The sequence below is a fragment of the Gammaproteobacteria bacterium genome, assembly GCA_029880545.1.
GTDB lineage: Bacteria > Pseudomonadota > Gammaproteobacteria > Acidiferrobacterales > SZUA-150 > JAOUOD01.
This window is the reverse complement of sequence record JAOUOD010000007.1, coordinates 5,001-62,334: the sequence shown is the minus strand read 5'-3', so window position 1 is coordinate 62,334 and position 57,334 is coordinate 5,001. Positions and strand designations below refer to the sequence as shown.

Genomic DNA, 57,334 nt, shown 5'->3' with positions numbered 1-57,334 from the left:
CCATTCACAAATGATTCCGCCATAAGATAGGCAACATATGAATCAAGTATGTCATCGCTTTCTATGCATACCTCCGGGAAGGAAAGTCCATCCACGATCACTTTGCGTGATTCTTTGGACTTTTTATAGATCGGGAAAGTTTCTTCAACATCATTATCCAACCATAAGCAGGCCATTGATACTGCGGGATGAACCTCGATCAGATGCCTTCCATTTTCGCCGTTAAATTTCTTTCTTGGGTATAAGACAAGGCCATTGAGTTTTTCGCCAAATGGACTTCCAAGAGCTTCGCAGGAAATCACCCAATGTGATAGCCCCGAAAATGGCAACGCATTAACAGCGCTTTTCTCTAACCTGCCTTGTGCCACTTTTTCTTTTACCCAGTCCCTAGTGACTTTATCTACCTGGCGATCAGAAAATGAATTTCGCCCGAATGATATCGGGGCATCCCAGGCAATAACGCAATTTGGATGTTCATCGACCAAGGCTGCAAGCGTAGAGCGAACACTCTGTGCTTTGACAAAAGTAAAATCGTTCCCATGCCAGATGCATGTTTCTTTTCCTGAAGCTGGATCAATTCCAATTGCGATGCTCATAGGTTCTTTATGGACCACGCTTCAATCAGCCGACGCGTCAGCGGTCGGCTGGATTGGCTTGTTAGCCTCTCGTGTTACCAGAATAGGAGAAGTTCCTATTTTCTTATATTCATAGATGGCCTTTGCTCTTTTAACTAAACGTTTATCCTCAGATATGATTGCTGAGCAATATGCCCCCATCGCTATATGACCGGCATCACTTCTTACGTTATGAATTTTGTTAAGTTTTCTGCATTTTTTCTCTGCTTGAAAACCTAATATATCAAGCATCGAATTGCATCCAATTATTCCTAGATAAATTGGCCAAATTTCGTAACCTTGATTTTCGATAGGATCAAAACCAAAAAAATGATCACAACTAATATCGGCCCCCTGCATCGTTGGAGATATTATTTCCCAAATTTTCTCAATCTGTTTCTCGCCTGAAACACTACCGATAGCACCTTTCTCATCTCCGAAAGCTGACCTAGTTTTATGAATATCATTCCCATTTGATATCATTTCATCGACCATGGAATCAAATTCGGGTTTTATATGCATAACCTTGTCGGTCATTTCGGTAGTATCAAAAGGCAAGTCAGAAGTGAGTTTTAAAATTTGCTGTGCGAATTTTTCAGAGAGATCCTTTAATGGGCCTTCGTCTCCACCGCCGTTAACCCATACCTGGAATGGGTCGAAAATGGTGTCATCGACATCTACATCCCCGGTTTCTTCAATGTAACTATCATAATGTTCATATGGGGTTCCGTTCTCAATTAACCTGGCTTCGCCAGTAATCTTCCAATTTTCGTCAAGAACAATGTCTAATAATTTTGCATCTATAGCATCGAGCACACTCAAATATTTCTCAGGTTCATTAGAGCGTCGAATCTCTGCAAAGTGCTCCTTTGAGTAAACCCAAATTACATCATCTCGCTTGCTCAGGTTGATAATACCCTGCAACTGCAATCCGATGATATTTTGATCGATGTAAATTAAAGGCTTACTCATAACCCCCCATGAAGGCTAACAGTACATTAGGAAGCGGCTTCCTATTTCAATATAGTATGCCGCATACTATTTAACGACACTTTTAGTACATTAATAATTAGTATAACACTGGTTTCATAAGTTGGAACACCGGTTTTAGGGGTATTCGCGATTGCGAGATAGGCAGCCATTTGTCTGAAGAACAGGCTCTTTCCTATTAAACCCGTTCTAAACCTGGGCTCGAGGGTTTCCTCCCATCTGTCCTTGTCTTGGCGGTGGCGCGGGCCGGAACGAAATCCGCTCGGCATGTTTGAGCCCGAGACCGGCGAAGCCGGGCCGGCGAGTTCTGAGCGGATTTGTCGTGAAGGCGCGCCACCAGGCCAAGACGGTTAAGGACAGCGGGGCGTCGTTTTCTTTCGTCCATTTCTTTTGGACGAGCAAAAGAAATGGACCCCTGCGCGGGTAGCGCGTAATAGCTTTTAGGGCTTGTCGGCGCAGCCGACCACATCAAGAAAGATTTCTCCCTTCGGTCGAAATGACAACCCGGTCGAAATAACAGTCGACATTGCCCGGAACGGACAAAAGAAAAACCCCGCATTGCGGGGCTCCTCCATCAAACCAAAACAAACCACTCAGAACGGGATATCGTCATCAAAATCACCGGCGGCCGCCGGTGCCGACGCGGGCTCTGAGTAACCACCGCCATTACCGGCAGGTGCTGAAAAATCACCGGCGCCGGAACGACCGCCGAGCATCTGCATTTCATTGGCAACGATTTCAGTGGTGTAGCGGTCCTGGCCCTGCTGGTCCTGCCACTTGCGGGTTTGCAGGCGACCTTCGACGTAAATCTGGGCGCCCTTTTTCAGGTATTCGCCGGCGATTTCGGCGAGGCGGCCGAAAAACACCACGCGGTGCCACTCGGTGCGTTCCTGCTTTTCACCGGTATTGCGGTCTTTCCAGGATTCGGCGGTTGCCAGCGAGACGTTGGCGATTGCAGCGCCACCAGCGGAATAACGAACTTCGGGATCTTTGCCGAGATTGCCAACCAGGATTACTTTATTGATTCCACGTGCCATCGTATTTCTCCTTTCATCGATTCATCGCGGAGTACTCAGTTTCGGACCATCCGGCACTTTCAACACCTCCGCGGCACGCGTGCAGTCTAGCCCGATTTTTCAGGGCAAGACAACAACGGCGAATTTTCCAAGTAATTTGAGGTAGTTAGCCGGAGGGATTGCCGGCCCGGCTACGGCCGGCCAGGCACGGCGGATTTTGAACGTGCTGCCAGGCAGGCCGGGGGGCTGCGGCCCCGGCTTCGCGCCGGGCCAACCTGCCGATCTAGGCCTGGTACCGGGCCAGGGCGGCTTCGTCCAGCCGACTCTCGTCTACTTTAATATAGGCGGTGGCCTGCTCAAGTATGACCACGGCTTCACGGACGCCGGCGATCCGGGCCAGTTCTTCGGCCAGGGCACTGGCGGCGGCTTCGTTGGCGACATTCACCTTGATGGTACGGGTGACCAGTTGTTCCAGCCTGGGCATGCCGAGGGCGATGACAAACCAGGCCAGTAACCCCAGGGTGCAGAATACGAACACCGATCCGATGCCGTAGCGGTTGAATACCCAGCCACCGATTACGCCACCGGTAAAGGCGCCGAGGAACTGGAAGCTGCTGTAGACACCGACGGCGGCGCCGCGCCCGGCAGTAGGTGCCATGCGCGACAACAACGATGGCAGTGACGCCTCGAGAAAGTTAAAGGCAACAAAAAATACGAACACGCCTGCGACCAGGCCGGCCAGCGACTGGTGGCGCGTGTACAGGATGGCCTGGGCAATGGTCAGCATTAACACGGCAATGACAAACATGCTGCGCATCATTTGCCTGCGCTCGGCAAGAATAATCATCGGCACCATGCCGAGTATGGACAGGAGCATGACCGGCGCATACAGCTGCCAGTGATCATCGGCGGCCAGCTCGCCGTACTTCACCAGCGCCAGTGGCACTACCACGAACATGGCGGTCATGACGCTGTGCAAAATGAATATACCGGCATCGAGCCGCAACAGCTTCTTGTCCTGCAATACTTCGACAAACTGCCGACGCACCACGCTGAGTTCACGCTTCTGTGGCGTGTGCACGGGTGTCGGGATGACAAATACCAGAACAACCATGCCCAGCACGGCCAGCGCGGCGATAAACCAGAAGATGCCGGACAGGCCGATAGCCGACCACAGCAGCGGTCCCATCGGCATGGCCACGATGAACGATGCGCCGATGGTAATGCCGATGGTCGCCATGGCCTTGGTGCGTTGCTCGTCGCGGGTCAGGTCTGCCGCCAACGCCAGCACGGCGGCGGCAATGGCGCCCATGCCCTGCAAGGCACGGCCGAGAATAATGCCCTCCATGGTATCGGCCATGGCGGCGACCACGCTGCCCAGGGCAAATATCACCAGGCCGGCAAAAATCACCGGCTTGCGGCCCAGGTAATCCGATGCTACGCCGAGAGGCACCTGGAACACGGCCTGGGTTAATCCGTAAATACCCAGCGCCAGCCCGACCATGAAACCGGAATAGCCCGGCAGGCTATGGGTACTGTTGGCCAGGATTGGCAATACCAGGAAAAGGCCCAGCATCCGCGTGGCGTAGATGCCGGCAAGACCGGCTACGGCCCGGCGCTCGAACGGGTTCATGGGTTGTCTGGGTAGTCGCATAATTGGCCCTGAATTATTGGTACTTCACCGGTTTTGCGCCGGTAGTCGCGGGCGGCTATAGTAGCAGGTTCACTGCAGTTCAGGAAACGACATGGATACCTTGCGAATACGCGGCGCGCGCACCCACAACCTTAAAAACATCGATGTTGACCTGCCGCGGGACAAGTTGATTGTCATCACCGGCCTTTCCGGCTCAGGCAAGTCTTCGCTCGCCTTTGACACCCTGTACGCAGAAGGCCAGCGCCGCTACGTGGAATCGTTGTCGGCCTATGCCCGGCAATTCCTGGACCAGATGGAAAAACCGGACGTGGACATGATCGAAGGCCTGAGCCCGGCGATTTCCATTGAACAAAAAGCCACGTCACATAATCCGCGCTCTACCGTGGGCACGGTTACGGAAATTCATGACTACCTGCGCCTGCTGTTTGCCCGCGTCGGCGAGCCGCGCTGCCCGGAACACGCCATTACCCTGGAAGCGCAAACCGTCAGCCAGATGGTGGATCATGTTATGGAGTTACCGGAAGGCAGCAAGCTGATGCTGCTGGCGCCACTGGTACAGGATCGCAAGGGTGAGCACTTGCATATACTGGAAGGCCTGCGCACCCAGGGATTTGTCCGCGCACGCATCGACGGCATTATTACCGGTCTTGATGACACGCCGGAGCTGAAAAAGAATTTCAAGCACACCATTGAAGCCGTGGTCGACCGCATTGTTGTACGCGACGGTCAGCAACAACGCCTGGCCGAATCCTTTGAGACCGCGCTTGAACTGGGTGATGGCATTGCCCGTGTTGCCGTGCTTGCTGACGATGGCAGCAGCACCAATGAACTGCTGTTTTCGGCGCGCTATGCCTGCCCGCACTGCGGCTATTCATTACCGGAACTGGAGCCACGACTGTTCTCGTTCAATAACCCGGCCGGTGCCTGCCCGGATTGTGACGGTCTCGGCGTGCGCCAGTTCTTTGATCCCGATCGCATAGTCTCCGATGCCAGCCTTGGCCTGCCCATGGGCGCCATCAAGGGCTGGGATCGTCGCAACGCGTTTTATTTCCAGATGCTGGAATCACTGGCAAAGCATTACAAGTTCAACATTGAAACGCCGTTCGAGGAGCTGCCAAAAAAGGTTCGCGACATTATTCTTCACGGCAGCGGCGATGAACTCATTAACTTCACCTACTTCGGTGAGCGCGGCAACAGCTACAAGCGCAAGCAGCCTTTTGAAGGCGTCATTCCCAATATGGAGCGACGTTATCGCGATACCGATTCCACCGGCGTGCGCGAAGAGCTGGCCAAGCACATGAGCACACAGCCGTGCAAGGCATGTCATGGCAGCCGGCTCCGTATCGAAGCGCGCAACGTGTTTGTCAATGAACGCACACTGCATGAAATCTCGGGCATGTCCATCAAGGAGGCGCTTGGCTTTGTTACCACTGCCCGCTTTGAAGGCAAACGCGCGGACATTGCCGAAAAGATACTCAAGGAAATCGGCGCCCGTCTCGGCTTCCTGGTAAACGTTGGTCTCGATTACCTCAGCCTGGTACGTTCCGCCGACACCCTCTCCGGTGGCGAAGCCCAGCGTATTCGCCTGGCATCACAGATTGGCGCCGGCCTGGTTGGCGTCATGTATGTCCTGGATGAACCTTCGATTGGCTTGCACCAACGTGACAACGAAAGACTGCTGGAGACGCTGAAACACCTGCGCGATCTCGGCAACACGGTGATTGTTGTTGAGCACGATGAAGATGCCATTCGTTGCGCTGATCACGTGCTGGATATTGGCCCTGGTGCCGGTGTTCATGGTGGCGAGATCGTCGCCCAGGGTGCGCCGGCAGACATACTGGCACACCCGCGTTCGCTGACCGGCGCCTATCTCAGCGGTCGCGAAGCCATTGCCGTTCCTGCCAACACCACCATGGACGATGCCAGCCGCAAACTGGTCATACGTGGTGCCCGCGGCAATAACCTGAAAAATGTCACCTGCGAAGTTCCGGTAGGCCTGTTCACCTGCATCACCGGTGTTTCCGGGTCAGGCAAATCCACGCTCATCAATGACACCCTGTATGCCTCGGTGGCCAAACACCTTTACGGCAGCAACCTGGAGCCGGCACCGTGTGATGGCATTGATGGCCTGGAACACTTTGACAAGGTCGTGGATATCGACCAGAGCCCTATCGGTCGTACACCGCGATCCAACCCGGCCACCTATACCGGGCTGTTCACACCTATTCGGGAACTGTTTGCCGGCACGCAGGAAGCGCGTGCCCGCGGCTACAATCCCGGCCGGTTCTCGTTCAATGTTCGCGGTGGCCGTTGTGAGGCCTGCCAGGGTGACGGCCTGATCAAAGTGGAAATGCATTTCCTGCCGGACATCTATGTTCCCTGTGATATCTGCAAGGGCAAGCGTTATAACCGTGAAACCCTCGAGGTACTGTACAAGGACAAGTCGATTCACCATGTGCTGAACATGACGGTCGAAGAAGCAGCTGAATTTTTCAGCGCCATCCCGGTGATCAAGCGCAAGCTCGATACACTGATGGCCGTAGGACTTTCCTATATCACGCTTGGGCAAAGCGCGACTACCCTGTCAGGCGGTGAGGCGCAACGGGTCAAGCTGTCACGCGAACTATCCAAGCGTGATACCGGCAAGACACTCTATATTCTTGATGAACCGACAACCGGCCTGCATTTCCATGATATCCGGCAACTGCTGGAAGTACTGCACACCTTGCGCGACCACGGCAATACCGTCGTCGTCATCGAACATAACCTTGATGTCATCAAGACTGCAGACTGGCTGGTTGATCTTGGTCCGGAAGGCGGTAATGGCGGTGGACAAATCATTGCTGCCGGCCCGCCACGGGACATTATCCATGTTCCCGAGTCACATACCGGACGCTTTCTCAAGCCGATACTGGAGCTGAAACACAAGCACACTGCCTGAGAGACATGTCACCGCCGGGCACTGTGATCAGCTAATCAATGCTGCTTCGGCAAGTTTCTTGAGTTCGGATATATCCTGGAACACAACCACGGCGCCGGAGACATTGCCATTACGGTCAAACAACGGTGACGCCGTATCACGAACCAGGCGCTTGTCGCCGTTCTGGTTAACAAGCAGGTGGCTGCCGTTACTTTCGACTTTCATGCCCCGCTGCAGGCAAGCTTCCAGCGGGTACACATCACCGCCCTGTCCATTCGGCGCTTTCAGATGAAACAGGTCGTACAGCGATACACCCTCGTAACCGTCAGGATCACAATCAAGCACCGCGCGCGCTGCCGGGTTCATGTACACGACACGACCATGACTGTCTGTAGTAATGACGCCATCACTGATGGCATCCAGCGCTGCCTGGGCGCGGATACGCTCAAGATGCAATGCATCGTCGGCACTCTCCCGTTCTTTCTCGCGGGACCTTTGCATGCTTTTTGCCATCTGGTTGATGGCCCGTTCGAGCACGCCCAGCTCGCCATCAAAGTCACCCTGGATACGGTGACCCAGTTCACCGGATTCAATGCGAGCCACTGACTCGGTCAGGCGCATGATCGGCACGGACAAGTCCCCTGCCATTCGTTGCGCCAGCAGGCCAATGGCAATCAGGCCTATTATGGATATCACCAGCGTTTGCAATAACACGTAGCGCTGTTCGCCATCGGTTCGACTGGTATCCATGCGCACAAGCACGGTACCGATCAGCTTGCGCTCGGACCTGGAATGCGTCGCCATGCCGTATATGTCATCGCTGTCCACGTCCAGCGCTGAACCATGAATGCTTGCCTTGTACACATGGGGCGCACTGATATCCGATAACCTGTCCGGCATGGACTGAGATATCGGCGCGTACGCCAGCACGTCACCGTTTCGGTCAAATACAAATACCCGGGCCACATCCTTTTCCCGTCCGGCCGCTTCAGCAAGCCCCTGGAGTATTTTCCGATTTCCGGAAAAAACACCGTATTCACACGCCGGCGCCAGCTGCCGGGCAATGGCATTGCCACGCTCACGAAGTGCGTCGCCCAGGGACGAGTATTGTTGCCAGCCAAAATGAACCAGCAGTACCAACAAGGTCAGTGATGCCGGTAATAACGAAAGCAGCTGCAGCTTTATCCGGATTCCGCCCTTCATGAGGATTTTCCTTCGCGGATCTTTTTCAGTAACACGGATTTGCTGTCAATATTGATGCCCAGGGATCTGGCCACCCAGTCGTTGTATTCGATACTGAAGCTTGTTGGCGACATGGGTGCCGGCAGGCCGTTCACCCCCGATGACAACCAGCCATTGATCCAGGCGCTGATATCGTCCGCAACATCTTCCGGTGTCGAATAGACCGCCGCCAATGCGCCTGCCTTGACATAGCCCGGTGAAAACGCGATCACCGGCTGGCGATAGCGATAAGTCGTCAACAGAATATGTTTCAGGGTGGTTGTATTGAATATTACCGGATCAGGTATGGCCAACAGGTAACGGCTGCGTTTCAGCAGCCTCTCAAGGCCGGGCACAAGATCATCAGCAGTTTCGATGATTTCTTTTTCCGCCAGTATCCGGTGCCGCCTGGCGCTATCCATGTATTTGCGCGCCAGCTGCTCGGAGCGCTGGGTCGTCAACAGACCCATGGCACCACTGTCGCCAAATAAAGCCTCGACCAGCCTTATTTGACGCTCAATAGGCTGATCCAGCACCATCGCGCTGCAACTCTTGCCGCTGCGACAATCCTTGTCGGAATTCTTGATCAATTCCTCAAATGTAATGCGCGGTACCAGGGCCGCCATAACCGGGACATTGCCACGATCCTGTACAACCGCCTCCAGCGCGCGAACACCGACAGGGATATACAACGATGGTCGAACAGCAGGCGATGCTGCCCCGGGATCGGTGGCCACGGTAACAACGATCGGGCTGCCAGACAATTCGATATTGGCAACGAGGCGGGTGGCAAAATCCTGGTAAACCGATCCGGACTTACTCAAAACAACCTGTATGGTTCTGTTTCCGGAATCAGCCAGCGCATGGACTGGCAGCAATAAAGCAAATAACAGGCAAACAAGGCCGCCTGCCCGGTATCGGGCAATAATTGCCTTGCCTGAATCAGCGGATATTCCCAACATCCTGATTTACACCATCCTTGCAACGTTACTTCAGGGCTAGTAAAACGAACCCGAAAGCCGAATATAGTACGTTGTACCTATTATATTTTCACTTCGGTATTCCACGTAGTCGTCAAACACGTTCTTCACGCCACCATCAAGCTTCAGATTCAAACCGCCTGCCTTGACAGACTTTCCAAGCTGCAGATCCAGTCTTCGCGTCGGTCCATAGAGTTCACCGGTCTGACGATCGCGATCACCATCACGATGGCGCAACTTGTCGGTATAAGACCAGGTCGCGGCAACACTGTAACCATCGGAAAACTGCTTGGCCCACATGGCGCTGCCGATCTGTTCCGGAAAACTCTCCTCGATACGATGATTGTTGTACCAGCCATCCGCGCTGACGTGGTTCCTGGCATAAGCCAGGATTAACCGGTCGCCGTTATCCTTGTAGGTCACCTGGACCTCGGTACCCTGGATGTCGATATTATGAATATTGTCGTACTCATACATGGAGTTATCGACTGCGTCGACGGTTGCAACCTTGTGATCTGTTATGATATCCCGAACCTTGTTGTAATACCGCCTGATATCAAAAATGGTGCGAGGCAGAAGCTTGCCGACATAGCCCGCCTCCAATGAATCTATTCTTTCCGGCTCCAGGTTTCCGCCTGAATAGTAGGCCCGGTCAAAAAAAGTACAGCTTGGCTCGAGACAGAAGAACGTGTCTGCCTTTTCCTCAAATGCCGTTGGCGTACGCGTGGCTCTTGATCGACTCAGGCGAAGAGTGTGCCCGTCAAACGGCGTATAGCTCAGCGCGATGCGAGGCTGGTAATCAACACCGGTATAGTCGTGATCCTCGCGCATCACACCGACATGCACCAGCAACGGATCAACGACACGCCATTCGGTGTTGAAGAAAACGCGGTTGATGGCAATTTGTTCCGGGTTATTCTTGCCCAGGTAGGTATCGGTATCGGTATAATCCTGGCGCAGACTTCCACCCCAGGCAACCGTCAACCAGTCAACCGGCACCATGGTATTCTGCAACTCCACATCGTAACGCCTGGATGCATAACCCTGGTCCAGGAATACACCGGCTGGCAAACCTGGCAAGGGGTTGGTGGTATAGGCGTCTTCCAGACCATGGTAAGTACGATACGCCTGGAAAGCCCAGGCTCCAAACCGGCCGGGCGCAGATTCCCAGCGCAGATGCTGGTAATCTGCCCGGGTTCTTGCGTCACGCGGATTGTCTACCGTCGCGACAAAGTCGCCCCTGCCCTGTGTTGCCACGGCTTGCCCGAGATAAACGCTCCAGCGATCACCATCCTGCTCCTGGTAGTCGCTGCGAAAATTAAGGTTGGTCATGTCTCGCGTATCATAGAAGACTTCAAAGCCTTCATCGTACTGACGCGACGCAGTCACCTTGATACCAAATTTTCCGGTATTGACGGCTTCGCTGATTTCGAAATCTCTTTCGTTACCGCTGCCGCGTCGGCTGCTTAACCTCAGGGCGTTGGCATCAGCGGCTTTCTCGGTAATGATGTTGATCACCGCGAAGAAAGAATTCGATCCGTAACTCACCGCGTTAGGTCCGCGCGTAACTTCAATGCGCTTGATATCACTCAAGACCAGAGGCAATTCCGCCCATGGAGCACCTCCCAGCGACGGCATGTACATCGCCCGACCATCGATCATCACCTGGATCTGCCGTGAATAATACGCTCCCAGGCCCTGGTACATGACCATCTGCTGGTTACCGGCCCAATAACCCACCAGAAACCCCGGTACCAGCCTGAATACATCAACCAGGTTGCGGGCACCGGAGGTCTCGATCATTCTTCTGTCGATGACCGTTGTTGCAGCAGGCGCCTCGTTGATCGGTTGGGCAAAACGTGCTGCTGAAATGACCTTGGGAATCTCACCATAAAAATCTTCCTCGGTAAGCATATAGCCGGCGCCCAGTGCCGCGCCTGGCGCCGCCTGCGCACTACCGGAAGTCATCGCCAGAATGAGCACTGCCACGGCACTCAAACCAAACCCCTTTACCTCGAATACTTTCATTTTTGCTCTCTTATAGGTACGCCTGAACCGCTCTCCGGCAGCCTTTGAACTTCCAAAATAATTATCCTGGTGCCTTATGTTTTACCGGTACCAGGTTTTCCAATGGGCCATCACGTGCACAATTCGTCGCAAAAATACTGTCCACGAAGACACAGTTTAGCCCAAATTTCCGGATATTTGGGCACTCATTCACTGATTCTCAGTTTGAACCCGGGTTCCGATTTTTGCACCCAGGTGTGCGGCTGCACTGCCCTGGTTCCTGGCGATTTCGACCAGCCCGAGGGAGTTTTCGTACCACATCAGTTCGCCAATAGAGACATCATCAAATATTCGGGATTGACTGATCGCTACGTCGTTCACGAACAGCCGGTGAACTGCCGTAACGGCTCCTGCTTTGAGGCCGGTTACCAGGTTGCCGTAATGATCCACATAAATAATTTCTGCCAGATCATCGTCCCAGTCATCACCAACCAGCTGATCGAGACTTCCGGCAAGAGCGGGTTGCTGGCCGACTGCCAGCTGCGCGACCACCGGCGCAAACAGGTCGCGTCCGTGAAACGTTGGCGACGCCGTAACCGGTACCGGCAAGGTTGCGACCAGCGTTCGGCTGGCGGGTCGCGCAGCCAGGGCCAGCAGACCGTTGTCCGGCCCGACAAACGTATGGCGACCAGTCTTGACCATAATGGCCCGGCGGTCACTGCCTACACCTGGATCGACAACTGCCATAATAATGCTGTCATCCGGCACTCGCTCAACCAGGGATGCCAACAGCCGGGCGCTGGCGCGCACGTTGAAAGCCGGTGCGTCATGAAACAGGTCAACCACCGGAACCTCCGGACAGCGCTGCGCAAGGACTGCCCTGACCTGTCCAGCGTAAATATCGTTCACACCAAAATCCGTAAACAACAAAATCATGATCGACGCATCCTGAAATTCGGAAGGAGAAACAAAAAAGCCGGGCATCGCCCGGCTTTTGATTTTTGCACCTGCATGGCCCAGTGGGCCGTTGCCGGATTTAGTCAGCTTTTTTGGCTGCTTTTTTCTTTGAAGCCTTCTTCTTGGCAGCCTTTTTCTTTGCTGCTTTCTTCGCAGTCTTTTTGGCAGCAGTCTTCTTCGGCGCCTCTTCAGCTGCATCTTCCTTGGATTCTACCGGTTCAGCCTTGGCAGACTTGGCTGTCTTTTCAACCGGAGCTTCGGCGGCTGCGGCCAGGTCACGACCGACCAGCTGAACAATCGCCATCGGCGCATTGTCACCCGCACGGAATCCGCTCTTCAGAACGCGCAGGTAGCCACCCGGGCGATCCTTGAAGTGTACGCCGAGCTCATCAAAAAGCTTGGTTACGACAGCACGGTCACGCAGCCTGGAAAAAGCCAGGCGACGGTTAGCCACCGTTGCGTTCTTGGCCAGGGTGATGAGCGGTTCTGCTACTCGACGCAACTCCTTGGCCTTTGGCAAGGTTGTGCGAATCTGCTCATGACGAAACAGCGATACCGCCATGTTACGAAACATCGCCTGGCGATGACTGCTGGTCCGATTGAATTTACGGCCACTCTTTAGATGACGCATGGTACTAACCTCTCAAGCTTTATAATGCTGCCTACACGCAACGGTAATTAGGCAGATTCCGCCTGGTCTCCCTTGTCTTTCAGGGAAGCCGGCGGCCAGTTTTCCAATTTCATACCCAGTGACAGGCTGTGCTGTGCAAGCACATCCTTGATTTCTGTCAGCGACTTTTTGCCCAGGTTCGGAGTTTTGAGCAATTCAAACTCGGTACGCTGGATGAGGTCGCCGATGTAGAAAATATTCTCTGCCTTCAGGCAGTTCGCCGAACGAACGGTCAGTTCCAGGTCATCAACCGGGCGCAGGAGAATCGGATCCATTTCCGGTTCCTTGGTGGTGACCACTTCAGTTTCCGGATTTTCCAGCTCGACAAAGATGGAAATCTGGTCCTGCAAAATATTGGCTGCGCGACGAACCGCTTCTTCCGGATCAATGGCACCGTTGGTTTCGATATCAAGGATCAACCTGTCCAGATCGGTACGCTGCTCCACACGCGCATTTTCAACCGCATAGGAAACACGATACACAGGGCTGTACGAGGCATCGACCTGCATGGCGCCGATGGAGCGATCACCTTCATTGTGGCGTGTAGCTGCCGGTTGGTAGCCGCGACCCATATTGATACGCAATTCCATGCTGATCTTGCCGCCCTTGGTGAGCGTACAAATATGCTGTTCCGGGTCCACGACTTCGACATCATGATCAAGCTGGATATCGCCGGCCTTAACTTCGCCGGCCCCGTCCTTGCTCAGCTTAAGAACTGCTTCACTGCGATTATGCATACGCAACGCGACGTTCTTTAGGTTGAGCAAAATTTCCAGGACGTCTTCCTGAACACCTTCGATGGCAGAGTACTCGTGAAGAACGCCGTCAATCTTGACCTCGGTAATGGCACTTCCTGGCATGGAAGACAGCAGAATACGACGCAGCGCATTGCCCAGGGTATGTCCGAAGCCACGCTCTAGCGGCTCCAGTGTGATCTTCGCGTGCGTTCCACTCAACGTCTGCACATCAACCAGACGTGGCTTGAGAAATTCCATCGCTGCATTCGGCATATTAATGCTTCCTCGCGTAATTACCGGTTATTACGTAATTCCTGGACTACTTGGAGTACAAGGCGACTACCAGGGCTTCGTTGATGTCTGCTGACAGGTCGGAACGATCCGGTACTGCCTTGTAAACACCCTTCATTGCCTTGCTGTCAACTTCCAGCCATTCTGGCAGGCCGCGCTGTTCAGCAGCTTCATACGCCGCCTTGACGCGCAGCTGTTCCTTGGCGCCACCGGTCAACTCAATGGTGTCTTCAGGACGCAGCTGGTAAGAAGGAATGTTCACCCGCTTGCCGTTGACCTTCACACCATTATGACGAACCAGCTGACGGGCTTCGGTGCGTGAGCAGCCGAAACCCATACGGAATACGACATTATCCAGGCGACCCTCAAGCAGTTTCAGCAGGTTTTCACCTGTAGAGCCCTTGCGGCGGTCAGCCTCCGCATAGTATGCGGCAAACTGTTTTTCAAGAATGCCGTAAATGCGACGCAACTTCTGTTTTTCACGCAACTGCAGGCCATAATCCGATACCCGGGTACGACGCTGACCGTGCTGTCCCGGCGGGTAAGCGCGGCGTTCAACCGGGCAACCGGCGGAATAACATTTCTCACCCTTCAGAAAAAGCTTTCCACCTTCTCTTCTGCAAAGGCGACACTTGGAATCTGTATATCGAGCCACTGTAACTCTCCGTAATCACATGCCGGGCTTATACGCGGCGCTTCTTGGACGGACGGCAACCGTTATGCGGAATCGGCGTCACGTCAGTAATATTGCTGATCTCAAATCCCAGTGCATTCAGCGCTCGAACAGCTGATTCGCGACCCGGGCCAGGACCCTTGATGCGTACTTCCAGGTTTTTCATACCGTGCTCCCGGGCCATCTCACCGGCTCGTTGAGCCGCAACCTGTGCGGCAAACGGGGTGCTCTTGCGGGAACCACGGAAACCGGAACCACCCGCAGTGGCCCAGCTCAGCACGTTGCCCTGACGATCACTGATAGAAATAATGGTATTGTTAAAAGACGCGTGAACGTGGGCAATGCCTTCGATGACGTTCTTTTTAACCTTCTTTTTGACCTTGCTAGCCTTGGGATTTGCCATAATTCCTTACCCGGTTATTTCTTGATGGCACGGCGTGGGCCCTTGCGGGTACGCGCATTGGTTTTGGTGCGCTGTCCGCGAACTGGCAGGCCCCGGCGATGACGAATTCCACGGTAACTGCCGAGATCCATCAAACGCTTGATATTCATGTTCACCGATCGACGCAGGTCACCTTCGGTTTCAAATTTCGCTATTTCGCCACGAATCTTTTCCAGATCCGTTTCGGTAAGCTGTTGCACCTTGATATCACGAGCCAGACCGGCTGCATCACAGATATCCTGTGAACGCTTGCGTCCGATACCGTAAATCGCCGTCAAAGCGATCTCCAGATGCTTGTGATTCGGTATATTTACGCCTGCAATACGGGCCATTTACCTTTTCTCCACCGTTTCAAAATCCCCCTTTCCGCAGCAAGGGAAGGGGTCGCGCGAAAACGCGCAAGAATATAGACAGTGCTGCCTAAAATCAAGCCAAATCAGGCCTGTAACTGCCTGATTTTCAGTCCTATTCAGATCGATTCTAGCCTTGACGCTGCTTGTGCGTCGGATCGGAGCAAATAATCCGAACCACGCCCTTGCGGCGCACTACCTTGCAATTCCGGCACAGCTTTTTGACCGATGCACGAACTTTCATACCTGTTTACTCCTTAAGCCCGACCTGGAAAAAAGCCCGGGGACCGATTACCGGCCTAGACCCATACCGCCAGTCAGACTGGCCTTCTTCATCAAACTCTCGTACTGGTGCGACATAATATGGTTCTGAACCTGAGCCATAAAGTCCATGCACACCACCACCACAATCAGAATAGAGGTACCGCCAAAATAGAACGGTACATTCCACTTCACAATCATGATTTCCGGAATCAAACATACTATTGTGATGTAAATCGCACCCCAGAACGTCAGGCGTGAAGTTACCTTGTCAATATAGTTGGCAGTCTGAATGCCCGGCCTGATACCCGGAACCAGGGCCCCGGATTTTTTCAGGTTTTCTGCCATTTCCTTGGAGTTGAAGACCAACGCCGTGTAGAAAAAGCAGAAGAAAACGATCGCTGCCGTATACAGCACAATGTAAAGCGGTTGGCCCGGGCCCAGGGTGGTGGCGATGTCACGCAACCAGCCCATACCTTCGGAATTGCCGAACCACTGCCCGATTGTTGCCGGGAATAAAATTATGCTCGACGCAAAAATCGGCGGAATTACGCCAGCCATGTTCAGCTTCAGCGGCAAATGGCTGCTCTGGCCCCCAATAATACGGCGACCCTGCTGCCGTTTCTGGTAATTCACCTGGATTCGGCGCTGACCACGCTCTACAAATATTACCCCGGCGGTTACCGCAATGGCTGCAATAAACAGGAACAGCACGAACAACGGCTGGTAAGTGCCTCGGTTAGCCAGTTCCAGCGTGTTACCGATAGCGGAAGGCAATCCCGCGACGATACCGGCAAATATAATGATCGAAATACCGTTGCCGATACCTCGTTCGGTAATCTGTTCGCCCAGCCACATCAGGAACAGCGTGCCTGTGACAAGCGTTACGACGGTGACCAGCTTGAATCCGACACCCGGCTCAATAACGACGTTGGCACCGCCCATAACCTGACCTTCCAGGGCGATTGCGATACCAAACGACTGAAACGCTGCCAGCAACACGGTTCCGTAACGGGTGTACTGGGTAATCTTGCGGCGACCGGATTCGCCTTCTTTCTTGAGCTGCTCAAGCGAAGGCACGGTTGCGGTCAGCAACTGCATAATAATGGATGCCGAAATATAGGGCATCACGTTCAACGCAAATACAGACATACGGGACAGTGCGCCACCGGAAAACATGTTAAACAGCCCAACTATGGAGTTCTGGGACTGTTTGAACAGCTCTGCCCATGCCGCAGCATTAATGCCCGGGACCGGGATATAGGTTCCAAGCCGATAAACGATGAGCGCACCCAGTACAAACAGGATGCGCGCTTTCAGATCGGCGAATTTACCCAAGGCACCCGTGTTGCCCGCCATGCCCGGTCCAGCTTTTGCCATCAGTCTTCTACCTTGCCCCCGGCCTGTGTAATCGCTTCACGCGCACCCGGAGTTACGGCGATACCCTTGAGGGTAACGGCCTTGTCCAGCTTGCCGGACAAAAATACTTTCGCTTTTTTGACCTGCTGCGCGACCAGATGCGCCTGCTTCAACGCGTCCAGGTCAATCACATCGGCTTTGACCGTAGCCAGTTCGTGCAAACGAACCCGTCCGGTATCAGCGGTTATGCGCGCGGTAAATCCACGCTTTGGCAGACGACGCTGGATAGGCATCTGGCCGCCCTCAAAACCTACCTTGTGGTAGCCGCCGGCACGTGCTTTCTGACCCTTATGGCCGCGACCGGCAGTTTTGCCGAGACCGGAACCGATGCCACGGCCTACGCGCTTTCGACTCGGCCTGCTACCCGCTGCCGGTTTAATTGTATTCAGGCGCATCTCAGGCCTCCTCGCACTTCAACATGTAGCTGACCTTGTTAATCATGCCGCGATTTTCCGGCGTATCAGCCACCTCGACCGTATGACGAATACGGCGCAATCCCAGCCCACGAACACAGGCCTGGTGTTTCTTGCCTGTACCGATCGGGCTGCGCACCAATGTTACTTTCAATGTCTTTGCCATTTGCGCAACCCCTTAACCAATAATGTCCTTGACCTTCTTGCCGCGCTTGGCAGCGACAGAAGAAGGATCCTGGATAGTGCGTAATGCCTTCAGCGTGGCGCGAACCACGTTAATAGGATTGCGTGAGCCAATTACCTTGGCCAACACATCCTGCACTCCGGCAACTTCGAATACGGCACGCATGGCGCCGCCGGCGATGATGCCTGTACCTTCAGACGCCGGGCGCATCACTACGCGAGCGGAGCCTTCACGGACAGATACTTCGTGATGCAGCGTGCTGCCGGCCAAATCAATCTTGACCATGTTTTTGCGGGCATTTTCCATCGCCTTTTGTACAGCGATCGGCACTTCACGCGCCTTGCCACGACCCATACCAACTCGGCCATTGCCGTCACCGACTACTGTCAGCGCGGAAAAACCAAACTGGCGCCCACCCTTGACTACCTTGGCTACACGGCGAACACCAATGAGCTTTTCGGTCATGTTATCGGCGCGGGCTTCGTTTTGAGATGCTGCCACGATTATCTCCTCTTAGAAATTCAGGCCCGCTTCACGAGCGGCGTCGGCCAAAGCCTTGATACGGCCATGATATTTAAAACCGGAACGGTCAAAGGCAACTTTTTCAATACCGGCGGCCTTGGCTTTTTCCGCGATACGCTTGCCAACGACAGATGCCGCGTTGATATTGCCACCGTTTGCCAGCTCCTTGCGCATTTCCGTTTCGAGTGTTGAAGCAGAAGCCAGCACCTTGCTGCCTGTCTCATCAATGATCTGGGCGTAAATGTGACGAGCCGAGCGGAATACGCACAGGCGCGTAGCGCCGAAACGGGCAATCTTGCTGCGTGACCTGCTGGCGCGACGAGTACGTCTGTTTGCCTTGGAAATAGCCATATGGTTACCTTATTTCTTCTTCGCTTCTTTGCGAATTACGTGTTCATCTGTGTAGCGCACACCCTTGCCCTTGTAAGGCTCTGGCGGACGATAGGCGCGAATCTCGGCAGCCACCTGACCAACCTGTTGCTTGTTCGCACCCTTGACAACAATTTCTGTCTGGCTCGGACACTCGATGGTAATACCTTCGGGAATCGGGTAGGCCACCGGGTGCGAAAATCCGAGCGTGAGGTTAAGTGCACTGCCCTGTACCGCGGCACGATAACCAACACCGATGATGGTCATTTTCTTTTCAAAGCCCTGGCTGACCCCGGTTACCATGTTGCTGACAACAGCGCGGGTGGTCCCGGACAATGCCCTGGCCTGCTGTGAATTATCTTTCGCAGCAAATGTCAGGACATTATCGTCCTGACTGATTTCCACCAACTCGTGCAGCTGATGTTCCAGCTGGCCCTTTGGACCCTTGACAGTAACAAGACCCGAATTGATGTTGAAATCAACACCACCCGGGATCTCTACTGGTGATTTGGCTACCCTTGACATCTTTTCGTCCTGCTTACGATACGTAACACAAAATTTCACCGCCCACACCGGCTTCCCGGGCTGAACGATCAGTCATAATACCTTTCGAAGTCGAAACAATTGCGATACCCAGACCACCGGAAACCTTCGGCATATCGTGGCGACCGCTGTACAGACGACGACCCGGCGTACTTACCCGCTTCAATTCGGCAATTACCGGGCGACCTTCGAAATACTTCAAGTCAATGGACAGTGCCGGCTTGCCCAGCAACTCGGCGTCCTTGAAGTCGATAATAAAGCCTTCGTCCTTCAATACCTGGAGCACCGCCTTCTTGGTCTTGGAAGCCGGTACCAAAACACTCGCCTTCTCTGCCTTGTGGGCATTACGAATGCGGGTGAACATATCTGCAATTGGATCTGTCATCATAGCTTTATACCTGCCTTATCCTTACCAGCTCGAGCGCACTGCGCCCGGCACTTCTCCGCGATCCAGTACTTCGCGCAGGCGGTTTCTGGAAAGACCAAACTTCCGGTAGTAGCCTCTCGGCCTTCCGGTAATCCGGCAACGATTGCGAATACGGCAACGACTTGCATCACGCGGCATCTTCTGCAATGACAGAATGGCGGCATCGCGCTCCTCTACCGAAGTATTGGGGCTTTTGATCTTTGCCTTCAGTTCTGTACGCCTGGAAGCGTACTTGGCAGATATTGCCTTTCGCTTCTCGTCACGCATGACCATGGATTTCTTTGCCATCTTCTTTCCTCAACCCTTAATCGGGAAATTGAACGCGTCCAGCAACGCGCGACCTTCTTCGTCGGTGCGTGCAGTGGTAGTAATGGTGATATCCATTCCACGAACCTGATCAATCTTGTCGTAATCTATTTCCGGGAAAATAATCTGCTCACGCACACCCATTGAATAGTTTCCGCGACCGTCAAAAGATTTGCCGTTCAGCCCACGGAAATCGCGAATACGCGGAATCGCGATGCTTACCAGGCGATCCAGGAATTCATACATGCGTGCACGACGCATGGTGACCTTGCAACCAATTGGCCAGCCTTCGCGCACCTTGAATGCCGCAACGGACTTGCGGGCATAGGTGACAATAGGCTTCTGGCCGGCGATCTTTTCCAGGTCACCGGTTGCATGTTCAATCAGCTTCTTGTCAGCCATTGCACCACCCACACCCATATTAACGGTGATCTTGGTAATGCGCGGGACTTCCATCACGTTTTTGTACCCGAACTTTTTCATCAGCTCCGGCACAACCACTTCTTTGTACTTCTGTTCCAGTCGAGTCATTGCTCTTGTTCCTGTCGAACTTAAACGTCTGCAACTTCGCCGTTACTCTTGAAGTAACGAACCTTTTTGCCATCTTCCAGGATCTTGTAACCGACACGATCGGCCTTGCCTGTGGCCGGATTTACCAATGCTACATTGGAAATCTGCAGCGGCGCTTCCTGTTCAACGCGCCCGCCGGTTACACCCTGATTCGGATTCGGTCTTACGTGCCGGGTGATCATGTTGATCTTCTCAACCAATACACGGTTGTCATCCAGAACACGAAGAACAGAGCCTTGCTTGCCCTTGTCCTTGCCTGTCAGCACTACGACTTTGTCGCCTTTTCTAATCTTGGCCATTGTCATCCACCGCTTTTAAAGGACCTCGGGGGCCAGCGAAATGATTTTCATGAAATTTTCAGAGCGCAGTTCACGGGTAACCGGGCCGAAAATACGTGTTCCAATCGGCTGCAGTGCCTGGTTCAGCAAAACAGCAGAATTGTTATCAAAGCGAATTACAGAGCCATCATTGCGGCGCACGCCCTTCTTGGTGCGAACGATAACGGCGTTGTACACATCGCCCTTTTTCACACGACCACGCGGGATCGCTTCCTTGATACTGACCTTGATGATATCGCCGATACCGGCATAGCGACGCTTGGAACCGCCCAGAACCTTAATACACTGAACTTTTTTAGCGCCACTGTTATCAGCCACAGTCAGCGTGCTTTGCATCTGAATCATGGTTTCTGGCTCCGCTCTATACCTTCACTGCCTTCTCAACCACCTTGACCAGTCTCCAGGACTTGGTTTTGGACAGCGGACGACACTCTTCAATCATTACAACATCACCCTCTCCGCACTCATTATTTTCATCATGAGCGTGAAGCTTGGTACGCTGGCTAATAAACTTCTTGTACAGCGGGTGGGCCACCTTCCGATCCACAGCAACGACAATGCTCTTGTCCATCTTGCTGCTGACCACGGTACCGGTCACTGAACGTGCAGTTTGTGTTTGCTCACTCATGCCGATTCACCTTTAGACTTTTCATTCATAACGGTACGAATGCGGGCAATATCGCGACGTACCCGTTTCAACTGTGATGTCTGCGCCAGCTGGCCAGTCGAATTTTGCATACGCAGCGCAAACTGTTCCTTGTACAGGGCTGTCAGCTCTTTCTGCATGCCTGTGGCATCCATCTCACGAATCTTGTTTGCCTTCATTTAGCCCACCTGACGAGAAACAAATGTTGTAAGTACCGGCAACTTGGCAGCAGCCAGACGGAACGCTTCGCGTGCAATTTCTTCTGTCACGCCTTCCATCTCGTACAGTACTGCTCCTGGCTTGACCTGGGATACCCAGTACTCCGGGTTACCCTTGCCCTTACCCATACGAACTTCAAGAGGCTTCTTGGAGATCGGCTTGTCCGGGAAAATACGAATCCAGATACGACCACCACGCTTGATGTGACGCGTCATGGCACGACGTGCAGCCTCGATCTGGCGCGCGGTTACGCGGCCACGCGTAGTAGCTTTCAGACCATACTCGCCAAAGCTGACCTTGGTACCGCGGGCATTGCCCCGGTTACGGCCTTTTTGCACCTTGCGAAATTTTGTTCTTTTCGGTTGTAACATCTCTCTTTACTCCGAAATCTCAGGCACTGGCCTTTTTGCCGGAATCAGCTTCCAATGAAGCAGCTTCATCCCGATCAAAGACCTCGCCCTTGAAAATCCAAACCTTGATGCCAATGATGCCGTACGTTGTTGCTGCTTCGGCGAATCCATAGTCGATATCCGCACGCAGCGTGTGCAGCGGAACACGACCTTCGCGATACCATTCTGTACGGGCAATTTCTGCACCGTTCAGGCGACCGCTGATCATAACCTTGACGCCACCGGCGCGCAGACGCATGGCGTTCTGCACGGCACGCTTCATGGCGCGACGGAACATGACACGCTTTTCCAGTTGCTGGGCAATGCTCTCGGCAACCAGTTGCGCATCCAGTTCCGGCTTGCGCACTTCTTCTACCGACAGATGAACCTGGCGGCCGGTAAACGCACTCAGCTCCTTGCGCATTTTCTCGATATCTTCACCCTTCTTGCCGATGACGATACCGGGACGCGCGGTATGAACCGTTACGTTGATATTTTCCTGGGCAGGGCGATCAATAAGAATCTTGCTGACTGCCGCGTTTTTCAGCTTGTCTTTAAGATAATCACGCAGCTTCAGATCTGTAATCAGGTTGTCCGCAAAGTCGGTGCCGCCTGCATACCATCTGGCAGTCCAGTCACGGACTACGCCAAGCCGCATTCCAATCGGGTGTACTTTCTGACCCATTATTTGCCCCCTTTGCTGTCACCAACGGTGACGCTGATATGGCTGGTACGTTTGAGAATTCGTACCCCACGACCCTTTGCACGAGCTTGCCAACGCTTCATGACGGAACCTTCGTCAACGCAAATTCGGCTGACTTTCAGCTCATCTATGTCCGCGCCTTCGTTATGTTCGGCATTGGCAATAGCAGACTCGAGACACTTGCGAATTGGCAACGCGGCCTTCTTGGTACTGAACTGCAGCAATTCAAGCGCCTTGTCTACAGGCAGTCCACGAATCTGATCCGCGACCAGTCGCGCCTTTTGCGCCGAGGTCCGGATATTTTTAGCAATGGCTTTCGCTTCCATCGTAGTAACTCTCTATTACTTCTTGTCTGCCGCGTGACCCTTGTAGGTACGCGTAGGAACAAATTCACCCAGCTTGTGGCCAACCATGTTATCGGAGACCAGGATAGGCACATGCTGACGTCCGTTATGCACGGCAATGGTCAGGCCGATAAATTCCGGCAGTACAGTCGAGCGCCGCGACCAGGTCTTGATCGGCTTGCGACTGTTCTCTTCCTGTGCTTTCAACACTTTCGCCATCAGGTGATGGTCGACGAAGGGGCCCTTATGTACTGAACGTGGCACTATTTAACCCTCTTTACTTACGTTTACGGCGGCGAACGATCATCTTGTCCGTTCTCTTGTTAGCGCGAGTCTTGTAACCCTTGGTCGGCATACCCCACGGTGAGACCGGGTGACGGCCACCGGAAGTGCGGCCTTCACCACCACCATGTGGATGGTCGACCGGGTTCATGGCAACGCCGCGAACAGTCGGACGAATACCGCGCCAACGCTTTGCACCGGCCTTACCGAGCTTGCGCAGGCTGTGTTCCGAGTTGCCCACTTCGCCAATAGTTGCGCGGCAATCAACGTGGATTCTGCGCACTTCGCCGGAGCGCAGGCGAACCTGGGCATAACTGCCTTCCCGTGCAACCAGCTGAACACCGGCACCGGCAGAACGCGCCAACTGCGCGCCCTTACCCGGTTTCATTTCAATGCAATGAACCGTGCTACCAACCGGTATGTTACGGATCGGCAGGTTGCAACCTGGCTTGATCGGTGCTTCCGGACCGGAAAGAATTTCCGCACCGGCATTTACACCCTTCGGTGCAATGATGTAGCGACGTTCGCCATCTGCGTACAGAACCAGTGCAATATGCGCACTTCGGTTCGGATCGTATTCCAGGCGTTCTACACGGGCCGGGATACCGTCCTTGTTACGCTTGAAATCAATAACACGATAGTGGCGCTTGTGGCCGCCCCCACGGTGGCGGACGGTTACCCGACCGGCATTGTTACGACCATCAATCGTAGCTTTCTTTTCAACCAATGGCGCGTAAGGTGCGCCCTTGTGCAGGCCATCACCCTTGATCTGTACCGTTCCACGGCGACCGGCCGAAGTCGGTTTTAACTTAACGACTGCCATTTTCTATCACCCTGTTCCCATGAAATCGATTTCCTGGCCGCTTTGCAGGCGAACGAACGCCTTCTTCCAGTTCGGGCGCTTGCCCGGATGGCGGCCGTACTTCATCTTTCCACGTACATTGCTGACCTGAACGGATTTAACCTTCACATCGAACAACTTTTCCACCGCTTGTTTGATCTGCGGCTTGGTTGCTGTCTCCTGTACACGGAAACAATACTGGTCATGCTTGTCCGCCGCCTGGGCGGATTTTTCAGAGATGACCGGTGCCAGAATTACCTGGTAGACCTGTTCTTCCTTCATGCCAGCATCTCCTCGCAACGCTTCACCGCTCCGGTGGTCATGATAATTTGTTCATGGCCTACCAGGTTAACCGGGTTAATCGCCGACGCTACGCAAACGCTGACATAAGGCAGGTTGCGCGCGGACAGGACCAGGTTGCGGTCTTCAGTCTCGGTAACAATCAATACGCTCTTTTCCGCCTTCATTGCTGCGAGCTTTCCGGCCAGTTCGCGGGTTTTCGGTGCAGCCATAGCCATGTCTTCAACAGCAACCAGGCGCTCCAGGCGAGCCAGCTCGGACAGAATCGAACGCATACCGGCACGGTGTACCTTTTTGTTCACTTTCTGCGAAAAGTTTTCATCCGGTGAAGACGGGAACACCTTGCCACCACCGCGCCATATTGGACTACGGATAGTACCGGCGCGTGCCCGGCCTGTGCCTTTCTGGCGCCATGGCTTGATGCCGCCGCCACTTACGGCAGAACGATTCTTCTGAGCGCGACTGCCCTGCCGGCCATTGGCCTGGTAAGCAATCACGATCTGGTGAACCAGGTCTTCATTAAATGCAGCGCCAAACACCACATCGGATACATCCATATCCGCCGTTTTTGCGCCGCCATCTTTCATTACACTGAGTTTCATTGCCCAGTCCTTATTCACTTGCACTCACGGCCTTCACCGAAGGCTTGACAATAACATCGGCGCCTTTTGAGCCCGGAATAGAGCCCTTCACCAACATCAAATTCTTTTCCGCATCAATCTGAACAATTTCCAGATTCTGCTGGGTACGTACGACGTTACCCATTTGCCCTGCCATCTTCTTGTTCTTGAACACGCGGCCGGGATCCTGGCATTGACCAATAGAACCCGGGGCGCGATGACTCAACGAGTTACCGTGTGATGCACGACCACCGCCGAAATGGTGGCGCTTGATAACACCGGCAAAACCCTTACCGATAGATGTACCCTGGACATCAACTTTCTGTCCGGCCTGGAACATGTCTACTTTCAATTCGCCACCGGCTGCCAGCTCTTCACCTTCGCCATCAGTCAGGCGAAATTCGCTGACCATTCGCCCGGCTTCGACGCCTGCCTTGGCAAAATGCCCAGCCATCGCCTTGGTCACACGACCGGGACGGCGGTTACCGACGGTCACCTGGACGGCACGGTATCCATCTTTTTCAAGTTTCTTGACCTGCGTTACGCGGTTAGGCGTGACTTCAAGAACAGTGACGGGAGTCGCAGTGCCGTCTTCGGCATAGACGCGAGTCATTCCCAGTTTGCGGCCAATTATTCCAAGTGCCATGTCACGTTACCTTTTTAAACTACCTGTTTGGCTTAACAACAAATTAGTTAAGCTTGATCTCTACATCGACGCCGGCAGCCAGATCCAGTTTCATCAGCGCGTCGACCGTTTTATCGGTCGGCTCAATGATGTCCATGATTCGCTTGTGCGTACGAATTTCATACTGGTCTCGAGCACTCTTGTTGACATGCGGAGAGCTCAGCAGCGTGAAACGCTCAATGCGAGTTGGCAAAGGGATCGGGCCCTTGACCATGGCGCCGGTACGTTTGGCCGTTTCCACGATTTCTGAAGCGGAACGGTCGATCAGGCGGTGATCGTAGGCTTTCAGCCGAATTCGAATCTTCTGGTTCGTCATCTCAATTACTCAATAATCTTCGATACCACACCGGCGCCAACGGTACGGCCGCCTTCGCGAATCGCGAAACGCAGGCCATCTTCCATGGCGATCGGGGCGATGAGCTGTACGGTCATCTTGACGTTGTCGCCAGGCATAACCATTTCCGTGCCTTCCGGCAGGGTGCAGGCACCGGTCACGTCAGTCGTACGGAAGTAGAACTGCGGACGGTAACCGTTGAAGAACGGGGTATGACGGCCGCCTTCTTCCTTGCTCAGCACGTACACTTCAGCTTCGAAGTGGGTATGCGGCTTGATGGAATTGGGCTTGCACAGTACCTGGCCACGCTCTACTTCTTCACGCTTGGTGCCACGCAGCAGGATACCGACGTTGTCGCCTGCCTGGCCCTGGTCCAGCAGCTTGCGGAACATTTCCACGCCGGTGCAGGTGGTGGTGGCAGTATCCTTGATACCGACGATCTGGATTTCATCGCCAACCTTGACGATGCCGCGCTCGATACGGCCGGTGACCACGGTACCACGACCGGAGATGGAGAAGACGTCTTCTACTGGCATCAGGAAGTCGCCGTCAACGGCGCGTTCCGGCTGCGGGATGTAGGAATCCAGGGCAGCGGCCAGTTTCTCGATAGACGGCTCACCGATATCAGAGGTGTCGCCTTGCAGCGCCTTCAGCGCAGAACCGGTGACGATCGGGGTGTCATCACCCGGGAAGTCGTAGCTGTCCAGCAGTTCGCGTACTTCCATTTCCACCAGTTCCAGCAGTTCGGCGTCATCCACCTGGTCGGCCTTGTTCAGGTAGACCACGATGTACGGCACGCCGACCTGGCGGGCCAGCAGGATGTGTTCACGGGTCTGGGGCATCGGGCCGTCAGCGGCAGATACCACCAGGATGGCGCCGTCCATCTGGGCGGCACCGGTAATCATGTTCTTGACGTAGTCGGCATGGCCCGGGCAATCCACGTGGGCATAGTGACGCGCGTCCGTTTCGTATTCCACGTGGGCGGTGGCGATGGTGATACCGCGCTCACGCTCTTCCGGGGCGTTATCGATGTCGGCGTAATCCTTGAACTCGCCGCCGGACTTCGCGCTCAATACCTTGGTCAGGGCCGCAGTCAGCGTGGTCTTGCCATGGTCGACGTGGCCGATGGTGCCCACGTTGACGTGGGGCTTGTTGCGTTCAAATTTTTCCTTGGACATCTTGGGAGCCTCGTTCTGTATCTTGTATAAAACGTTAAACCATTACCCGATCGCGTCAGCTTGCCTTCTTGATGACGGTTTCCGCCACACTGTTAGGCGCCGGCGCGTACTTCTTGAATTCCATACTATAGTTGGCGCGACCCTGGGTTGCGGAACGCAACGAGGTGGCATAACCAAACATTTCTGCCAGCGGAACTTCGGCCTTGACGATCTTGCCGGCAGGGGCATCATCCATACCAAGAATCACACCGCGACGAGAATTCAGATCACCGTTCACACTGCCCATGTAATCTTCCGGGGTAACAACTTCCACGGCCATGATGGGCTCAAGCAGAACAGGGTTTGCCAATTGTGCCGCTTCACGGAAACACATGGATCCGGCCATCTTGAACGCGTTTTCAGACGAGTCCACTTCATGGTAGGAACCAAAGAACAGCGCAACCTTTACGTCCACAACAGGAAAGCCTGCACGAATGCCGCGACCCAAGGCTTCTTCAACACCCTTCTGGACGGCGGGGATGTATTCACGCGGAACCACACCGCCCTTGATTTCATCTACAAACTGGAAGCCGGCACCCGGTTCCTGTGGCTCAAGACGCAAATGAACATCGCCGTACTGTCCACGCCCACCTGACTGCTTGGCGTACTTGTGCTGATGTTCGATGGTCTTGCGAATGGTTTCGCGATAGGCAACCTGCGGGGCGCCGACATTGGCTTCAACGCCAAATTCACGCCTCATACGGTCAATAATAATATCGAGATGGAGCTCGCCCATTCCGGAAATAATCGTCTGGCCGGATTCTTCATCAGTGCGAACACGGAATGACGGATCTTCCTGCGCCAGGCGACTAAGTGCCAGGCCCATTTTTTCCTGGTCTGCCTTGGTCTTCGGTTCAACGGCCTGAGAGATAACCGGATCCGGGAATTCCATGCGTTCCAGGGTAATAATGTTGTTCGGATCACACAGGGTATCACCGGTAGTGATGTCCTTCAGACCCACTGCCGCGGCAATATCACCGGCACGCACTTCCTTGATTTCTTCACGAGAGTTGGCGTGCATCTGCAGAATTCGGCCAATGCGCTCTTTCTTCTGACGCACTGCGTTATAAACGGTATCGCCGGAGTTCAAGACGCCTGAGTAGACGCGGAAGAACACCAGCTGACCCACAAACGGGTCAGTCGCAATCTTGAATGCCAGGGCCGAAAACGGCTCCTCATCGGACGAATGGCGCTCAGCTTCGGTTTCGTCCTTGTCATCAAGGACACCCTTGATGGCAGGCACGTCAACCGGTGACGGCATGAACTCAACCATTGCGTCGAGCATGGCCTGAACACCCTTGTTCTTGAAGGCGGAACCACACATAACCGGGATGATTTCATTGGCCAGGGTGCGTATGCGCAGACCCTTCTTGATCTCTGCCACTGACAACTCACCCTCTTCCAGGTATTTTTCCATCAGCTCTTCTGTGGCCTCGGCGGCAGATTCAATCATCTGTTCACGCAGCTCGGCACAGGTATCGGCGATGTCAGCCGGGATCTCTTCTTCACGGAAGGTCATACCCATGTCATCTTCACTCCAGAAGATGGCCTTCATCTTGATCAAGTCAACCACGCCCTTAAACTGGTCTTCAGCACCGATGCTCATCTGGAGCGGAACCGGGTTTGCACCCAAACGTTTCTTGATCTGCTCCACTACACGCAGGAAGTTGGCACCGGCACGATCCATCTTGTTAACAAACGCCATGCGCGGAACACCGTATTTATTGGCCTGGCGCCATACGGTTTCGGACTGCGGTTCAACACCACCGACCGCGCAGAACACGGCAACAGCGCCGTCCAGGACACGCAGCGAACGCTCTACTTCGATAGTGAAATCAACGTGGCCCGGCGTATCTATAATATTGATACGGTGTTCCTTGAACTGCTGCTCCATGCCCTTCCAGAAACAGGTTGTAGCAGCAGACGTAATAGTGATGCCGCGCTCCTGCTCCTGCTCCATCCAGTCCATGGTTGCGGCGCCGTCATGCACTTCACCAATCTTGTGTGAAACACCGGTGTAAAACAGGATACGTTCGGTAGTCGTAGTCTTGCCGGCGTCAATATGCGCCATAATGCCTACGTTACGGTACCGCTCGATTGGAGTTTTGCGTGCCACGACTGCTTGTCCTCTGCTCTAAATTCTTGCTTACCAGCGATAATGCGAGAAAGCCTTGTTGGCTTCTGCCATACGATGCACATCTTCGCGCTTCTTGAAGGCATTGCCGCGCTTTTCAGCTGCTTCTGACAGCTCTCCAGCCAGGCGTTGGCCCATGGATTTTTCAGAGCGGTTACGCGCAGCATCGACTAGCCAGCGCATGGCCAGGGCCATACGGCGGTTCGGACGCACTTCCACGGGAACCTGATAGGTCGCGCCACCGACGCGACGGCTCTTTACTTCCACAACTGGACTAATGTTTTCCAGGGCGACGTCGAAGATTTCCATCGGATCTTTCTTGGTACGTTCCGCAACCAGATCCAGCGCGCCATAGACGATCTTTTCGGCGACAGATTTCTTGCCGTCGAGCATGACCACATTCATGAACTTGGCCAGTTTCTCACTACCAAACTTCGGGTCTGGCAGAACCTGGCGTTTTGGTACTTCTCTTCTTCTAGGCATAGCCTTGCTTCGCTCTAAGTTTACGTTTTCAACAGTCCCTGGCAGCTACCGATCAGGCTTCTTAGGGACGCAAAACGCCGCGTTTGACTAAACGCGGCGCTTCCGGTTAATTTTTCTGTGTGATTAGGACTTGGGTCGTTTGGCGCCGTACTTGGATCGACCCTGGCGACGATCACTCACGCCAGAGGTATCCAATGCGCCACGCACGGTGTGATAACGCACACCCGGCAAGTCTTTCACACGGCCACCGCGGATGAGCACCACAGAGTGCTCCTGCAGGTTGTGACCCTCACCACCGATATAGGTTGAAACCTCGTAACCATTGGTCAGTCGCACACGTGCCACCTTACGCAAAGCCGAGTTCGGCTTTTTCGGAGTCGTGGTATACACACGAGTGCACACTCCACGCTTCTGGGGACAGGCCTCCAGTGCCGGGACGTTGGACTTTTTCGCATCCCGCTTGCGCGGTTTACGGACTAATTGGTTAATAGTCGGCATTGATCACTCCAGCCATAAACAAAAACAACAGGCCAGCGTATTAGGCTGACCCGTCAGGTGGGGCGCGATTCTATGACCGCACCCCCGTTGTGTCAAGTATTTCGGGGCGATTTAGGCGTTTGCCGCCTCATCGGAATCCCCGCCTTCTGTGGTCCCGATGGAACTGAGATTGATTGACAGTGCATTCTCCAGCGCCTGGGCCTCATCAATCGCATCCTGACGCTTGCGCTGACGATCCTGGTGATGGGCAAGACCTGTCCCCGCCGGAATCAGACGACCGACAATGACATTTTCCTTCAGTCCACGGAGGGAATCCCGTTTGCCGTTGATTGCTGCCTCGGTCAGAACCCGGGTGGTTTCCTGGAACGATGCCGCGGAGATGAATGACTCGGTCGACAAGGAGGCTTTGGTAATGCCCAGCAATTGACGCTCGTACTCGGCCGGGCGTTTGCCTTCGGTAGCAGTACTATCATTGGCTTCCAGCAGGCGGGCCCGCTCAACCTGCTCGCCCGGCAGGAACAGGGTATCGCCCGGATCCAGGATGATTACCTTGCGCAACATCTGACGGATAATGACTTCGATATGCTTGTCATTGATCTTTACACCCTGCAGGCGGTAAACGTCCTGGATTTCGTCAACTATATAATTGGTGAGCGCTTCGGTTCCCAGCAGACGCAGAATATCGCTGGCCACAGGTGAGCCTTCCACAATGGTGTCCCCCTGCTCGATGGATTCACCCTCGAACACGGAAATATGGCGACCCTTGGCGATAAGGTACTCATTGTCGACACCATCCTTGTCAGTAATTACCAGTCGAACCTTGCCCTTGGTCTCTTTGCCAAATGAAACCACACCCGATACTTCGGCCAGGATCGCCGCATCTTTCGGTTTGCGTGCCTCGAACAGCTCGGCTACACGCGGCAGACCGCCAGTGATATCACGGGTCTTGGAGCTTTCCTGCGGAATACGGGCCAGTACGTCACCTGTGCCAACTTTCTGATTGTTCTCAACGGTCACAATGGCACCGGCCGGCAAGTTGTACTTGGCCGGGATCTTGGTGCCAGGAATCATGACTTCGTCACCATTATCATCGACCAGGCCGATAATCGGTTTCACATCCTTGCCGCCGCGCTGCTGCTTGGCGTCCATAACGACGTAGGTGGACAGCCCGGTCAGCTCGTCGGTCTGCTTGTTCACCGTTACACCCTCAACCATGTCGGTAAACTGAACCTTGCCGGCGAGTTCGGTAATAATCGGGTGGGTATGCGGATCCCAGCTGGCAACAACGTTGCCCGGCTTGACCGAGGAGCCGTCGCTGACAGTAATGGTTGCGCCGTAAGGAATCTTGTAGCGCTCGCGATCACGGCCGTGTTCGTCCTGGACGATCAGCTCGCTTGAACGAGATACGGCAACCACGGCACCACTGGCGTGCTCAACCTGCTTGATGTTGTTGAACTTGAGCGTACCGTTGGTCTTGATTTCAACATTACTGATAGCGGCTGCTCGCGATGCCGCGCCACCGATGTGGAACGTACGCATGGTCAGCTGGGTACCGGGCTCACCAATTGACTGGGCAGCGATTACACCCACTGCCTCGCCCTGGTTGACCAGGTGTCCGCGACCCAGGTCGCGACCATAACACTTGGAGCAAATGCCGTAACGGGTGTCGCAGGTTACCGGCGAGCGGGCAATAATCTGGTCGATATTCTTTTCTTCCAGCAGCGAAACCAGCGCTTCGTCCAGCATGGTGCCGTCTTCTACCAGCACAGTCTTGCTGTCGGCCGGGTCCTTGATATCGCCGATTACAACACGACCCAGGATTCGGTCGCGCAGCGGAATGACCACTTCGCCGCCTTCTACCAGGGCCTGCTTGACGACACCGGTAGTCGTGCCACAGTCTTCTTCGGTTACAACCAGGTCCTGGCAGACGTCAACAAGTCGACGAGTCAGGTAACCGGAGTTGGCGGTCTTCAGCGCAGTATCGGCAAGACCCTTGCGCGCACCGTGCGTGGAGATGAAGTACTGCAAGACGTTCAGACCTTCACGGAAGTTGGCAGTAATAGGTGTTTCAATAATGGAGCCGTCCGGCTTGGCCATCAAACCACGCATACCGGCAAGCTGACGTATCTGGGCGACACTGCCTCGCGCGCCCGAATCCGCCATCATAAAGATTGAGTTGAAAGAATCCTGCTTGACCGCGTTACCTTCGGCATCGGTCGCATCCTCAGACCCCATTTGATCCATCATCGACTTGGCAACACGCTCGGACGTATGGGTCCAGATATCAACGACCTTGTTGTAGCGTTCACCATCGGTCAACAAGCCAGACTGGTACTGTTTCTGGATCGCTTTTACTTCGTCCTCGGCATGACCAAGAATGTCCACCTTTTCCGGCGGCGTCATCATGTCGTCAGAACCAATGGAAATACCGGCGCGGGTTGCATAAGCAAATCCGGTATACATCAATCGATCTGCGAAAATAACGGTGTCCTTCAGACCAACACGGCGGTAACAGTTGTTGATAAGCGCCGAGATGGCCTTTTTCTTCAGATCAAGGTTGACCTCGGAAAACGGCATGCCCACCGGCAACAGTTCTGACAGCATTGCCCGACCGGCAGTTGTATCGTAGAGCTTCGTGGTTTCAACTACATTGCCTTCGTCATCGTACAGGCGCTCACGAATACGAACCTTTACTGCAGCATGAAGTGACAGGTAGCCTGAATCATAGGCACGCTGTACTTCAGCCACATCGGAAAATGCCCCGCCTTCACCTTTTTCGTTAACGCGCTTGCGGGTTGCGTAGTACAAACCAAGCACGATGTCCTGTGACGGCACGATAATTGGCTCACCACTGGCCGGCGACAACACGTTGTTGGTCGACATCATCAGTGAACGGGCCTCGAGCTGGGCTTCCAGCGACAACGGAATATGTACCGCCATCTGGTCACCGTCAAAGTCAGCGTTATAGGCCGCGCAAACCAGCGGGTGCAACTGGATAGCCTTGCCTTCGATGAGTACCGGCTCAAACGCCTGGATACCGAGACGATGCAGGGTTGGTGCGCGGTTCAACAGCACCGGGTGCTCTCGAATCACTTCTTCAAGAACGTCCCAGACTTCAGCGGTTTCAGACTCAACCATCTTCTTGGCGGCCTTGATAGTGGTCGCCAGGCCGCGCGCTTCGAGCTTGCCGAAGATAAAAGGCTTGAACAGTTCAAGCGCCATCTTCTTGGGCAGGCCACACTGGTGCAGCTTGAGCGTCGGACCTACCACGATTACGGAACGACCGGAGTAGTCAACACGTTTGCCGAGCAGGTTCTGACGGAAACGTCCCTGCTTGCCCTTGATCATGTCAGCCAGCGACTTGAGCTGGCGCTTGTTGGCGCCGGTAATGGCCTTGCCGCGACGACCGTTATCCAGCAGTGCGTCAACCGCTTCCTGCAGCATGCGCTTTTCGTTGCGGACAATGATGTCCGGGGCATTAAGATCCAGCAGACGCTTCAGTCGATTGTTTCGATTAATAACGCGACGATACAAGTCATTGAGATCTGATGTGGCAAAACGGCCACCGTCGAGCGGAACCAGCGGGCGTAGCTCGGGTGGTAGCACCGGCAGGATTTCCATGATCATCCATTCCGGCTTGTTGCCGGACTGAATGAACGCCTCGAGAACCTTGAGGCGCTTGGTGAATTTCTTGATCTTGGTCTCGGAACCGGTTGCTGACAGCTCTTCACGCAGCTGCTTGGCCTCGTCTTCCAGCTCAATGTCCTTGAGCAGGTCACGAATCGCCTCGGCACCCATGCGCGCGTCGAATTCGTCACCGAATTCCTCGATCGCATTGAGATAGGCTTCTTCTGACAGCAGCGTGCGCGGCTCAAGCGTGGTCATGCCCGGGTTTACCACGACATAGGCTTCAAAATAGAGTACGCGCTCGATTTCACGCAAGGTCATGTCAAGCATGAGGCCCATGCGTGATGGCAGTGATTTGAGGAACCAGATATGGGCTACCGGGCTGGCCAGTTCAATATGGCCCATACGCTCACGACGCACCTTGGACTGGGTGACTTCAACGCCGCACTTTTCACAAATCACGCCACGATGCTTCAGGCGCTTGTACTTGCCACACAGGCATTCGTAGTCCTTTACCGGGCCGAAAATCTTGGCGCAGAACAGGCCGTCACGTTCCGGCTTGAACGTACGATAATTGATGGTCTCAGGCTTCTTGACCTCGCCAAATGACCAGGAACGGATCTTCTCTGGTGATGGCAAACCAATGCGAATGACATCAAAGTCTTCCGGTTTGCCGGGTTGCTTGAACAGATTGAAAAGATCTTTCATGCTATTTCCTCAGTTATTCGGGCTGCGCCCGACTATCCAAATTCGGTTCCGAAACGAGTCCTTGCTTATTTCTGCTCGAGATCAATATCCAGGCCCAATGACCGGATTTCCTTGAGCAGAACATTGAACGACTCCGGCATGCCGGCTTCCATGCGATGGTTACCCTTGACGATGTTTTCAAACATCTTGGTACGACCATGCACGTCGTCTGACTTGACCGTGAGCATTTCCTGCAAGGTGTAGGACGCGCCATAGGCTTCCAGCGCCCACACTTCCATTTCACCGAAACGCTGACCACCGAATTGTGCCTTGCCGCCGAGAGGCTGCTGTGTAACCAGGCTGTAAGGACCGGTTGAACGCGCGTGCATCTTGTCATCGACAAGGTGGTTCAGCTTGAGTACGTACTTGTAGCCAACGGTAACCGGGCGATCGAACGCCTGGCCGCTGCGGCCATCATACAGAGTGGTCTGCCCCGAAACCGGCAGGTCCGCCAGTTCCAGCATTACCTTGATTTCCTCTTCCGAGGCGCCGTCAAATACCGGTGTAGCCATAGGTACACCCTTGGTCAGGTTTGCGGCCAGTTCAAGGAACTCATCGTCAGTCAGCGAATCCAGGTCTTCCGAACGGCCCGACCGGTTGTATATCTGGGCAACAAATTCACGCATCTCGGCAATGGAACGCTGCTCATCAAGCATTCGGCCAATCTTTTTGCCCAGGCCCTTGGCGGCCCAACCGAGATGGGTTTCGAGTATCTGGCCCACGTTCATACGTGATGGCACGCCCAGCGGATTCAGCACGACGTCCACCGGCGTGCCATCTTCCATGTACGGCATGTCTTCAACAGGAACAATGCGTGAAATGACACCCTTGTTGCCGTGACGTCCCGCCATTTTGTCTCCAGGCTGCAGACGACGTTTGACTGCTACGTATACTTTCACCATCTTCAGAACGCCAGGCGCCAGGTCATCACCTGATGTCAGCTTGACTTTCTTCTCTGTGAAGCGCGCGGCAAACAACTCTTGCTGCTGCTTCAGGTGTTCGCGAATCTGCTCAAGTGCCTGGCTTGCATCTTCATTGCGCATGCGAATGTCGAACCACTGCTGGCGCGGCAATTCTGTCAGGTAAGCCTTGGTCAGCTTGTCGTCAGAGTTAAGCCCTGCAGGACCGCCATCGGCGACCTTGCCAATCAGCATTCTCTCAAGACGGGCAAAGGCGTCGTCTTCAACAATACGATACTGATCGTTCAGGTCTTTCTTGACCCGCTCAAGTTCGTATTCTTCATTAGCCTTGGCACGCGCATCTTTTTCCACGCCGTCGCGGGTGAAAACCTGTACATCGATAACGGTACCGGACATGCCGGAAGACAGGCGCAGCGAGGTATCCTTCACATCGGATGCCTTTTCTCCAAAGATAGCGCGCAGCAGTTTTTCTTCCGGGGTAAGCTGGGTTTCACCCTTCGGGGTGACCTTGCCCACCAGGATGTCGCCGGCCTTGACCTCGGCACCAATATAAACGATGCCGGATTCATCCAGCTTGCTCAGTGCTGCCTCACCGACATTGGGAATATCACGGGTGATTTCTTCAGGGCCCAGCTTGGTATCACGGGCAACCGTGTTCAACTCCTCGATGTGGATAGTGGTATACATATCCTGTTCGACCACGCGCTCGGAGATGAGAATCGAGTCTTCGAAGTTGTAGCCGTTCCAGGGCATAAACGCGACAAGGACATTCTGGCCCAGGGCCAGTTCGCCCATATCGGTTGAAGGACCATCAGCCAGCACATCACCAACGGCAACAATGTCACCCACCTTCACCAGTGGTCGCTGGTTGATATTGGTGTTCTGGTTGGAACGCTGATACTTGGTCAGGTTGTAGATATCCACACCAACTTCGCCCGGACCGGTTTCATCATCATTGACGCGAACAACGATGCGCGCGGCATCAACAGAATCCACCATGCCACCGCGCTTGGCGACCACGGTTACGCCGGAGTCGACAGCAACAATTCGCTCCATGCCGGTACCCACCAACGGCTTCTCACTCCGCAGCGTAGGCACTGCCTGGCGTTGCATGTTTGAACCCATCAATGCACGGTTGGCATCGTCATGCTCAAGGAAAGGAATCAGGCTGGCCGCAACAGATACGATCTGTGACGGCGCAACGTCGATATATTCAACCTGGTCTGGCGTCGACAACAGGAATTCATTGCGGTTACGGCAAGACACCAGTTCGTCTATAAGTTTGCCATTCTTGTCCAGGGTAGCGTTGGCCTGGGCAATAACAAACTTGCTTTCTTCAATGGCGGACAGGAAATCAATCTGTTCGGTTACCTTGCCGTTATTGACCTTGCGGTACGGTGTTTCCAGGAACCCGTATTCATTGGTGCGGGCAAAACACGACAGCGAGTTGATCAAACCGATGTTCGGACCTTCAGGTGTTTCGATCGGGCATACACGGCCATAATGCGTCGGGTGAACGTCACGCACTTCAAAACCTGCGCGCTCACGGGTCAAGCCACCAGGACCCAATGCAGAAACACGGCGCTTGTGAGTAACTTCCGACAGCGGGTTGGTCTGATCCATGAACTGCGACAACTGCGAAGAACCGAAGAATTCCTTGATGACCGCCGATACCGGTTTGGCATTAATCATCTCTTGCGGCATCAGGCCTTCACTTTCAGCCAGCGTCAGGCGCTCCTTGACGGCACGCTCCACGCGCACCAGGCCGATTCGGAACTGGTTTTCAACCAGTTCGCCGACGGAACGAACGCGGCGATTACCCAGGTGATCGATATCATCAATTTCGCCCTTGCCATTACGCAGGTCGATCAGGGTCTTCATGACATCAATGATGTCTTCCTTGCTCAGGATGCCCGGGCCTTCATCACTGTCGCGACCAAGGCGACGGTTGAATTTCATACGGCCGACAGCAGACAGGTCGTAGCGATCTGCCGAGAAGAACAGGTTGTTAAACAGGCCCTGGGCAGCATCCTTTGTCGGCGGCTCGCCCGGGCGCATCATGCGATAAATTTCAATTTGCGCTTCCAGTGCGTCGTTGGTCGGATCGAGGCGCAACGTATCGGAAACGAACGGTCCCTGGTCCAGGTCATTGGTGTAAATCGTCTGGATCGTATCGATACCCATGGTGAGCAGCTTTTCGAGCAGCTCGTCGCTGATTACCGTATTGGCTTCGGCAACCAGTTCACCGGTTTCAGTATCGATGATGTTGTGTGCCAGCGAACGGCCGACGACAAACGATGGCGGTACCGCCAGTGTTTTGAGTCGTGACTTGTCCAGTTCACGGATATGACGAGCGGTAACACGGCGACCGGCCTCAACAACTACCTCGCCCTTGCCGGTTGAAATATCAAATTCAAACTGCTGGCCACGCAGGCGTTCGGCCACCAGGTCCACCTTGATCTCTTTTTTGCCAAGGTGGAACGTATCCGTTTCAAAAAACAGTCCGAGAATATCCTCGCGGGTCAGGCCCAGCGCATGCAGCAAAATGGTTGATGGCAGCTTGCGACGACGGTCAATGCGGACGTACAGCACATCCTTGGGATCGAACTCCAGGTCCAGCCAGGAGCCGCGATACGGAATCACGCGGGCAGAAAACAGCAGCTTGCCCGAAGAATGGGTCTTGCCGTAGTCGTGTTCGAAAAACACGCCCGGCGAACGGTGCAGCTGGGAAACAATGACACGCTCGGTGCCATTTATGACAAACGTACCGTTGTCAGTCATGAGCGGGATTTCGCCGAGGTAGACTTCCTGCTCCTTGATGTCACGCACAGTCTTGCTGCCGGTGGTATCGTCCTTGTCGAACACTACAAGTCGAACCTTGACACGCAAGGGTGCCGAATAGATCAGGCCGCGCTGCTGACATTCCTTGACGTCAAAAGCCGGTTCGCCCAGGCGATAGCTGACAAACTCCAGGGCTGCGTTACCGTTGTAACTTTCGATCGGGAATACCGACTTAAAAGCCGCTTGCAGACCCTGGTCAATTCGCTGCTCAGGCTCGGTCTCCGCCTGCAGGAACTTCCTGAAAGAGTCTTTCTGGATTTGCAGAAGATAAGGCACGTCCAGAACATGCGGACGTTTGCCAAAATTCTTGCGAATACGTTTCTTTTCGGTGAATGCGTAACCCATTCTATTCCTCGGCCTGTATCAGTAAACCCTGTTCATTAACAACCGGTTAATGCCCGATCACTAATATGCAAACAGGAACAGGCCGGCACCCCTTGGCGCCAGCCTTTCCCGTCGGTTCCATCGCTGCCCGGTCATGGTTTGACCGGAACAGCTTTGTCAGCGAGCCTCGCTGATCCAAAGTCTTACTTGAGCTCGACCTTGGCGCCAGCTGCTTCCAGCTGCTTCTTCATGTCTTCGGCTTCAGCCTTGGCAGCTGCTTCCTTGACAGTCGCCGGTGCGGATTCAACCAGGTCCTTGGCTTCTTTCAGTCCCAGGCTGGTGACGGCACGTACGGCCTTGATAACGGAAACCTTGTTGGCGCCGGCTTCGGTCAGGACTACGTCGAACTCGTCCTTCTCTTCGGCAGCGGCAGCACCGGCATCACCACCCGCAGGAGCAGCAACGGCAACAGTAGCGGCAGCGGCAGATACGCCGAACTTTTCTTCCATGTCCTTGATCAGCTGAGACAGCTCAAGAACGGTCATGTTGGAAATTGATTCCAGAATATCTTCTTTAGATACAGCCATTTCTATTCTCCTGAATAAATTAACTTACGGCTCTTAATCGAAAAAGTGTTGTAGCGCTGGTATTCGCCTCAGGCGGCTTCCTTGGCATCACGCACAGCAGCCACGGTACGGACAAACTTGCCAGGAACCTCGTTGAGGGTCTGGACAAATTTCTGTACCGGCGCCTGCATGGTTCCAAGCAGCATAGCCAGCAACTGTTCGCGGCCCGGCAGTTTCGCCAATGCATCCAGCTCAGCTGCACTCATCAATTTGCCTGACATGGCGCCAGACTTGATGACCAGCTTGTCGTTGGTCTTGGCAAACTCAGCCAGCACCTTGGCAACAGCAGCAGGATCGTCTGAACACGCAAAAGCGAGCGGACCAGTCAGCTCATCTTTCAGGCATTCAAAATCGGTTCCTTCTACTGCGCGACGGGCGAGCGTATTCTTGACCACGCGCAAAAAGACGTTGGCTTCGTGCGCTTTGCGACGAAGTTCAGTCATCTGCCCGACGGTCAAGCCGCGATATTCAGCCACGATAGCTGCTTCAGCACCCTTGACTACTTCGGATACCTCAGCCACAACGGCCTTTTTCTGCTCCAGGTTCAGACTCATTCGAGTCACCTCCGTTACAGCGTTAGCCGGTGATCGTATTCAGGTTTACAGGGCTATACCCTTCCTGTATTCGAAACACCGTCTGCGTAGGTTTCATCATCAATACAACCGATGACATTAAGTGCTCACGCACACCTACGGTCTTAGACACCCGCACCACGGTACTGCTGTGGCGCGGCCCTTGAAGCGTCGGCAGTCAGACTGCGTCGACTTCAAATACTTTTAAATCGTGTCGATACTGGCGCGATCGACAGCAATACCCGGGCCCATGGTCGTGGACAGGGTAAATTTCTTGAAGTACTGACCCTTGGCTGCAGCCGGCTTGGCCTTCTGCAATGCGGCAATCAGTGCATTCAGGTTTTCTTTCAGTGCCTCGGCGTCAAATGAAGCCTTGCCGATCGAGCAATGAATAATACCGGCCTTGTCGATGCGGAACTGAACCTGTCCGGCCTTGGCATCCTTTACCGCCTTGGCAGCGTCCGGCGTCACCGTTCCCACCTTCGGGTTTGGCATCAGGCCGCGGGGACCCAGGATCTGGCCCAGCTGACCAACAACACGCATGGCATCAGGAGTGGCGATACAGATGTCAAAATTCATCGTGCCTTTCTTGATGTCTTCAGCCAGGTCTTCAAATCCGACAATGTCGGCACCAGCTGCCTTGGCAGCTTCGGCCTGTTCGCCCTGGGCAAATACGGCAACGCGAACGGTTTTGCCGGTACCGCGCGGCATAACAGTGGCGCCACGTACGTTCTGGTCGGATTTACGTGCATCCACGCCCAGGTTAACCGCGACGTCTACGGATTCATCAAACTTGGCTGATGCGGTTTCCCTGACCAGGGTCAGCGCTTCATCAAGACTGTAAAACCTGTTGCGCTCAACCTTCTCGGCCAGCGCCTTGATACGCTTGCTCTTCTTGGCCATTTACACACCCTCCGTTTCAATACCCATGCTGCGTGCACTGCCGGCAATAATTTTCACGGCGGCGTCCACGTCATACGCATTCAGGTCAGCCATCTTGGTCTGGGCGATTTCTTCCAACTGGGCGCGGGTGACCTTGCCTACCTTATTGGTATGTGGAACGCCAGAACCCTTCTGGATGCCTGCTGCTTTCTTCAGCAATACTGAAGCGGGCGGGGTCTTGGTAACAAAAGTAAAGCTCTTGTCACTGTATACGGTGATCACCACGGGGATGGGCATGCCCTTTTCCATTTTCTGCGTCTTGGCATTAAATGCCTTGCAGAATTCCATGATGTTTACGCCACGTTGACCCAGGGCCGGACCTACCGGTGGACTGGGATTGGCTTCCTGTGCAGCTACCTGCAACTTGATATAGGCATCGATTTTCTTTGCCATGATTGCACTCCGTCGGGTTCAAGCGATCGATGATTCAAACACCGATCTCCCCGTTAATTTAGGTTTGAACAAACAATCAGGACTTTTCGACCTGACTGAAATCCAGCTCTACTGGCGTCATACGACCAAAAATGGAAACTGCTACGCGCAGCTTGCTCTTGTCGTAGTTCACGTCTTCGACCGTGCCATTGAAATCAGCAAACGGACCGTCAATAACGCGGACTTCCTCGCCAGAGGTAAAGGAAAACTTCGGCTTCGGCTTTTCAACGCCTTCCTGCACCTGTTGCAGAATTGCCTGGGCTTCCTTCTCGGTGATTGGTGTCGGCTTGTTACCAACACCACCAATAAACCCGGTCACTTTCGGCGTATTCTTCACCAGATGCCAGGTATCATCATTCATTTCCATTTTCACCAGCACGTAGCCGGGGAAAAACTTGCGTTGAGTGGTGCGCTTCTGGCCACCTTTCATCTCAACCACTTCTTCGGTCGGCACGAGCACATCATCGAAATACTCACTCATACCGGCATTATGGATATGTTCTTTCAGCGAACGGGCAACCTGTTTTTCAAAACCGGAATAGGCGTGCACGACATACCAATGTTTAGCCATAAACCCTATACCTCGCTCAGGTCAGCATCAGGACCAGCTTTCCCAGCGCCCAATCGACGATCCACAGGAAAAGCGCGATCAAAATTACAAGGGCAATCACTACCAGCGTTACCTGGGTGGTTTCCTTGCCCGTTGGCCATACCACCTTGCGCAACTCGGTGCGAGAGCTGCGAGCAAACTCAACTGCTGCACGTCCTTGCGTTGACTGTACCGCTACCAGAAATGCGATGACACCGGCAACCAGCAGACTGGATACCCGCACCAGATCGGATTCAGCACTAAAATAGTAAAACGCTCCAATACCTGCACCAAGAATCAGTGCAGCCACCATGAGCTTTAATTTATCCATCATTGCTCGCTGTTCTCTCTCGCCACATTCGTGGCAGGCCAGGAGGGAATCGAACCCCCAACCTGCGGTTTTGGAGACCGCCGCTCTGCCAATTGAGCTACTGGCCTATCAACCTCGTTAGGCCGCGCCGCCGGCAAACCGGCGGCTGACACCAATTACTCAATAATCTTCGATACCACACCGGCGCCAACGGTACGGCCGCCTTCGCGAATCGCGAAACGCAGGCCATCTTCCATGGCGATCGGGGCGATGAGCTGTACGGTCATCTTGACGTTGTCGCCAGGCATAACCATTTCCGTGCCTTCCGGCAGGGTGCAGGCACCGGTCACGTCAGTCGTACGGAAGTAGAACTGCGGACGGTAACCGTTGAAGAACGGGGTATGACGGCCGCCTTCTTCCTTGCTCAGCACGTACACTTCAGCTTCGAAGTGGGTATGCGGCTTGATGGAATTGGGCTTGCACAGTACCTGGCCACGCTCTACTTCTTCACGCTTGGTGCCACGCAGCAGGATACCGACGTTGTCGCCTGCCTGGCCCTGGTCCAGCAGCTTGCGGAACATTTCCACGCCGGTGCAGGTGGTGGTGGCAGTATCCTTGATACCGACGATCTGGATTTCATCGCCAACCTTGACGATGCCGCGCTCGATACGGCCGGTGACCACGGTACCACGACCGGAGATGGAGAAGACGTCTTCTACTGGCATCAGGAAGTCGCCGTCAACGGCGCGTTCCGGCTGCGGGATGTAGGAATCCAGGGCAGCGGCCAGTTTCTCGATAGACGGCTCACCGATATCAGAGGTGTCGCCTTGCAGCGCCTTCAGCGCAGAACCGGTGACGATCGGGGTGTCATCACCCGGGAAGTCGTAGCTGTCCAGCAGTTCGCGTACTTCCATTTCCACCAGTTCCAGCAGTTCGGCGTCATCCACCTGGTCGGCCTTGTTCAGGTAGACCACGATGTACGGCACGCCGACCTGGCGGGCCAGCAGGATGTGTTCACGGGTCTGGGGCATCGGGCCGTCAGCGGCAGATACCACCAGGATGGCGCCGTCCATCTGGGCGGCACCGGTAATCATGTTCTTGACGTAGTCGGCATGGCCCGGGCAATCCACGTGGGCATAGTGACGCGCGTCCGTTTCGTATTCCACGTGGGCGGTGGCGATGGTGATACCGCGCTCACGCTCTTCCGGGGCGTTATCGATGTCGGCGTAATCCTTGAACTCGCCGCCGGACTTCGCGCTCAATACCTTGGTCAGGGCCGCAGTCAGCGTGGTCTTGCCATGGTCGACGTGGCCGATGGTGCCCACGTTGACGTGGGGCTTGTTGCGTTCAAATTTTTCCTTGGACATCTTGGGAGCCTCTTTCGTTTTCCGTTTTGGTTGCCCTAGTGAATGGATCCGGTCGATTTATACCGACCATGCCGACCCGGTTTACTATATATATTAAGTACATCTACAAACTAAATGCTGATCCCGAAATCCCTGGGCGACGCTGCGCCCTGGAAATCTGGAGCCCATGGGCGGAATTGAACCGCCGACCTCATCCTTACCAAGGATGTGCTCTACCCCTGAGCTACATGGGCGAAAACCATTTTTAGCAGCCGCTACCGGCGGCAGGTCAGTTCACCCTCGCTGCTCGCCACTTCCATTCTGGAGCGGGTGATGGGAATCGAACCCACGTAGTCAGCTTGGAAGGCTGAAGTTCTACCATTGAACTACACCCGCAAAACTCGGGGTTTTTCACCCTCGCCGGTTATCCCGGTCGCGCAACCTCAATTTCCTGAGATTTTGCGTACAATTTAGTGGTGGAGGGGGGAGGATTTGAACCTCCGAAGGCGGAGCCGTCAGATTTACAGTCTGATCCCTTTGACCACTCGGGAACCCCTCCCAAAATAAGCCGCGCATTGTGATGAAGCGCCTGACAAATGTCAATAAGAAAACGCCTCCAGGCCGGTCACCTGAAGTCAATCCACAACACCTGTCGTGGGCGCGGATTATGCTCCGGATTCGCACCAAGGGCAACGATTAAGGCCGAGACTGCGCCCATAACTCCGTTTTCGTGGTTACGCGGCAATACGGGATACGGGCATATCCGCTCTTCGGCAGATCTTTGGCTTGGATTGTCTGTAGTAATTGCGTTATGCTGGCCGCGGATTCAGCAATGTCGTGCACGGCTCCCGCCTTCACCTCGACATCTATAATAACCAGACGCTGACCGCTCTTTCGCATTTTGTGGAGAAACTCTATGTCTAACTGTCTGGAGATTTCTCATGGCTCACATTGTTATTCTCGGAGCAGGTATTGCCGGCGTTCCGGCTGCCTATGAATTACGCTCCGCGCTGGATAAACAGCACACCATCACCGTCATCAATAAATACGACTATTTTCAGTTTGTACCCTCCAACCCGTGGCTGGCCGTGGGCTGGCGGAAACGGGGCGCCATTACTGTGCCTATCGGAAAATACCTCGGAAAGAAAAAAATCAACTTCATTGCCGAAACCGTCAGCAACATCGAGGCTCAAAACAACAAACTGATCCTGGCATCTGGCGACGTCGTTGATTACGACTACCTGATTATTGCCACCGGGCCCCGGCTCGCCTTTGAAGAAGTGCCGGGTTCCGGCCCGGAAGGCTTTACCCAGTCTATTTGCACGGTCAATCATGCCGAGAAGTCCTTTGAAGACTTTCAGAAACTGGTAAAAGACCCGGGTCACGTCATCGTCGGCGCGGTACAGTTTGCCAGTTGTTTTGGCCCGGCCTACGAATATGCGGCCATTCTTGACACCGCACTGAGGCGCGCAGGGGTTCGTGACCGCGTACCCATGACCTTTGTTACCAGCGAACCCTATATTGGCCACCTGGGTCTGGGTGGAGTTGGTGATTCACACGGCCTGCTGGAAAGCGAATTCCGCAACCGTCACATCAAGTGGATTACCAATGCCAAGGTGACCAGGGTTGAACAGGGCAAGATGTTCATTGATGAGCATGATCGCAAAGGCGAACTGTTTCAGCAGCATGAACTGGAATTCAGGCACTCCATGATGCTGCCAGGATTCAAGGGCGTTGATGCGGTAGCCGCCGTTGAGGGTCTGTGTAATCCACGAGGCTTCGTTATCGTTGACGAGAATCAACGCAGCCCAAAATACAAAAATATTTTCTCCGCCGGCGTCTGCATCGCCATCCCGCCTGTCGAGGCAACGCCGGTACCTACAGGCGCACCGAAAACCGGCTATATGATCGAATCCATGGTGTCAGCCATTGTCCATAATATCCGTGCCGAGCTCACCGGCTATGCACCCATCCACAAGGCGACCTGGAACGCGTTTTGTCTTGCCGATCTCGGCGATACCGGCGCTGCCTTCATCGCCCTGCCACAAATTCCGCCACGCAATGTCACCTGGTTCAAAACCGGCAGGTGGGTACACTGGGCCAAGATCGCGTTTGAGAAGTATTTCATTCGCAAGATGAAAAAAGGCGTATCTGAACCGCTGTTTGAAAAGTGGGCGCTGAGAATGATGGGAATTGTGCGCCTGAAGAAATCCTGACGCCCGTCATACAAAAAGCCCGACTTGGCAGTCGGGCTTTTTGCTCATTCAGTCACACCCTACGCCTGCTGTTGTCGAATCAGGTTGAGTGCCGACCCGGCAACAAACCAGTCGATCTGCTCGCGAGTCATGGTATGACCGGCCTCAATGGTTTCAATAGCGCCATCAGCATGACGAATATTTACCGACACCGTTGAGCCGGGCGCGATTTTGTCCAGATCCTGGAATGACAAGCGATCATCCCGTCGAATCTTGTCATAATCGGCGGGATTGCTGAACGTGAGCGGCAAAACGCCCTGCTTTTTCAGGTTAGTCTGATGGATACGGGCAAAGCTTCGGCTCAACACAACCCGGCAGCCCAGGTGACGCGGACTCATGGCAGCATGTTCGCGAGACGAGCCTTCACCAATATTTTCATCACCGATCACCACCCAACCTTGACCTTGAGCCTTGTAGGCGCGGGCGATGGCGTTCAGTGGCTGATTTTCCTGTGCCGATATCACGTTAAAACCGGTACCGGTTTCGGTGCCGAATGCATTGTTGGCGCCGGAATACATATTGTCACTGATGCGATCCAGGTGGCCGCGGAACCTCAGCCACGGGCCGGCCGGGGAAATATGATCAGTTGTGCATTTGCCTGCTGCCTTTAGCAATACGGGCAAATCCTGGTAACCAGCGACCTTGTCGACCGGCTCGAAAGGCTCGAGCAGACTCAAGCGCTCACTATCCAAAGCCACATCAATCTTGACGCTGGCACCGTCTTCGCTAGGTGGCTGGTAGCCGCTGGCGCCACGATCAAAGCCCTTGGCCGGAAGCTCATCAGCGACCGGAGGCTCCAGCTTTAATTTCTCGCCATTTTCGAGTGTGATGCCATCCACCAGCGGGTTGGTGTCAAATGACCCGGTAAATGCATAAGCAGTCACCACTTCGGGGCTGCCGATAAAAGCACTGGTCGTCGGGCTGCCATCGTTGCGGCGCGGGAAATTGCGATTATAGGAGGTCAAAATAGAATTGGGCTCGTCCTTGACGGAATCCACGCGATCCCACTGACCAATACAGGGCCCACAAGCATTGGCCAGCACGGTGGCGCCAACCGCTTCCAGGTCTGCCAACAAGCCATCACGCTCAATCGTCGCACGCACCTGTTCTGAGCCTGGCGTGACCATAAACGGAATCTTCGCCTTGCCACCCGCCGCCTTGACCTGGCGTGCCAGGTGCGCGGCCCGGCCAATGTCTTCGTACGATGAATTGGTGCAGCTGCCTATCAGGGCGGCGGTAACATTCAGCGGATAGTCATTCTTTTTGGCATCGGCTTTCATCTGCGATACCGGTCGCGCCAGGTCAGGCGTGTGCGGACCGACAATATGTGGCTCCAGCCCGGACAAATCGATTTCAACAATTTCGTCGTAGTAGTCAGACGGATTCTCTATCACTTCCGGATCTGCGATCAGGTGGCGGGCAGCACCTTCGGCAAGGCGCGCCACTTCTTCACGCTCGGTGGCGCGCAAGTAGTCGGCCATTCTTGAGTCAAACGGGAAGACGGATGTGGTCGCACCCAGTTCCGCTCCCATGTTGGTTATTGTCGCCTTGGCTGTGCATGACAAGGACTCAGTGCCAGGACCAAAATATTCAACGATCTTGTTAGTGCCGCCTTTTACTGTCAGCAGCCCGGCCAGCTTCAGGATCACGTCCTTGCCACTGGTCCAGCCTGACATCGTGCCGGTCAACTTGACGCCAATCAGTTTTGGCCACATCAGCTCCCACGGCAGTCCCACCATGGCATCAACGGCATCGGCACCACCAACACCAATGGCGGCCATACCAAGACCGCCGGCGTTCGGCGTATGAGAGTCGGTACCAATCATCAGGCCGCCCGGGAATGCGTAATTTTCCAGCACCACCTGGTGGATGATGCCTGAACCCGGCTCCCAGAAACCCATGCCGTATTTCGCCGCGGCAGACTGAAGAAATGCATAGACCTCGTGATTGGTATCCGATGCGACCGCCAGATCGCTCTTGGCACCCACCTTGGCGCGAATCAGGTGATCGCAATGTACGGTAGACGGAATCGCCACTTCTTTACGGCCGGCGGTCATAAACTGGAGAATGGCCATTTGTGCCGTGGCATCCTGCATGGCCACGCGATCAGGCCTCAGGCCCACCGTAGTCTTGCCTCGCTCCGGCAATCCGGCGCCGCTGTCCAGCCAGTGAGAAAACAGGATTTTCTCCGCCAGAGTCATGGGGCGATCGAGGCGCTTGCGAATGGAATCCAGTCGCTCTCCGAGCGATTCGTAATGGCTGCGAATCATTTCTATGGCATCGGCCGGAAATTTTTCCATAAGTCTTCTCTTCTGCTTTTTCTGGACGGGACGTAAGTATAAAAAAATAAAATGGAGCCCGCAGTCGGAATTGAACCAACGACCTACTGATTACAAGTCAGTTGCTCTACCTACTGAGCTATGCGGGCACAGATGATGTGGGCGCGTATTGTAAGAAACTATGGCAAACAGAAGCAACTGCAAATCACCGGAAATTTCGCCCAATTTTCAGCCTTGCTTCGCCGCGGCGACAGGCCGGCACTGCACCTCCTGCGCTCGCGCCTGATCCCAGTTTCGCTTGGCGAGCACAGGTTTCAGGTCCTTTTCCGATTTGATATCAATAAAATAGTGCTTCTGGTACCGCACCAGAGTTTGCCGGCTAACCTTGAATCCCTTTCTTTCGAGCCGGCGCATATGGGCAGCGGCATTTTTCTTGACCGCAAAAACACCAAGAGAAATCGCATTTTTCATACCGGATTCATGGATCAGCGCATGATCCCGGAACCCCGCCCGGTTCAGTCGTGAACGCATGGCCGCGACCTCCTGAGCCGAGGCCAAGGGCTTGATGTAGACGCGGTAGGAGGTCACTTCCTGCTCTGACTCGGAGGGCGCGGCCGACACAACATAATCTGCCAGCCACTGGCGAACCGGCTTCAGTGATGCTTCTTTCTCAAATGGCCCGATTCGGTAACACATTCGGGGCGGTGAGACATCAGTGAGCACGGTGGTCTGCGGCGCTGTTTGAGCCCGTGCCTGCATAGCCGCAGCGTCTGCTTCTGACAACAGCCGCATCTTTTCAGGGGCAATTTCCGGTCTCGCCTCCAGGGCTGCAGGCACCGCAGCGTCGGTCACATACCAGTTACCCCACATCCACATGCCAACGTTGGCCAGCAACAGGCCTGAAAACAGCCACTTCATCGGGGTTCTCCCGCCGCCATTTCCAAGCCCTTCAAGACGAGATCTGGTTGGTAAGTCATGCGCTCAATTATATCTGCAATTGCACACGTCGGATCGGTTTTTGCCTGGCCCGAGAACTCTTCCATCAAGCTGATGCCGCCGCCGCCAGTCACCCATACGGGTGAGTTTTTTGGCAGTCGTTGCCAGTAGTACAACACCAGGGCAATTGCAGCGGCCGGGTATCCCACCGCGACCCCTGCTGACACAGCCAACGACGTCGAGGATTCGGGACCATTGTCTTTGGTGGTCAGGTTTAACACGACTTCGCCGATTCGACCCGTTCCGCGGCCTAGCGACGCGGCAATCAGTCCCGGGCCAGGAAAAATGGCACCGCCCAGCATTTTGCCGTCCTTATCCACCGCATCAACCGTTAACGCGGTTCCGGCATCTACCACTAAAACGGCCCCCGTAGAAAGATGATATGCCGCGATCACCGCCAACCAGCGGTCTACGCCCAGGCGGCCCGGTTCATCGTAACAATTATATACACCCAGCTGAGAGGGCTTCGCCTCAAGCCATTCGGGCACAATATTCCATGTTGATTTCAGCCAGGATTGCAGCTCGAGGCGCCGTTCATCGCCAGCAACACTGCTGATCAATACCCGGCCCGGTTTTGCAACAACGCTATCCACAAAACCCATGCCTTCACCGGTCGTCCAGCTGTCAGCGTCACGCACTGCCCAGCGGATATTGCTGTTTCCCTGGTCGATGAGCAGCATCATTTCATCAGCCTCAGGCTGACTTCGCCTGAATGATGCGCACTAATCCCGGCACTGGTACGCAACAACAAGGCGCCGTATTCATCAACACCCTGAATAATGCCTTCCTCGGTACTGTCACCCTGAATCAACACAACAGGCTTGTCAGCATAAGCGTTGCGCGACAACCAGCGGTTACGAAAACTCTCAAAACCTTTGTCCACAAATTCGTGGAACACGGAGATCATCGCGACCGCCAAATGACCGGCCAGCTCATTTCGTGAGACAGTCGGCGGTCCGGGAACATTGCGAAGATCGACCCAGGGCTGGTCTATGGACTCGGCATCCTGGTTAACCATATGCAGATTCAGCCCGAGCCCGACGACTAGCCGGGTCGGGCCTTCCGATTCACCCTGCATATCGACCAGCACTCCACCAAGTTTGTGTCCCTCCCACATGAGATCGTTTGGCCACTTGAGCTTTACGCCCCGGTAACCAAATACCTCCAGGGATTCAACAATACCAACGCCGATGGCCAGGCTAAGTCCGGCAACCTGGGGTGGGCGTAACGGCAACCTCTGTGAAACAGATATTAGAATATTTCGGTAAGGCGTAGCTTGCCATAGCCGGCCACGTCGGCCGCGACCAGCCGTCTGGTGCTCAGCCATGCAAACCAGCGAGTTTTCTGACAAGCTTTTTTTATCGACAAGATAACGACTTGTCGATTCCAGCTGCTCGTGTATTTCCAGTTCAACGTCGCTATGACCGGAGCCGTTGATGATGCTCATCACCCGGTCTCGATCCAGCAATTCAAGCGGCTCAGCAAGCCGGTAACCCTTGCCGGTAACCGAATGAATCTCAAGCCCGGAGGCGCAAAGCTGTTGAATAATCTTGTTCACGGCGGCACGGGTGATCGCCAGCCTGTCACCCATAAGCTTGCCGGAATGAAACTCGCCATCGGAAAGAATGCGCAGAATGGTTATACGACTGCTAGTCATGGCTGCATCTTACCCGGAAACCGGGCGACACGTCAGCGAATTGAAGGAATTTCCCGTTATGCTCATGATGTTCGATCACGACACCCCCACCGGAACCGTAACCGGATTGTTGCTCCCGGCTCAGTCTAGTCCAGCCCCGATAGACAGGTGTTTGCGGAACCCCTATTCTCCAAATTTCCGATATTAATCCTGCAAACATACTCTAGACCTGGTTGCGACTGCCTTGCCAAACAAACCCTTCCTGCCAGAACCTGCTCGCTACTTTCCGCTCAATCCCGGCGGCTACGGGATTGAGCCTGGTCTCAGCAGGCTTGGAAAAGACTTTGGCAACGGTGATGCTGATCGCAAGCTTTTCCAGATCGACACACAGTTTATAGCGTATCGCCACAATGCCCTGTCGGCACGGCGCGAAAGACCTGGCAAATACGTCTGCAACTTGTCCGCAGAGAGCACTGGCAGCCGCCTGGCTAACCTGTTCATCGCCAAACAGCTGGCAGCAGAACATCCCGGGCTGTTCAATATAGATACAACGTCCGACCACCTGGCATTGAGTTGTCGCCTTTCGGGTGATCGCCTTGTATTTCGACACAGCGGAACGCTTGATGTGACTCTCACGACAACCGCGGATGCCGGACAATTCAAAAATGGCTGGGATGCGCTGGGCTGCCAGGTACAGGAGGATATGGCCCTGGTCAGCGTTGATCAGGACAACAATATCATTACAGCTTTGCATCTTTGTGCCGCCAACCACTGGGGTGCGGAGCAAAAAATCGGACAATCTTTTCTTGATGCCCACGCGGCCGTTCCGCGTTTCACGCAACGGTATTCGGACAATAACAAGTTATTACATGGACTGATGTCCAAAGGACCCTATACCCGGTTCGCCTGGGGGCTGGCTACTGATTGTCGCCTGAATCATCATCCGGTCGCGCCGGAGCATGTCAATGCCGATGACTGGCGCGGCCGCCGCTTTGACCCGGCCAATCCGGAGCTGTACCTGCGAATCGAACGCCAATGTCTGCAGGGCGTTCCCGGAACCAGCCAACTTTTGTTCACCATCAGAACCTATTTTCTTGATGCGCGGGAGATCGCGAAGAGCCAGAACGAAGCCGGCTTGCTGATCAGCTCTTTAAAAGGAATGGACGCCGCCAGTCAGCAATACAAGGGGTTGTCAGCTGACAGGGACGATATTATCGGCTGGCTTGGCACGTTACCGGCGCTGTCATAGTCCGGTCGACAAGCCAGTCTGGCAAACACGGAACGGCTCAGGATGAGCCTGCGGTGAGCTCGGATTTTAACTCGTCAAGACTGATACGTTTTCGCAATGCATCAGCGAGCGTATACTTGTCGATCTCGCCGAGAAATGCGTTCGTGGCCTCCCTGAAAATCTTTGGCAGTCCGCACACCGGCAATACCCTGCAGAAACCGTCATCAGACTTGCAGTTAACCATTGCGAAACCGGGCTCGGTTACCCGAACAATATCGCCAAGCCGGATATTTTGCGGATCATCAGCCAGTTTTATGCCACCGGCACGACCCCGCACCGTAAGCACCAGCCCTTCCTGGGCAAGCTTGTGAACAATCTTGACCAGGTGGTTTTTTGATATGCCATAGTATTCGGCAATATCACTGATTGTCGCCAATTCATCGTCGCTCAGGGCGAGATAAAACAACACCCTGAGAGCATAGTCTGTATGGACGGTTAAATGCATGGATGACCCGCCAACTCGATATTACCAAGGTATGTAACCTGCCACAGCCGAATCCGTTACACAAGCACCCAAAGCGCTGCCGACATTACCAACAGAAATCCAGCAACCAGATAAAGAAGGTATGTTACTTCGATACCCCCCTGGACGGCCTTCGATTTGGATTTTGTCCGCATTCGCGCCAGCAGCAATGCTCCGGCTGCCAGAAAAACATGAAATACCGAGATCGCGTGATAGACGTTGGCACATTGCTGACCGACAGATCCACACAACAATCCCACCTCGGCCCCCTGTTTCTACGCCATTGCAGGCAATGATACTTCCATCGCTACCGGCAGATGATCCGACACAGGCAAGTGCACAACATTCAGCTTGTCCACGCGCATGCTTCGGGAAACGAGAATATGATCCAGCGATCTGAGCGGTCGCCAGCTCGGGAACGTATGCATGTCGGCCACAGGCGGATGCAAATCGGTCAGGGAAAGCAGTGCATCCATCTCCCTGCTATGCGCGTCACAGTTAAAATCGCCCATTAAAACAACGTGCTCATAGTCCGAGATCAATTCACTCAAATATGCCATCTGCTTGAGCCTGGTTCTTCGCCCCAACGCCAAGTGTGCCGTAATCAGGCAAACCGTGTGCCCGTTGTACTCCATTTCTACGGCCAAGGCGCCGCGTCCGGGAATTATTCCGGGCAACTTGTTCTCGCTGGACACCTTGAAATTAATGCGACTCAGGAAGCCAATGCTGTGTTGGGCAATACGACCCAGGTTCCGGTTAATCTGTTCATGCCAAAATGGAAAATTGGCCTTGCGTGCAAGGTACTCGGTTTGACTCATGTACTTGCTACGCAAGCTGCCGCCATCTACCTCCTGGAGACCGACCACGTCATAGCGGGACAGTTCTGCAGCAATATGTTTCAGGTTGTGCTTTCGCTCAATGGCCGGCAGAAAATGCTTCCAGCTCCCGGTAACGTAATGGCTGTACTGACTTGTTCCGATCCCGGTCTGAACATTAAATGAAAGAATTCTCAGTGGTCGAGCATCAGTTCCCCCACAGTTTGCTACCGGCACACTTGGCAGCCGCTCATTGCTGTGGTCGTCGACGGTGTCATTTTCCAGGATCATTAATTTACAACATTACTAATGTGGTTTAAGAAAGAGTATGACTCGTTATCATCTTCATTTCAGTATGGGACCGTTTTTGATGGATTGCCAGCCCGGGCGCGGCAAATAGTCCGGCCAGACAACTGACTTGTGGGCGGTTGGTCGCAAGCCGCTGTTTTGTAGAGCTAATTCCGCAGACATTCAGGCCATGGAACTGAAAATAATTGTCGCCTGGTAGGAAAAAAAAGCTGCGATCAATGCAAACCCTTCAAATCGGTTCAAACGCCCCGGGCCACGAAATCCGTAGGCCATGGCGAACAAGGCAACAGTCATTGCGATCATCACCGGAAAATCTCTCAACAATACCTGCTCCGGCAAAGGCGTGGGGCTGATCAAGGCCGGCATACCCATGACAGCAAGCAGGTTGTACATGTTTGATCCCAGTACGTTACCAATTGCAATATCGTGCTCCTTCTTCAGCGCACTCATCACCGAGGCTGCCAGTTCGGGCAAACTGGTACCAATCGCGACAATGGTCAGGCCAATCACGAGGTCACTGACTCCCAGGGCCTGGGCAATATTTACCGCTCCCCATACAAGTATTCTGGAGCTGACTACAAGCCCGACAAGACCGATTACAAACCAGATTATTGCCTGTTTCATCGGCATCGTATCGGGCAGTTCAGCCTCGTACTCGGATGCAATTGGATCAGTGCGACGACTGCGAAGACCAAGGTTCACCATCCAGTAAATCATCAATCCCAATGCCGCAAACAGGATAAAGCCGTCGATAAAATCGAGACTGCCGTCCAGCACCAACATCAGGCTTAACAGCATCACCGCGAACAGTATCGGGAACTCTCGCCGCAAGGTCTCAGAGCGAACCGACAACGGTACCACCATGGCGGTAATACCGAGTATCAAGCCGACATTCGCGATGTTCGATCCAAGCGCATTCCCTACTGCCATACCCGGCGCACCATTCCAGGCAGCAACCGCGGAAACAAAGATTTCGGGAGCAGACGTCCCAAAAGCGACAATGGTCAATCCAATAATTAGCGGCGCAACACCAAGATTTCTGGCGATAGCGGCCGACCCGTTCACAAACCGGTCGGCAGTCCAGACAAGGAGAACAAAGCCGGCAACAATAGCAATAAAGGAACTCAAAAGGACAAATCCAGGTTATATGATCTAACGGATCAGGCTGACGGCACCGACAGGCCTTCTATTTCAAGCAGCAAGTCACTGCGGCAGATATCAGCATGCAGATACATGATCGGGACCCCTGGTACCCGGTCTTCAAGCAGGGTCCTCACAGGCCAGTAATCCTGCTCATTTCTAATATATACCTTCAGCAGCGCCAGGTCAGCACATCCGCGCAGTTTGCTGCCACAAGCCTTGTTGGCCTGCAATAACAACTCATCAATATTTTCCAGGGTTACATTAAGCTGGAGTGACAAGTCATCCTTGTGCCAAGTTTCGTGGCCACGAATGCTCGCGGTACCTGAAATAAACAGGCGGGCATTCTGACCGCTGCCTGTGACCATGCCCCTGGAGAATGATGGGCTGCGCGGTCCATATTGCGCAGGGTATTTGTAGGCGCTTACCTGCTTCGGGTTTTCCACTGCCTCGCCTCTATGGCGCGATGCCAGGAAGAAGAGTGTCAGCTGGCCATTTTCACATCCTACAGCACTGGCTGCCGGCAGGCTGTTGGCATCAGTACCTTGGCGGGCGAATATCGTCTCATGGCGTGCCTGGCAAAAACGCTTGTAACACTCGAGGCCGTCAATTTCCGAGTTAATGTCAGGCAAGTAATTCCATACCCGCACCAGATATTTGTGGCTCGTGCAATCAAGGAACTTTATAAGATCGCCATAGGCAATCGATGTATCTGAATCGATTGTCCCGGGCGGCCTGTTCGGCTGCCAGACTCCAAACAGGAAATTCTCATTGGCACGGTAGCAGATATTGTGCATACAACCAGTATCCACAGGCTCCGTGGACAACCAGGTTTCACGGTCAAACGATTCCGGAAACGCCCGCAAGGGTACTCGCGCCACGGTCTCGTCCCGTGCCGCATCGACATCGACCGTATATTCGACCGCACCCAGCACATATAAACCGGCAGCCGCATCAGGCGCACGTTCACCTTTGGAATATTCGACCAGCAGGCAGTCGCCAGGCCTCTTATCAGGACTTGTTGAACCGGACTTCTGGCGGATCTCCGACAAGATCATATTGATTCTTCTGGCTAACTCAGTTGTCTGCCCGATCAGGTGCGGGCAGGTACGGTAGCTGTATACTCACTAAAGATACCAAAAACACGATGGCGCTTTACTTCGCCAAGGCCGGCGGCCGCCATTGCAGCCAGAATTTTCTCCGGTGGCACGCAGTATTCGATGGTATCCCAGTAATAGCGCATCAACTCACCCGCTCGACGATCGCGCATAAATACGGCCGAAACGGCAGGAATAACGATGCGCAGGTAGAATTTTGACAACCAGAAACCAACAGTTGTGGTCGGGCGCGTCACCTCGAGAATCAATAACCGGCCACCCGGCCTGGTAACACGCGCATACTCAGCAAAGGTATTTTTAAGGTCATCCACATGGCGCAACGCATAGCCCATGCTTACCAGGTCGAAATAATCCGACGGGAACGGCAAAGATTCAGCTCCGGCCTGAACCAAAGGATTAGCGGCCTGGCGACCGGACTCCAGCAACATATTAAAGCTACGATCGAGACCAACCACCTCCCCGGTTTCGCCAACAATTGCGCGCGCAGAGCGCGCAACAGGTCCGGTTCCCGTTGCCACATCCAGAACCTTCATCTGTTTCTCAAGACCAACACGCCGTAACGCTACCTTGCGATACCACTCTCCCGATCCGAAAGACATAGCCCTGATTATCCATTCATAGTACCTGGCGGTGTCATCAAACAAGGTTGATACAAACTGTCTTCGCCTGGATGAATCAGAGTAATACTCATCCAGTACCGGGTGTGGGCTGTAGCCAGCCTGCATATCATTGTTTTGTTTCATGGTTTGAGCCTATCTTTTTCCGCCACCCTTAGCAATGCTTGGTATCAGCCCGATACAGCATCTCCGCCTTTAGCATGATTCCCGTATTAACAAGCAACCCCGGGAGCGGGCTGCTACATACGGATGTGGAAACCTAACCTCTGGGCCGTGGCGACGGCGTACCGGAATTTCAAGTAAGTTCTGCAACGACCTTACTATCGGGGGACTCGGCGCGCATTATCTCGCATTATCGATCCCGGCCCAGAGGTGCATGGCCTGTACCCGGGCAGCATAAAACACCGGTATACGAGAAACGAGCAGATCTGGGACTTTCACCAGGCGAGACCGGGATGTTTTTAACAGGGCTCCAGGCAATATTCCACTAACAACCCGGGAGCAAAAAAACTCCTGGCAATCAATAAATACCCGGGCTTTTACGAATTAAAACCTGCCATGTGCGGCGCACCC

The 57,334-nt window shown here is 54.2% G+C and carries 60 protein-coding genes, 5 tRNA genes and 1 pseudogene (1 of these 66 running past the window's edge); 3 read left to right on the top strand and 63 right to left on the bottom strand.

The features are described 5' to 3' along the window. The 4 genes from OEZ10_09505 to OEZ10_09490 all read right to left on the bottom strand — a co-directional run. Positions 1–596, bottom strand: the 5' portion of a protein-coding gene (locus OEZ10_09505) for a DUF429 domain-containing protein (GenBank protein MDH5633209.1). 91 nt of this gene lie to the left of the window's left edge; only the first 596 of its 687 coding nucleotides appear in the window; its start codon is at positions 594–596; its stop codon lies beyond the left edge, outside the window. Between the two features lie 21 nt (positions 597–617). Next, positions 618–1,586, bottom strand: coding sequence for a hypothetical protein (locus OEZ10_09500; protein ID MDH5633208.1), 969 nt, complete (start codon positions 1,584–1,586; stop codon positions 618–620). A gap of 611 nt (positions 1,587–2,197) precedes the next feature. Next, the gene (ssb, locus tag OEZ10_09495; protein ID MDH5633207.1) at positions 2,198–2,641 is read right to left on the bottom strand and encodes a single-stranded DNA-binding protein; all 444 of its coding nucleotides are present in this window, start codon (positions 2,639–2,641) and stop codon (positions 2,198–2,200) included. A 262-nt stretch (positions 2,642–2,903) separates the two neighbouring features. Further along, positions 2,904–4,274: an MFS transporter gene (locus tag OEZ10_09490; protein ID MDH5633206.1), complete on the bottom strand. Its 1,371-nt coding sequence runs from the start codon at positions 4,272–4,274 to the stop codon at positions 2,904–2,906. A gap of 91 nt (positions 4,275–4,365) precedes the next feature. On the opposite strand from OEZ10_09490, the gene uvrA reads away from it, so the two are divergent. Further along, on the top strand, positions 4,366–7,215 hold the full coding sequence (gene uvrA, locus OEZ10_09485; protein MDH5633205.1) for an excinuclease ABC subunit UvrA: 2,850 nt from the start codon (positions 4,366–4,368) through the stop codon (positions 7,213–7,215). A 27-nt stretch (positions 7,216–7,242) separates the two neighbouring features. On the opposite strand, the gene OEZ10_09480 is transcribed toward uvrA, so the two are convergent. The 49 genes and pseudogenes from OEZ10_09480 to OEZ10_09240 all read right to left on the bottom strand — a co-directional run bounded on the left by OEZ10_09480 (position 7,243) and on the right by OEZ10_09240 (position 44,404). Next, positions 7,243–8,397: a PAS domain-containing protein gene (locus OEZ10_09480; GenBank protein MDH5633204.1), complete on the bottom strand. Its 1,155-nt coding sequence runs from the start codon at positions 8,395–8,397 to the stop codon at positions 7,243–7,245. Then, positions 8,394–9,377, bottom strand: a complete 984-nt coding sequence (locus OEZ10_09475; GenBank protein MDH5633203.1) for a hypothetical protein — start codon at positions 9,375–9,377, stop codon at positions 8,394–8,396. The genes OEZ10_09480 and OEZ10_09475 overlap by 4 nt, the downstream gene beginning before the upstream one ends. A 36-nt stretch (positions 9,378–9,413) precedes the next feature. Then, positions 9,414–11,423, bottom strand: a complete 2,010-nt coding sequence (locus OEZ10_09470) for a TonB-dependent receptor plug domain-containing protein (protein ID MDH5633202.1) — start codon at positions 11,421–11,423, stop codon at positions 9,414–9,416. A 189-nt stretch (positions 11,424–11,612) separates the two neighbouring features. Then, positions 11,613–12,338: an SAM-dependent chlorinase/fluorinase gene (locus OEZ10_09465; GenBank protein ID MDH5633201.1), complete on the bottom strand. Its 726-nt coding sequence runs from the start codon at positions 12,336–12,338 to the stop codon at positions 11,613–11,615. 292 nt (positions 12,339–12,630) lie between these two features. Then, positions 12,631–12,990, bottom strand: a pseudogene (gene rplQ / locus OEZ10_09460) (50S ribosomal protein L17). Positions 12,991–13,037: 47 nt separating this feature from the next. Next, positions 13,038–14,039, bottom strand: a complete 1,002-nt coding sequence (rpoA, locus tag OEZ10_09455) for a DNA-directed RNA polymerase subunit alpha (protein MDH5633200.1) — start codon at positions 14,037–14,039, stop codon at positions 13,038–13,040. A gap of 46 nt (positions 14,040–14,085) precedes the next feature. Continuing rightward, on the bottom strand, positions 14,086–14,712 hold the full coding sequence (gene rpsD, locus OEZ10_09450; protein ID MDH5633199.1) for a 30S ribosomal protein S4: 627 nt from the start codon (positions 14,710–14,712) through the stop codon (positions 14,086–14,088). A gap of 28 nt (positions 14,713–14,740) precedes the next feature. Further along, positions 14,741–15,133, bottom strand: coding sequence for a 30S ribosomal protein S11 (rpsK, locus tag OEZ10_09445; protein MDH5633198.1), 393 nt, complete (start codon positions 15,131–15,133; stop codon positions 14,741–14,743). Positions 15,134–15,147: 14 nt separating this feature from the next. Next, positions 15,148–15,504, bottom strand: coding sequence for a 30S ribosomal protein S13 (rpsM, locus tag OEZ10_09440; GenBank protein MDH5633197.1), 357 nt, complete (start codon positions 15,502–15,504; stop codon positions 15,148–15,150). Between the two features lie 148 nt (positions 15,505–15,652). After that, on the bottom strand, positions 15,653–15,766 hold the full coding sequence (gene rpmJ / locus OEZ10_09435) for a 50S ribosomal protein L36 (protein MDH5633196.1): 114 nt from the start codon (positions 15,764–15,766) through the stop codon (positions 15,653–15,655). Positions 15,767–15,813: 47 nt separating this feature from the next. Beyond that, entirely contained in the window at positions 15,814–17,163 is a 1,350-nt protein-coding gene (secY, locus tag OEZ10_09430; GenBank protein MDH5633195.1) for a preprotein translocase subunit SecY, read from the bottom strand. Further along, a complete protein-coding gene (gene rplO / locus OEZ10_09425; GenBank protein MDH5633194.1) occupies positions 17,163–17,597 on the bottom strand; it encodes a 50S ribosomal protein L15 in 435 nt (144 codons plus the stop codon). The genes secY and rplO overlap by 1 nt, the downstream gene beginning before the upstream one ends. A gap of 1 nt (position 17,598) precedes the next feature. Beyond that, complete coding sequence (rpmD, locus tag OEZ10_09420) at positions 17,599–17,781, bottom strand: 50S ribosomal protein L30 (protein MDH5633193.1); 183 nt, start codon at positions 17,779–17,781, stop codon at positions 17,599–17,601. A gap of 12 nt (positions 17,782–17,793) precedes the next feature. Next, on the bottom strand, positions 17,794–18,264 hold the full coding sequence (gene rpsE, locus OEZ10_09415; GenBank protein MDH5633192.1) for a 30S ribosomal protein S5: 471 nt from the start codon (positions 18,262–18,264) through the stop codon (positions 17,794–17,796). Positions 18,265–18,312: 48 nt separating this feature from the next. Further along, positions 18,313–18,672 carry a 50S ribosomal protein L18 gene (gene rplR / locus OEZ10_09410; protein MDH5633191.1) on the bottom strand — a complete coding sequence of 120 codons (360 nt, stop codon included), beginning with the start codon at positions 18,670–18,672 and terminating at the stop codon, positions 18,313–18,315. 9 nt (positions 18,673–18,681) lie between these two features. Further along, positions 18,682–19,215, bottom strand: coding sequence for a 50S ribosomal protein L6 (rplF, locus tag OEZ10_09405; protein ID MDH5633190.1), 534 nt, complete (start codon positions 19,213–19,215; stop codon positions 18,682–18,684). Positions 19,216–19,228: 13 nt separating this feature from the next. Further along, entirely contained in the window at positions 19,229–19,621 is a 393-nt protein-coding gene (gene rpsH / locus OEZ10_09400; GenBank protein ID MDH5633189.1) for a 30S ribosomal protein S8, read from the bottom strand. 21 nt (positions 19,622–19,642) lie between these two features. Continuing rightward, positions 19,643–19,948 carry a 30S ribosomal protein S14 gene (rpsN, locus tag OEZ10_09395; protein ID MDH5633188.1) on the bottom strand — a complete coding sequence of 102 codons (306 nt, stop codon included), beginning with the start codon at positions 19,946–19,948 and terminating at the stop codon, positions 19,643–19,645. 9 nt (positions 19,949–19,957) lie between these two features. Continuing rightward, entirely contained in the window at positions 19,958–20,497 is a 540-nt protein-coding gene (gene rplE / locus OEZ10_09390; protein MDH5633187.1) for a 50S ribosomal protein L5, read from the bottom strand. 20 nt (positions 20,498–20,517) lie between these two features. Next, positions 20,518–20,835: a 50S ribosomal protein L24 gene (gene rplX, locus OEZ10_09385; protein MDH5633186.1), complete on the bottom strand. Its 318-nt coding sequence runs from the start codon at positions 20,833–20,835 to the stop codon at positions 20,518–20,520. Between the two features lie 15 nt (positions 20,836–20,850). Beyond that, a complete protein-coding gene (gene rplN / locus OEZ10_09380; GenBank protein MDH5633185.1) occupies positions 20,851–21,219 on the bottom strand; it encodes a 50S ribosomal protein L14 in 369 nt (122 codons plus the stop codon). Positions 21,220–21,235: 16 nt separating this feature from the next. Then, positions 21,236–21,502: a 30S ribosomal protein S17 gene (gene rpsQ / locus OEZ10_09375; GenBank protein MDH5633184.1), complete on the bottom strand. Its 267-nt coding sequence runs from the start codon at positions 21,500–21,502 to the stop codon at positions 21,236–21,238. Further along, the gene (rpmC, locus tag OEZ10_09370) at positions 21,499–21,699 is read right to left on the bottom strand and encodes a 50S ribosomal protein L29 (GenBank protein ID MDH5633183.1); all 201 of its coding nucleotides are present in this window, start codon (positions 21,697–21,699) and stop codon (positions 21,499–21,501) included. Before rpmC ends, rpsQ begins: the two co-directional genes overlap by 4 nt. Then, positions 21,700–22,110 carry a 50S ribosomal protein L16 gene (gene rplP / locus OEZ10_09365; GenBank protein ID MDH5633182.1) on the bottom strand — a complete coding sequence of 137 codons (411 nt, stop codon included), beginning with the start codon at positions 22,108–22,110 and terminating at the stop codon, positions 21,700–21,702. It lies immediately after the preceding gene. A 19-nt stretch (positions 22,111–22,129) separates the two neighbouring features. Further along, complete coding sequence (gene rpsC / locus OEZ10_09360) at positions 22,130–22,813, bottom strand: 30S ribosomal protein S3 (protein MDH5633181.1); 684 nt, start codon at positions 22,811–22,813, stop codon at positions 22,130–22,132. Further along, on the bottom strand, positions 22,813–23,157 hold the full coding sequence (gene rplV / locus OEZ10_09355; GenBank protein MDH5633180.1) for a 50S ribosomal protein L22: 345 nt from the start codon (positions 23,155–23,157) through the stop codon (positions 22,813–22,815). Before rplV ends, rpsC begins: the two co-directional genes overlap by 1 nt. A gap of 15 nt (positions 23,158–23,172) precedes the next feature. Next, a complete protein-coding gene (gene rpsS / locus OEZ10_09350; GenBank protein ID MDH5633179.1) occupies positions 23,173–23,439 on the bottom strand; it encodes a 30S ribosomal protein S19 in 267 nt (88 codons plus the stop codon). 13 nt (positions 23,440–23,452) lie between these two features. Beyond that, complete coding sequence (gene rplB, locus OEZ10_09345) at positions 23,453–24,280, bottom strand: 50S ribosomal protein L2 (protein ID MDH5633178.1); 828 nt, start codon at positions 24,278–24,280, stop codon at positions 23,453–23,455. A gap of 6 nt (positions 24,281–24,286) precedes the next feature. Continuing rightward, complete coding sequence (gene rplW, locus OEZ10_09340; GenBank protein ID MDH5633177.1) at positions 24,287–24,580, bottom strand: 50S ribosomal protein L23; 294 nt, start codon at positions 24,578–24,580, stop codon at positions 24,287–24,289. Beyond that, positions 24,577–25,200, bottom strand: a complete 624-nt coding sequence (gene rplD, locus OEZ10_09335) for a 50S ribosomal protein L4 (GenBank protein ID MDH5633176.1) — start codon at positions 25,198–25,200, stop codon at positions 24,577–24,579. The genes rplW and rplD overlap by 4 nt, the downstream gene beginning before the upstream one ends. 10 nt (positions 25,201–25,210) lie before the next feature. After that, positions 25,211–25,864, bottom strand: a complete 654-nt coding sequence (rplC, locus tag OEZ10_09330) for a 50S ribosomal protein L3 (protein MDH5633175.1) — start codon at positions 25,862–25,864, stop codon at positions 25,211–25,213. A gap of 43 nt (positions 25,865–25,907) precedes the next feature. Beyond that, a complete protein-coding gene (gene rpsJ / locus OEZ10_09325) occupies positions 25,908–26,219 on the bottom strand; it encodes a 30S ribosomal protein S10 (protein ID MDH5633174.1) in 312 nt (103 codons plus the stop codon). A gap of 5 nt (positions 26,220–26,224) precedes the next feature. Next, positions 26,225–27,415 (bottom strand): elongation factor Tu, encoded by a 1,191-nt coding sequence (gene tuf / locus OEZ10_09320; GenBank protein ID MDH5633173.1) that lies wholly within the window; start codon positions 27,413–27,415, stop codon positions 26,225–26,227. A 55-nt stretch (positions 27,416–27,470) separates the two neighbouring features. Continuing rightward, positions 27,471–29,570 carry an elongation factor G gene (gene fusA / locus OEZ10_09315; protein MDH5633172.1) on the bottom strand — a complete coding sequence of 700 codons (2,100 nt, stop codon included), beginning with the start codon at positions 29,568–29,570 and terminating at the stop codon, positions 27,471–27,473. Positions 29,571–29,600: 30 nt separating this feature from the next. After that, positions 29,601–30,071 carry a 30S ribosomal protein S7 gene (rpsG, locus tag OEZ10_09310; protein ID MDH5633171.1) on the bottom strand — a complete coding sequence of 157 codons (471 nt, stop codon included), beginning with the start codon at positions 30,069–30,071 and terminating at the stop codon, positions 29,601–29,603. 123 nt (positions 30,072–30,194) lie between these two features. After that, positions 30,195–30,569 (bottom strand): 30S ribosomal protein S12, encoded by a 375-nt coding sequence (rpsL, locus tag OEZ10_09305; GenBank protein ID MDH5633170.1) that lies wholly within the window; start codon positions 30,567–30,569, stop codon positions 30,195–30,197. 111 nt (positions 30,570–30,680) lie between these two features. Beyond that, positions 30,681–34,904 carry a DNA-directed RNA polymerase subunit beta' gene (gene rpoC / locus OEZ10_09300; protein ID MDH5633169.1) on the bottom strand — a complete coding sequence of 1,408 codons (4,224 nt, stop codon included), beginning with the start codon at positions 34,902–34,904 and terminating at the stop codon, positions 30,681–30,683. Between the two features lie 65 nt (positions 34,905–34,969). Next, positions 34,970–39,049 (bottom strand): DNA-directed RNA polymerase subunit beta, encoded by a 4,080-nt coding sequence (rpoB, locus tag OEZ10_09295; GenBank protein MDH5633168.1) that lies wholly within the window; start codon positions 39,047–39,049, stop codon positions 34,970–34,972. A 182-nt stretch (positions 39,050–39,231) separates the two neighbouring features. Further along, complete coding sequence (gene rplL, locus OEZ10_09290; protein MDH5633167.1) at positions 39,232–39,615, bottom strand: 50S ribosomal protein L7/L12; 384 nt, start codon at positions 39,613–39,615, stop codon at positions 39,232–39,234. Between the two features lie 68 nt (positions 39,616–39,683). Next, positions 39,684–40,208 carry a 50S ribosomal protein L10 gene (gene rplJ / locus OEZ10_09285; GenBank protein ID MDH5633166.1) on the bottom strand — a complete coding sequence of 175 codons (525 nt, stop codon included), beginning with the start codon at positions 40,206–40,208 and terminating at the stop codon, positions 39,684–39,686. 222 nt (positions 40,209–40,430) lie between these two features. Beyond that, the gene (gene rplA / locus OEZ10_09280; protein ID MDH5633165.1) at positions 40,431–41,129 is read right to left on the bottom strand and encodes a 50S ribosomal protein L1; all 699 of its coding nucleotides are present in this window, start codon (positions 41,127–41,129) and stop codon (positions 40,431–40,433) included. Then, the gene (rplK, locus tag OEZ10_09275) at positions 41,130–41,561 is read right to left on the bottom strand and encodes a 50S ribosomal protein L11 (protein ID MDH5633164.1); all 432 of its coding nucleotides are present in this window, start codon (positions 41,559–41,561) and stop codon (positions 41,130–41,132) included. It abuts the gene before it with no gap. Between the two features lie 76 nt (positions 41,562–41,637). Continuing rightward, positions 41,638–42,171: a transcription termination/antitermination protein NusG gene (gene nusG / locus OEZ10_09270; GenBank protein ID MDH5633163.1), complete on the bottom strand. Its 534-nt coding sequence runs from the start codon at positions 42,169–42,171 to the stop codon at positions 41,638–41,640. Positions 42,172–42,187: 16 nt separating this feature from the next. Next, the gene (gene secE, locus OEZ10_09265; GenBank protein ID MDH5633162.1) at positions 42,188–42,523 is read right to left on the bottom strand and encodes a preprotein translocase subunit SecE; all 336 of its coding nucleotides are present in this window, start codon (positions 42,521–42,523) and stop codon (positions 42,188–42,190) included. A 28-nt stretch (positions 42,524–42,551) separates the two neighbouring features. Next, positions 42,552–42,627, bottom strand: a tRNA-Trp gene (locus OEZ10_09260). A gap of 48 nt (positions 42,628–42,675) precedes the next feature. Beyond that, positions 42,676–43,866, bottom strand: coding sequence for an elongation factor Tu (tuf, locus tag OEZ10_09255; GenBank protein ID MDH5633161.1), 1,191 nt, complete (start codon positions 43,864–43,866; stop codon positions 42,676–42,678). Between the two features lie 158 nt (positions 43,867–44,024). Next, positions 44,025–44,099: transfer RNA gene (locus tag OEZ10_09250), tRNA-Thr, on the bottom strand. Between the two features lie 68 nt (positions 44,100–44,167). Further along, positions 44,168–44,241 (bottom strand) — tRNA-Gly (locus OEZ10_09245). A gap of 78 nt (positions 44,242–44,319) precedes the next feature. Continuing rightward, positions 44,320–44,404, bottom strand: a tRNA-Tyr gene (locus OEZ10_09240). A 382-nt stretch (positions 44,405–44,786) separates the two neighbouring features. Here OEZ10_09240 and OEZ10_09235 point away from each other — a divergent pair. After that, positions 44,787–46,061, top strand: coding sequence for an FAD-dependent oxidoreductase (locus OEZ10_09235; protein ID MDH5633160.1), 1,275 nt, complete (start codon positions 44,787–44,789; stop codon positions 46,059–46,061). Between the two features lie 59 nt (positions 46,062–46,120). On the opposite strand, the gene OEZ10_09230 is transcribed toward OEZ10_09235, so the two are convergent. The 5 genes from OEZ10_09230 to birA form a co-directional block, all read right to left on the bottom strand. Then, positions 46,121–48,400, bottom strand: a complete 2,280-nt coding sequence (locus OEZ10_09230; protein ID MDH5633159.1) for an aconitate hydratase — start codon at positions 48,398–48,400, stop codon at positions 46,121–46,123. A gap of 52 nt (positions 48,401–48,452) precedes the next feature. Further along, positions 48,453–48,528 (bottom strand) — tRNA-Thr (locus tag OEZ10_09225). Between the two features lie 79 nt (positions 48,529–48,607). Further along, complete coding sequence (locus OEZ10_09220; GenBank protein MDH5633158.1) at positions 48,608–49,297, bottom strand: SPOR domain-containing protein; 690 nt, start codon at positions 49,295–49,297, stop codon at positions 48,608–48,610. After that, the gene (locus OEZ10_09215) at positions 49,294–50,058 is read right to left on the bottom strand and encodes a type III pantothenate kinase (protein MDH5633157.1); all 765 of its coding nucleotides are present in this window, start codon (positions 50,056–50,058) and stop codon (positions 49,294–49,296) included. The genes OEZ10_09220 and OEZ10_09215 overlap by 4 nt, the downstream gene beginning before the upstream one ends. Further along, positions 50,055–51,032 carry a bifunctional biotin--[acetyl-CoA-carboxylase] ligase/biotin operon repressor BirA gene (gene birA / locus OEZ10_09210; protein ID MDH5633156.1) on the bottom strand — a complete coding sequence of 326 codons (978 nt, stop codon included), beginning with the start codon at positions 51,030–51,032 and terminating at the stop codon, positions 50,055–50,057. The genes OEZ10_09215 and birA overlap by 4 nt, the downstream gene beginning before the upstream one ends. A gap of 223 nt (positions 51,033–51,255) precedes the next feature. On the opposite strand from birA, the gene OEZ10_09205 reads away from it, so the two are divergent. Then, a complete protein-coding gene (locus tag OEZ10_09205) occupies positions 51,256–52,260 on the top strand; it encodes a DUF3445 domain-containing protein (protein MDH5633155.1) in 1,005 nt (334 codons plus the stop codon). A 37-nt stretch (positions 52,261–52,297) separates the two neighbouring features. Here the strand turns inward: OEZ10_09205 and OEZ10_09200 are convergent, their stop codons facing one another. From OEZ10_09200 to OEZ10_09180, 5 genes are all read right to left on the bottom strand, one after another. Beyond that, the gene (locus tag OEZ10_09200) at positions 52,298–52,744 is read right to left on the bottom strand and encodes an Rrf2 family transcriptional regulator (protein MDH5633154.1); all 447 of its coding nucleotides are present in this window, start codon (positions 52,742–52,744) and stop codon (positions 52,298–52,300) included. A gap of 293 nt (positions 52,745–53,037) precedes the next feature. After that, positions 53,038–53,868, bottom strand: coding sequence for an endonuclease/exonuclease/phosphatase family protein (locus OEZ10_09195; GenBank protein MDH5633153.1), 831 nt, complete (start codon positions 53,866–53,868; stop codon positions 53,038–53,040). A gap of 180 nt (positions 53,869–54,048) precedes the next feature. After that, complete coding sequence (locus OEZ10_09190) at positions 54,049–55,014, bottom strand: calcium/sodium antiporter (GenBank protein MDH5633152.1); 966 nt, start codon at positions 55,012–55,014, stop codon at positions 54,049–54,051. Positions 55,015–55,046: 32 nt separating this feature from the next. Further along, positions 55,047–56,084 (bottom strand): hypothetical protein, encoded by a 1,038-nt coding sequence (locus OEZ10_09185; protein ID MDH5633151.1) that lies wholly within the window; start codon positions 56,082–56,084, stop codon positions 55,047–55,049. A gap of 35 nt (positions 56,085–56,119) precedes the next feature. Beyond that, positions 56,120–56,887 carry a class I SAM-dependent methyltransferase gene (locus OEZ10_09180; GenBank protein ID MDH5633150.1) on the bottom strand — a complete coding sequence of 256 codons (768 nt, stop codon included), beginning with the start codon at positions 56,885–56,887 and terminating at the stop codon, positions 56,120–56,122. Positions 56,888–57,334 lie beyond the last annotated feature (447 nt).

Coding starts and splice junctions, on each gene's coding strand:
- rpsC (MDH5633181.1), bottom strand. CDS start 22,813: ATGGGTCAGAAAGTACACCCGATTGGAATGCGGCTTGGCGTAGTCCGT.
- OEZ10_09500 (MDH5633208.1), bottom strand. CDS start 1,586: ATGAGTAAGCCTTTAATTTACATCGATCAAAATATCATCGGATTGCAG.
- tuf (MDH5633161.1), bottom strand. CDS start 43,866: ATGTCCAAGGAAAAATTTGAACGCAACAAGCCCCACGTCAACGTGGGC.
- rplB (MDH5633178.1), bottom strand. CDS start 24,280: ATGGCAGTCGTTAAGTTAAAACCGACTTCGGCCGGTCGCCGTGGAACG.
- rpsL (MDH5633170.1), bottom strand. CDS start 30,569: ATGCCGACTATTAACCAATTAGTCCGTAAACCGCGCAAGCGGGATGCG.
- rpoB (MDH5633168.1), bottom strand. CDS start 39,049: ATGGGTTACGCATTCACCGAAAAGAAACGTATTCGCAAGAATTTTGGC.
- rpsK (MDH5633198.1), bottom strand. CDS start 15,133: ATGGCAAATCCCAAGGCTAGCAAGGTCAAAAAGAAGGTTAAAAAGAAC.
- rpmC (MDH5633183.1), bottom strand. CDS start 21,699: ATGAAGGCAAACAAGATTCGTGAGATGGATGCCACAGGCATGCAGAAA.
- rplR (MDH5633191.1), bottom strand. CDS start 18,672: ATGGCTATTTCCAAGGCAAACAGACGTACTCGTCGCGCCAGCAGGTCA.
- rpsG (MDH5633171.1), bottom strand. CDS start 30,071: ATGCCTAGAAGAAGAGAAGTACCAAAACGCCAGGTTCTGCCAGACCCG.
- OEZ10_09195 (MDH5633153.1), bottom strand. CDS start 53,868: ATGATCCTGGAAAATGACACCGTCGACGACCACAGCAATGAGCGGCTG.
- OEZ10_09220 (MDH5633158.1), bottom strand. CDS start 49,297: ATGAAGTGGCTGTTTTCAGGCCTGTTGCTGGCCAACGTTGGCATGTGG.
- ssb (MDH5633207.1), bottom strand. CDS start 2,641: ATGGCACGTGGAATCAATAAAGTAATCCTGGTTGGCAATCTCGGCAAA.
- rplO (MDH5633194.1), bottom strand. CDS start 17,597: ATGCGCCTGAATACAATTAAACCGGCAGCGGGTAGCAGGCCGAGTCGA.
- tuf (MDH5633173.1), bottom strand. CDS start 27,415: ATGTCCAAGGAAAAATTTGAACGCAACAAGCCCCACGTCAACGTGGGC.
- rplD (MDH5633176.1), bottom strand. CDS start 25,200: ATGAAACTCAGTGTAATGAAAGATGGCGGCGCAAAAACGGCGGATATG.
- OEZ10_09230 (MDH5633159.1), bottom strand. CDS start 48,400: ATGGAAAAATTTCCGGCCGATGCCATAGAAATGATTCGCAGCCATTAC.
- OEZ10_09215 (MDH5633157.1), bottom strand. CDS start 50,058: ATGATGCTGCTCATCGACCAGGGAAACAGCAATATCCGCTGGGCAGTG.
- rplW (MDH5633177.1), bottom strand. CDS start 24,580: ATGAAGGAAGAACAGGTCTACCAGGTAATTCTGGCACCGGTCATCTCT.
- rplC (MDH5633175.1), bottom strand. CDS start 25,864: ATGGCACTTGGAATAATTGGCCGCAAACTGGGAATGACTCGCGTCTAT.
- rplN (MDH5633185.1), bottom strand. CDS start 21,219: ATGATTCAGATGCAAAGCACGCTGACTGTGGCTGATAACAGTGGCGCT.
- rpsJ (MDH5633174.1), bottom strand. CDS start 26,219: ATGACGAACCAGAAGATTCGAATTCGGCTGAAAGCCTACGATCACCGC.
- rplJ (MDH5633166.1), bottom strand. CDS start 40,208: ATGAGTCTGAACCTGGAGCAGAAAAAGGCCGTTGTGGCTGAGGTATCC.
- rpsN (MDH5633188.1), bottom strand. CDS start 19,948: ATGGCAAAGAAATCCATGGTCATGCGTGACGAGAAGCGAAAGGCAATA.
- rplF (MDH5633190.1), bottom strand. CDS start 19,215: ATGTCAAGGGTAGCCAAATCACCAGTAGAGATCCCGGGTGGTGTTGAT.
- rplL (MDH5633167.1), bottom strand. CDS start 39,615: ATGGCTGTATCTAAAGAAGATATTCTGGAATCAATTTCCAACATGACC.
- OEZ10_09490 (MDH5633206.1), bottom strand. CDS start 4,274: ATGCGACTACCCAGACAACCCATGAACCCGTTCGAGCGCCGGGCCGTA.
- secY (MDH5633195.1), bottom strand. CDS start 17,163: ATGGCAAAAGCTGGACCGGGCATGGCGGGCAACACGGGTGCCTTGGGT.
- rpsQ (MDH5633184.1), bottom strand. CDS start 21,502: ATGAGTGAGCAAACACAAACTGCACGTTCAGTGACCGGTACCGTGGTC.
- secE (MDH5633162.1), bottom strand. CDS start 42,523: ATGATGGATAAATTAAAGCTCATGGTGGCTGCACTGATTCTTGGTGCA.
- rplK (MDH5633164.1), bottom strand. CDS start 41,561: ATGGCAAAGAAAATCGATGCCTATATCAAGTTGCAGGTAGCTGCACAG.
- rpmD (MDH5633193.1), bottom strand. CDS start 17,781: ATGGCAAAGACATTGAAAGTAACATTGGTGCGCAGCCCGATCGGTACA.
- rplX (MDH5633186.1), bottom strand. CDS start 20,835: ATGGCCAAGATTAGAAAAGGCGACAAAGTCGTAGTGCTGACAGGCAAG.
- OEZ10_09185 (MDH5633151.1), bottom strand. CDS start 56,084: ATGATCTTGTCGGAGATCCGCCAGAAGTCCGGTTCAACAAGTCCTGAT.
- rpsE (MDH5633192.1), bottom strand. CDS start 18,264: ATGACCGAAAAGCTCATTGGTGTTCGCCGTGTAGCCAAGGTAGTCAAG.
- OEZ10_09480 (MDH5633204.1), bottom strand. CDS start 8,397: ATGAAGGGCGGAATCCGGATAAAGCTGCAGCTGCTTTCGTTATTACCG.
- OEZ10_09180 (MDH5633150.1), bottom strand. CDS start 56,887: ATGAAACAAAACAATGATATGCAGGCTGGCTACAGCCCACACCCGGTA.
- rpsH (MDH5633189.1), bottom strand. CDS start 19,621: ATGATGACAGATCCAATTGCAGATATGTTCACCCGCATTCGTAATGCC.
- rplA (MDH5633165.1), bottom strand. CDS start 41,129: ATGGCCAAGAAGAGCAAGCGTATCAAGGCGCTGGCCGAGAAGGTTGAG.
- OEZ10_09470 (MDH5633202.1), bottom strand. CDS start 11,423: ATGAAAGTATTCGAGGTAAAGGGGTTTGGTTTGAGTGCCGTGGCAGTG.
- rplE (MDH5633187.1), bottom strand. CDS start 20,497: ATGACTCGACTGGAACAGAAGTACAAAGAAGTGGTTGTGCCGGAGCTG.
- OEZ10_09475 (MDH5633203.1), bottom strand. CDS start 9,377: ATGTTGGGAATATCCGCTGATTCAGGCAAGGCAATTATTGCCCGATAC.
- rpoA (MDH5633200.1), bottom strand. CDS start 14,039: ATGCCGAATGCAGCGATGGAATTTCTCAAGCCACGTCTGGTTGATGTG.
- birA (MDH5633156.1), bottom strand. CDS start 51,032: ATGACTAGCAGTCGTATAACCATTCTGCGCATTCTTTCCGATGGCGAG.
- OEZ10_09200 (MDH5633154.1), bottom strand. CDS start 52,744: ATGCATTTAACCGTCCATACAGACTATGCTCTCAGGGTGTTGTTTTAT.
- OEZ10_09235 (MDH5633160.1), top strand. CDS start 44,787: ATGGCTCACATTGTTATTCTCGGAGCAGGTATTGCCGGCGTTCCGGCT.
- rplV (MDH5633180.1), bottom strand. CDS start 23,157: ATGGAAGCGAAAGCCATTGCTAAAAATATCCGGACCTCGGCGCAAAAG.
- rpoC (MDH5633169.1), bottom strand. CDS start 34,904: ATGAAAGATCTTTTCAATCTGTTCAAGCAACCCGGCAAACCGGAAGAC.
- nusG (MDH5633163.1), bottom strand. CDS start 42,171: ATGGCTAAACATTGGTATGTCGTGCACGCCTATTCCGGTTTTGAAAAA.
- rpsM (MDH5633197.1), bottom strand. CDS start 15,504: ATGGCCCGTATTGCAGGCGTAAATATACCGAATCACAAGCATCTGGAG.
- OEZ10_09465 (MDH5633201.1), bottom strand. CDS start 12,338: ATGATTTTGTTGTTTACGGATTTTGGTGTGAACGATATTTACGCTGGA.
- uvrA (MDH5633205.1), top strand. CDS start 4,366: ATGGATACCTTGCGAATACGCGGCGCGCGCACCCACAACCTTAAAAAC.
- rplP (MDH5633182.1), bottom strand. CDS start 22,110: ATGTTACAACCGAAAAGAACAAAATTTCGCAAGGTGCAAAAAGGCCGT.
- rpmJ (MDH5633196.1), bottom strand. CDS start 15,766: ATGAAAGTTCGTGCATCGGTCAAAAAGCTGTGCCGGAATTGCAAGGTA.